We start from the raw sequence: 57,135 nt of genomic DNA, 5'->3' as shown, positions 1-57,135 counted from the left end.
TGTCCACGCCGATCGGTCCGCTCGGTGTCGTGGTGACCCGGCTCGGCGTGCTGGCGGTCGGGCTCGACGGGCTGTCCGCAGCCGAGCGCGCGGCCGGCACGCTGACCGGTCTGCGGCCGGGCGACCTCCCAGGGCCGGTCGCACGGGTCCGGGAGGAGTTCGGCGCGTACTTCGCGGGTCGGCTACGCGCGTTCAGGCTGCCGATCGACTGGCGGCTGTCCAGCGGCTACGCCCGCGAGGTGCGGCAGACGCTGTACGCGACGGTCGGTTACGGGGAGACGATCAGCTACGGCGAGCTGGCCCGGCGGGTCACCGACGCCGAGGCGGACGGCGAGTTCGGCGCGGCGCGGGCGGTGGGCCGGGCGATGGCGACGAATCCGGTGCCGGTGATCGTGCCGTGCCACCGGGTGCTGGCCGCCGACGGCAGCCTGCACGGGTTCGGTGGGGGACTGGAGATGAAGCGGCGTCTGCTCGCGCTGGAGGGCGCGGTCCCCGACACGCTGTTCTGACCGCGAGCTACGCCTCGTCGATGAGCTGTCGGAGGTCGACCAGGACGGTGCCCAGCCCGAACGACAGCTCCGCAGAGGCCGGCGCCTCGTCGTCGTCCAGGCCGAGCTGAGCGACGCGGCGGTACGTCGCATCCTCGTCCAGGACGTACGCGTCCAAGCCGCGGTCGCGCGGATCGACGACCCAGGAGTGCGCCAGGCCGACCGCGGCGTACTTCGTCGTATTCACGACGAGGACGTCACGGCGATCGGTGGAGAGCACCTCGACCGCCAGCGCCGGAGTCCCGGTGTACCGCACGGTCTCGTCGGTCCGGCGATAGACCATGACGTCCGGAACGAACTCGTCCGCTGCTGGCTTCCAGGCCCATCCGGTCTCGACCTCGAACTCGGGTGGGAGCGTGGACTCCAGCAGGTTGGCGATTCGACGGCAGATCCGCTGGTGAAGACGGGCGGGCTGGGGGACACCACCAAGGTCCCATCGATGTACTCGCCGCGGACGTCGGGACCGAGCTTCTCGTACTCGTCCCAGGACATCGGCTGACCGATCGGAACAGCCTGGGCTGCGTGCACCATAGCGCCTCCCCTCGACCTCATCTCCAGCCTACGGATCGGGCTGGGGACAACTGCGCGGATCGCGGTCGGCACCGCATCGGGAGTGCCGATCTTTGGCGTCGGTCGTAGCGCCACGACCGGGCGGTCACGGCCGCGTCGCCGCGCCCGGTCAGCACGATCAGCGTGGGACTGCGAGCCGGACGCGGAGCCACGGCACTGCGGTCAACTGAACGACTTAGCTCCCGACAGTCGTTAAGCTCCGGTTATGTCCGTATATCCGGCCGTGGCCGGACGACATGCGCGGCTGCCGCACTGGGCTTCCCTGCCCGTGGTGGTGGCCGTGGTCGGGTTGAGCGTGACGATGCTGGTCACCGGCGTGCTGCACCAGTCCGAGCAGCGCCGGGCCGAGCTTCTGCTCGACCGGCAGGCGGCGGCGGTCGAGGCCGCTGTCGCCGCGGAGGCCAACCGCTACACCGACGCACTGACCGACCTGACCGCCGCGATCGGTGCGCAGACCAGCCTGACCGCCGCGGACTACACCGCGATCATGTCCGGACTGAGCCTGCAACGCCTCTACGGAGCGTCCGCGGTGTCCCTGATCATGCCGTCCTCCACCGCCGAGCTGCCGGATCCGTCCGAGGCCTGGAACACCGACCCGCGCGCCGACGCGTTGGTGCCGGACGCTCGGGCGCTACCGCACCGGTACGTCGTCCTCAACCGCACGCTGGACGGATCCGCCTCCGAGGTCGGCCGGGACGTCAGCGGGGTCGAGCCCGCCCGGGAAGCGATGGACCTGGCCGTGCAGCGCGGTCTGCCCACCGCCAGCCGGACGTACGTGCTGCGCAAGGACGAGCGGCGGCTGCCCGCCGCCCGGCGTCAGCTGTCGTTCGTCGTGGCCGCACCGGTCCGGGCGTCCCGCGCTCCACGCAACGGCGAGCTACGCGGTTGGCTGGCGATGAGCGTGCGCGGCCAGGACTTCCTCGAACGGACGTTGCGCAACGCGGCCGCCGGGCAGGTGCGGGTCGAGCTGAGCGAGGTCGAGGGGTCGACCGCTCGCCGGATCGCCGGCTGGCCGCAGGCCCGGACGAGCTCGCTCGCCGAGGGTGGGATCGCCGGGCGGGCCGACGCGGCCGACCGGATCGGGGCCACTCCGTCGCCGAGCTGGCAAGCGGCCGGAGTCGAGTACCGGTGGGTGGAGGTGGCCGGCCGGACCTGGTTGCTCTCGGTGGCGCCGGTCGCCGGGTTCGTGCAGCCGGACAGCGCGCTGGACACCGTCGTCCTGGTCGCGGGGACGATGATCGCCCTGCTGCTCGCCGCACTCGTGGGCGTCCTCGCGCGGTCGCGCGACCTGGCGCTCGCGGACGTCGAGCGGGCGACCTCCGCGCTCCGGGCCGACGTCGCCCGGCGGGAGGAGGTCGAGGTCGAGCTGCGACGCCGGGAGCGCGAGCTGGCGGGGTTCGCCGGTGTCGCCGCGCACGACCTACGGTCACCGCTGACCGCGGCCTCCGCCTACCTGGAGGTGCTCGCGGACGAGGACGGCGATCGGCTGGACGGGCAGGGGCAGGAGTTCCTCGGTCGGGCCCGGTCCGCGGTGGCCCGCACGGACCGGATGCTCACCGATCTGCTCGAGTACGCCACGGCCGAGAACGTCGAGTTGAACCGCGCCCAGGTGGACCTGGCCACGATCGCTGCGGACGTGGTCGCCGAGCGGACCGATCGGATGGAGCCCGACCCGCGCCGGGTCACGATCGGCGACCTGCCGGTCGTCTCGGGTGACCCCGGCATGCTTTGCCAGGTTCTCGACAACCTGATCGGCAACGCACTGAAGTACACCGCGCCGGGGAGTCCGCCTCGGGTGACCGTGAGCGCGCAGCGGATCGAGCGTGGCTGGCGGATCCAGGTCGCCGACCGGGGGATCGGGATCCCGGCCGACGAGCGCGAGGGCGTGTTCGACGCGTTCCACCGGGGCGCCGGTAGTGCGGGCTTCTCCGGCAGCGGACTGGGGCTGGCGATCTGCCGCCGGATCATCGAGCGGCACGGCGGCGCGATGGGCGTCGAGGACAACGTCGGCGGGGGCAGCAACTTCTGGTTCACGCTGCCGGATCCACCGGAGACGTGCTGAGCCGAGCGCCGCGAGGCACGAGCTCGTCGGCGGGCTGGTTACCGGAACAGGATCCGGGCGACCTGGCTGGTGGTCTCGACGCCGGCCGTGTAGCTGCCGCCGCCCCGCTGGTCGGCCATGACCGCCAGCAGGTACCGCTGGCGGCGGCCCACGAACCCGGCGGTGTTCAACACCCACCCGGCTCGGTACCGGAACCACCCGTTCTTGTTGCCCCGCACCCAGCCCGATCCGGCCGCCCACACGCCCCACTGCTGGTTGCCCGCGACGCCGCGCATCCGCGCGAGGAGGTAGCGCCGCACTTCGCTCGGCGTCTCCCGCACCACGTACCGGACCAGTCGGCGGAGGTCCGCCGCGGTCGTCTTCATCGCTCCCCAGTGGCGGGCGAGCCCGGGCACGAACCCGGTGTCGGTCATGCCGTAGGTGCTCCAGCGCGCCACCATCGAGGCGCCCCCGTATCGCCGCCAGAGCTGGTTCGCTGCGCCGTTGTCGCTGGTCACCAGCGCGGTGTACAGCAATCGCCAGTCGCGGGTGGAGAGCCGCAGCTCGCCCCGGTGCCTGCGCATCAGGATGTCGAGCGCGATCGCGAGCTTCGCGGTGGAGGCGGCGTAGATCTTCCGGTCGGCGTACGTGTTCCGCCAGACCCGGTTCCGCCAGCCGTCGGAGACCGCCACGCCGGTGTACCCCGGTCGGGTGGCGAGATAGGCGTTGACCCGCTTGATCCGGACCGCGAAGTCGCAGTCGAAGCCGGTGGCCTGGTCGACGCAGCCCGCCGCGCGTGCCGGTTGGTCCGCCGCCGGTGCGAGGAGCAAGCCCCCGGCCAGGGCCGTCACGAGAAGACAGATCGACAGGCGTACGCGCACAGGTCCTCCTGTACCGGCGGATGCTTGAAAGCGAGATTAATGGCGATTTGTCAGATTCGTGAGGATCGCTCGCGGCGGGTCGCCGGGCTCGCTGTCGAACCGCCAACTCACGTCCGAGAAGGCGTCTCGCCCGCGGTACAGCCGGTCGAGGGCCGGGTACAGCGACGGGGAGGCCTCGGCTACGCGGGGTCGGTACTTTCGCCGGTCGGCAGGCGGGGCGGCGCGCGCGGGTCTATACCCGAGGGAGGGACGTCCCGACGCCGAATCAGGGAGCCCGACGCAACCAGGAGGTAGTACGGTGCCGATCGCGACGATCGATCCGACCGACGGTCGGGTGCTCAAGACCTTTCAACCGCTCACCGAGGCGCAGGTCGAAGCGAGCCTGGCGCGATCGGCCGAGGGGTTCGCGGCGCTGCGCGCCACCACGTTCGAGCAACGGGCGACGTGGCTGCGCGCGGCCGCCGACATCCTCGACGCCGAGCGCGACGAGATCGCCCGGACGATGACCGTCGAGATGGGTAAGACGCTGGTCGCCGCCAAGGCCGAGGTGTCCAAGTGCGCCACCGCGTGTCGCTACTACGCCGAGCACGCCGCCTCGTTCCTGGCCGACGAACCGATCGGCGACCCGTCCGAGGTGAAGGCCGTCCGTGCCTACGTCCGGTACCAGCCGCTCGGCCCGGTGCTCGCGGTGATGCCGTGGAACTTCCCGCTGTGGCAGGCGATGCGGTTCGCTGCGCCCGCGCTGATGGCCGGCAACCCCGGCCTGCTCAAGCACGCCTCGAACGTCCCGCAGACCGCGCTGTTCATGGAGGACCTGTTCCGGCGGGCCGGCTTCCCGGAGGGCTCGTTCCAGACCCTCCTGATCGGCTCCGACCAGGTCGAAGCCGTACTGAGCGACCGGCGGGTCGCCGCGGCGACGCTCACCGGCAGCGAGGGTGCAGGCCGGGCGGTGGCCGCGATCGCCGGGCGCGAGCTGAAGAAGACCGTGCTCGAACTGGGCGGCAGTGATCCGTTCGTGGTCATGCCCTCCGCGGACATCGCGCGCGCCGCCGAGGTCGCGGTGACCGCACGCTGCCAGAACAACGGTCAGTCCTGCATCGCGGCCAAGCGGTTCATCGTCCACACCGACGTGTACGACGCGTTCGCGACGGCGTTCGTCGACCGGATGGCGGCGCTCACCGTCGGTGACCCCCAGGACGAGAAGACCGACGTCGGGCCGCTCGCCACCGAGCAGGGGCGGACGGACGTGGCCGAGCTGGTCGACGACGCGGTGGCGAAGGGCGCGACGGTGTTGTGCGGTGGTACCGCTCCGGAGCGTGCGGGGTGGTGGTATCCGCCGACCGTGGTCGCCGACCTGACGCCGGACATGCGGATGTACCACGAGGAGGTGTTCGGGCCGGTCGCCGGGTTGTACCGGGTCTCCTCCTACGAGGAGGCGATCGAGGTCGCGAACGGCACCGACTTCGGTCTCGGCTCCAACGCCTGGACCGGCGACCCGGCCGAGCAGGAGCGCTTCGCCCGTGACCTGGAGGCGGGCGCGGTGTTCGTCAACGGCATGGTCACGTCCTACCCGCAGCTGCCGTTCGGCGGGATCAAGGTCTCCGGCTACGGACGCGAGCTGTCGTCCCAGGGCATCCGCGAGTTCTGCAACGTCAAGACCGTCTGGGTGGGTGAAGCGCCGGCCGACCAAGCGCCGCACACCGAGTGACGCGGGGCCGTCCCGCACGAGCCGCTGATGGTTGTCGCCCTTTCGGGCGGGCGCGCTGGGTGGTTGTCGCGCTGTCCGCGCGGCGCGTGGGTGGTTGTCGCTCTTTCGGGGCAGCCCACGTAATGAATGTCGTGGATTCCGAACCATGACACGGAATCCACGACAACCATCTCGGCGGGGACCCGGAAACGGTGACAACCAGCCGCAACGACAACGTGTGAGCACGGGTGCGCCACCGGCGACGCAGCGGCGTCCGCGCTACCCGCGCGCGTGAAGGAGGAGTGCGAGGTCAGCCGGCGTCGGAGGGCTCGGCGACCCAGGCGGAGAAGACCGGAACACCGTGCCAGGGCCCCCGTCGCGCGCCGACCACGGCCACCACCGCGTACGGCCGCCCGAACCGCAACGCGGCCCGGCGTAACACGCCGGGCCGCGGCGACGGCGCCACCGAGCCGACCCGAATCCCCAGCGCAGTCACCGCCGCGGCCTTGAACCCGACCCGGGAGTACTCGGCCATCGCACTCTGCACCGCTTCCACCGCGAAACCCTCCGGCCGCGGTGGCAGCAGCGGCAGCACGGCCGCGGCGGCGTCGCCGAATCCGGTGCGCGGGTCCCGCAGCAGGTCGTGAGTGCTCCGCGCCGACCAGGCCGGCAGCGTTGCCCCGCAGTGCTCCTCCCGGCCGTCGCGGGCCAGCGTCTGCGTCGGCTCCTCGGTGATCGTCCAGGCATGGCCCTCGCCCAGCGGCAGGTCGAACAGCGAGTACCGCGGGGCGAGCGCGTCGACGTGGTCGGTCGCGATCCGGTGGGCGGCCGCGAGCACAGCGGGCGGCGCGACGTCCGGCGCACCGATCACCGAGACGACGACGAGCGGGTCGTCGTCCGCACTCTCCACGGTGTGCACGGCCACGTCCCCGGCCTCGGGGGTGGGTGCCAGGAAGCACGCGTGAACGTCGGCCGAGCGCAGCGCCGTCGTCACGCGCTCGGCCCAGGGGCTGTCGGCTCCGAGTTCCGCGGCCGGTGCGGTGCCGAACGGCGTCAGCCAGGACACGTCGGTGGCCAGCGCGGACGCCAGCACCAGCAGCGTCCGCGCGTCGACGCGGATCGGGAACTCCTCGATCAGGCCGCCGGTCCGGGTGCTCGCCCACGCGTTCGCGCCCTCCTGAGAGGGGACCGCTCCGCGTTCGACGATCTCGGCCAAGCCGGACTCCCAGGCCCGCAACGCGGGTGTGCGCTGGTCGGCCCGCGTCCAGAGTGCCGCGGCCGCGGCCACCGCGGGATGCGGCTCGGACAGCAACCGCCCGGCGCGGGCGGCGGCCTGCTCGGCCGGCTCACCGAGCAAGTCCTCCAGCGACGCCCGGACCGGGCCGGTCGCCGCCGGTGCGGCGAGCGCCAGCACCAGCCAGGCGCCGAGCGGCGACGCGACGTGGTGCGCGGGCCTCTCGCCGCCGAGCGCGGCGTGCAGGTGCTCCGCGTAGCGGGCGACGAGCTGCGGAAAGCGATCGAGCTGCTGCGGCATCGGCTCAGTGTCCCGTGCCGTGTCCACCGCGAGGCGCCGGGGATCGCCCCTTGACGGCCATGTCGTCCGAGTGGTCTAGTCCAGTCGAGAAGTGGTCTAGTCCGGGCTGTACCAGGACTGCACCCCCGTACCGAAGCAGACCAGCGGAGGCCATGCTGAGCGCCGTGAACACTCCCGCAGACGTGCCGCCCGCGACCGATTCCCCTCAGCTCATCGACGCGCGCAGCCCGGTGCCGAAGTACTACCAGCTGCGCGAGATCCTCCTCGACCTGATCGAACGGGAACTCACCGTCGACGCACCGGTGCCGTCCGAACGTGAGCTGGCTGCCCGCTACGGCCTCTCCCGGATGACCGCCCGACAGGCGATCGAGCACCTGGTCAGCGAAGGCAAGCTCTACCGCGTGCAGGGGCGCGGGACGTTCGTGGCGCGGCCGAAGATCGACATGCCGCTGCGCCTCACCTCGTTCAGCGAGGACATGCGGGCGCGCGGCATGGTGCCGGGCGCCCGGGACCTGGGGCGGCGCTCGATCGACGCACCGGCGGCGGTCGCGCGCGAGCTCGGCGTCGAGGCCGGGGCGCCGCTCTACGTCGTCGAGCGGCTGCGCACCGCGGACGGCGTCCCGATGGCGTTGGAGCGGTCGCACCTGCCGGCCCGCCTGGTGCCGGGGCTGCTGGACCAGCCGCTGTCCGACCGCTCGCTCTACCAGTTGCTCGCGCAGGAGTACGGGCTGCTGCTCGACCGCGGCGACCAGGTGATCGAGGCCGGCATCGCCGACCGCAGCGACGCCGAGCTGCTCGCGCTGGCGCCGGGTAGCGCCGTACTGCGCCTGCAGCGTCGCTCGTGGGCCGGCTCGGTACCGGTCGAGTACGTCGTCTCGACCTACCGCGCCGACCGCTACCAGCTCCGTGCCTCGCTCGACATCGATCCTCCGGGAGGAACACGTACATGACCGATTTGGGCGCGCTCGTCGATCGGACTCTGCTGGTCGGATTCGAGGAACCCGACCCGCCGGAGTGGCTTCGCCGGGCGGCGCCCGGCCTCGGGGGAGTGGTCCTCTACGGCCAGAACCTCCTCGTCGATACGGACGGCGCGCGGCTGGCGACCCTGCTGCATGCCGAATCCGACGTCGTCCTCGCGGTGGACGAGGAGGGTGGTGACGTCACCCGCCTGCATTACCGCGAGGGAAGTCCCACCCCCGGCAACTATGTGCTCGGCGCCGCCGACGACCCGAAGCTCACCGCGGGGGTCGCCACCCGGATCGGCGTCGGGCTGCGCGAAGCGGGCATCGGCTGGAACCTGGCCCCGGACGTCGACGTCAATTCCGCGCCGGAGAACCCGGTGATCGGCGTCCGGGCGTTCGGCGCCGATCCGGACGTCGTCAGCCGGCACACCGCGGCCTGGATCCGCGCGCTGGAGGACACCGGCGTCGCCGCGTGCGCCAAGCACTTCCCCGGGCACGGCGACACCCGAGCCGACTCCCACCACGCCCTCCCGGTCGTGGAGTGCGACGAAGCGGAGTGGCGACGGGTCCACCTGCCGCCGTTCGTCGCCGCGATCGAGGCCGGTGTCCGTTCGGTGATGACCGCGCACGTGGTCGTTCCCGCCCTGGACGAGGTGCCGGCCACCATGAGTCGCCGCCTGCTGACCGACGTCCTCCGCGGTGAGCTCGGCTATCGGGGCGTCGTCGTCACCGACGCGCTGGACATGGGCGCGATCCGGGACGGGGTCGGCGAGGCCGCCGGTGCCGTCGCCGCGCTCCGTGCCGGTGCGGACGCGCTTTGTCTGGGCGCGATCGGTGGGGAAGGGCTCTATCGGCGGGTCCGGTCGGCGATCCTGGCCGCGGTCGACGACGGCTCGCTGCCCCGGGCCCGGTTGGAGGAGGCCGCCGGACGGGTCCAGGAGCTGCTGACGGCGGTGCGCTCGGCCGCACCACCCACCGCACCAGAGCCGGACGGCTGGGACGACCCCGGTCTGGCGGCGACCCGCCGCGCGGCTCTCGTCCTGGGCGACCGAGCGGCGGGAACCGCTCTGCTCCCCGGGGCGCCGTTGGTGGTCGAGCTGCGGGCCACGCCGAACCTCGCGGTCGGCGAGGCGTACTGGGACCTGGCCGCTCCGCTGGCGGAACTGGGCCGGGCACCGCTCGGCGTTCATCGGCTGACCGGCGACGATCCGCGGCAACTGACCGACCTGCTCGAAGCGGTGGAGGGTGTTCCGCTGGTCGTCGTCGGCCGGGACGTGCCTCGCCATCCCTGGCAGCACGCGGCCTGGCGCGCGGTGTCCGAGCGGCGTCCGGACGCCGTGCTCGTCGAGATCGGACTGCCCCGGCCCGACGTCGTGACCGAAGGGCAGCGCGTGTTCGTCGGCGGTGCCGGACGGCCGAATCTGCGGGTCGCCGCCGAGCTGTTGGCCGGTTATCCCCGGTGAGCGGCGGTCCGCCGGGTGAACACCCGGCGGCCGTTACCGAACTGACTCCTTGACGGCCCCTAGCCGCTGTGCCACAGTCCCGGGCTAGACCGGTATGGACCACCCGCCGAGCACGGCGCGGCCACCAGTCGGACCGAACCTAGATAGAAGGAGGCGACGTGGGCGTTCGCCGAGCGTTGACCGTGGGGATCACCGCGCTGGTCACCGCGTCCCTGGCGTTGACGGGCTGCAGCAGCAGCGACGACAGCGCGAGCGATGGCGGGACGAAGAAGCTCACCGTCTGGCTGATGACCGGCTCCGCGCCGGACGCGTTGGTCAACCAGATCAACTCCGAGTTCACCAAGGCCCACGAGGGCTGGACCGTCGACTACCAGGTCCAGCAGTGGGACGGCATCCAGGACAAGCTCACGACCGCGCTGGCCAGCAACAATCCGCCGGACATCGTGGAGCTGGGCAACACCCAGGCGCCGCTCTTCGTCGACTCCGGCGCACTGGCCGAGCTGACCGACGCCAAGTCCGACCTGGGCGGCGACAACTGGCTCGAGGGCCTCGCCGCGACCGGCGAGAAGGACGGCAAGACGTTCGCGACGCCGTTCTACGCCGCGAACCGCGTCGTGGTCTACCGCAAGAGCATGTTTGCCAAGGCTGGCATCACGGCCGCGCCGAAGACGATCGACGAGCTGATCGCCGCCGGTAAGAAGCTGCAGACCACGAACGCCTCGAACAAGCAGTTCCAGGCGCTCTACCTGCCCGGCCAGTCCTGGTACACGGCGCTGTCCTGGGTCTGGGCCCGCGGCGGCGACGTCGCGAAGCAGGAGGGCGACAAGTGGGTGGGCACGCTCGACACCCCGCAGGCGCAGCAGGGCTTCACCGACTACGCGAACATCTACAAGGCTCTCTCGAAGGGCCCGGTCGACCAGGACGAGGCCAACCCGCAGCAGTCGACGGTGTTCGCCAAGGGCAACGTGGCGATGTTCATCGGTCTGCCGTGGGAGATCGGCACCGCCACCGCCGAAGAGGGCGGTAACCCCAAGCTGAAGGAAGACATCGGCACGTTCGTGATCCCCGGCCCGACGGGCCCGGCCCCGGTGTTCCTCGGCGGCTCGAACCTCGGCGTCCCGGCGGCCAGCAAGAACCAGGACGCGGCCACCGACTGGCTGAAGCTGATGCTCAGCGAGAAGTACCAGAAGGAGCTGGCCGCGGCGGGCGTCGTCCCGGCGCTGGACAACCTCGGCGACGCGGTCTACGGCGACAACGAGGCAGCGAAGGTGATGGCGACTGCGGCCACCAACGGCGGCAAGGTCACGCCGGTCACCCCGGCCTGGGGCGCGGTGGAGAGCGGCACCAACCCGATCAAGAACGCGATGACCAAGGTGCTCCGCGGCACCGACGTGGCCACCGCGACGAAGGAAGCCAGCGACTCGATCACCGAGACGATGGCGAAGGCCAAGTGAGTCTCTGACGCGTCGGGCGCCGGGCCCTGCAGGGGCCCGGCGGCACCGTTCTGTGAGCTTCGAGAGAGGAGTCGGGCCGATGAGCGTGCCGACGCCGACCGTGATGCGGCCGGCTCCGGACGACGCCGACGAGGCGCCGCCGAGCGGGCCCCCTGCCGCGAAGAGGCGGCGGGAACCGCTGCCGTACATCCTGGTGGTACCGAGCCTGCTGGCGCTGGGTGTGCTCTTCGGCTACCCGGTCTTCCTGCTGTTCCGGATGTCGTTCCAGCAGCTCGGGTTCGGTGAGCTGGTCCAGCGGCTGACGATCTGGATCGGCTTCGACAACTACACCGAGATCCTCGGCGACAGCGAGTTCTGGCAGGTCGTCGGGCGCACGGTGGCGTTCACCGCGGTCTGTGTCGCGCTGACGATGGCGCTCGGCACCGGGATCGGACTGCTGCTGGTCCGGCTGGGCAAGAAGATGCGGATCGCGGTGTCGGCCTCGCTGGTCATCGCGTGGGCGGTACCGATCATCACCGCGACGACGCTCTTCCAGTGGCTCTTCGACGTGAACTACGGCGTCGTGAACTGGTTCCTCGGAACTCCCAAGCACGACTGGTTCGCCACCGGGTTGTCCACGTTCGGCGTCATCGTCACGGTCATCGTCTGGCAGGCCGTGCCGTTCGTCGCGTTCACCGTGCAGGCCGGGGTGCTCTCGATCCCGGAGGAGTACTACGAGGCGGCGCGGATGGACGGTGCCGGCCCGGTCCGGGCGTTCCGCGAGATCACGCTGCCGATCCTCCGGCCGATCCTCGCGGTGCTGACGTTCCTCTCGACGATCTGGGACTTCAAGGTGTTCGCCCAGGTCTGGGCGATCCGGCAGGGCGGACCGGACGAGCAGACCATCACGCTGCCGCTCTACCTCTACGACGTGGGCATCGCGTCCAAGCAGTACGGGCTGGCCGCGGCCGGCGCCGTGGTGATGGTGCTGATCCTCGCCGTGGGGATGGTGTTCTACCTGCGGCACATGCTGAAGACGGAGTTGGACTCATGAAGCTGGTCCAGGCCCCCCGCAAATTGCGCAGGGCGGGGCCGAACGCGCTCGCGCTGCTCGTCATCTTCTTCTTCGCGTTCCCCGCGTACTGGATGCTCCGGACGGCGTTCCTGCCGACCCTCGACATCCAGAGTGATCCGCCGGTGTTCTTCCCGACCGACCCGACGTTCGACCACTTCGTCACGGCGGTCGAGCGGCCCGGCTTCTGGATCTACGTCCGCAACAGCCTGTTCGTGACGTTGAGCGCGGTGGCGCTCTCGACCGTGACCGCGCTGCTGGCGGCGGTCGCGGTGGCCCGGTTCCGGTTCCGGGGGCGCAAGGCCTACCTGGTGCTCATCCTGGCCGTGCAGCTCGCGCCATTCGAGGCGCTGTTCATCCCGTACTTCCTGGTGTTCCGGCAGTTCGACCTGCTCGACCGCCTACCCGCGCTGATCCTCGTCTACTTCGTCTCGATCCTGCCGTTCACGATCTGGACGCTGCGCGGATTCGTCGCCGCGGTACCGGCGGAGCTGGAGGAGGCCGCGATGGTCGACGGCTGCACGCGCTGGCAGGCGTTCCGGCGAGTGGTGCTGCCGCTGCTCGGCCCCGGCCTGGTCGCGACGTCGATCTTCGGCTTCATCACGGCGTGGAACGAGTACCTGTACGCGTTCGTGTTCATGCGCAACGAGGACAACTACACGCTGCCGGTCTGGCTGGCGACGTTCCGCACCGCGTTCGGCGACGACTGGGGCGGTGCGATGGCCGGATCGGTGCTGTTCACGCTGCCGGTACTGATTTTCTTCCTGATCGTCCAGCGCCGGATGGTCGGTGGGCTCACCGCGGGCGCGGTGAAAGGATGACGCAAGTGACGAACGAGAAGAATGCGGACACGTCCGCTGACGGGATCGATCCAGGGGCACCGGGTTCGCTCATGGGGGCGGAGATCGCCGAGCAGCCCGCGATCCTCGCCACGCTGCTCGCCGAGGCAGCCGCGATCAGCGAGGTCGCCGACGCGGTGCGCGCGCGGGCTCCGCGGTTCGTGCTGCTCGCCGCCCGGGGCACCAGCGATCACGCCGCGCTGTACGCCAAGTACCTGGTGGAGACCCGCCTCGGTCTCCCGGCCGGGCTCGCGTCCCCGTCGACGATGACGCTCTACGGCAGCCGCCCCGACCTGCGGGACGTGCTGTTCCTCGGCGTCAGCCAGTCCGGCGCCTCGCCCGACCTGGTCGACTCCCTGACCGTGGCCGGGGAGTGCGGCGCGACCACTGTCGCGGTCACGAACGACCCGGGCTCCGCGCTCGCGTCCGCCGCCGAGTTCTCGGTGGACGTCCGGGCGGGCGCGGAGAAGGCGGTCGCCGCGACGAAGACGTACACCGCCGAGCTGCTCGCGCTCTACCTGCTGCTCGGTGGCTCCGCGGCGGACGCGGCGGCACTGCCCGACGCGGCCGCCGCCACCCTCGCCCGTGAGGACGCCGTACCGGTCGCCGCTGCCCGGTACCGCTTCGCGGAACGGCTGGTCACCACCGGCCGTGGGTTCGGCTACCCGACCGCACGGGAAGCCGCACTCAAGCTCATGGAGACCAGCTACCTCTCCGCGCAGGCCTTCTCCACCGCCGACCTGCTGCACGGCCCGCTCGCGATGATCGACTCCGGCGTGCCGGTGATCGCCGTCGCGACGCCGGACGCGGGCGGCGAGGCCGTGGCCCCGGTGGTGGAGCGGCTACGCGGTTCCGGCGCCGACGTCCTGGTGGTCGGTGCCGACCCCTCCGGAGAGCTCCCGGTCGTGCGCGACGGCGTCCCCCCGGCGCTCGCACCGGTGCTCGACATCCTGCCGCTGCAGCGGCTCGCCCGGCAGATCGCCCTCGACCGCGGCGAGAACCCGGACCGACCTCGCGGCCTTTCGAAAGTGACCCATACCCGATGAGTAGTAACGATCTCCCGCTCGACCAGCTCTCCGCACACGGGGTGGCCGAGCGACTCTTCGACGCCGAGGCGAGGGTGCTGCCCGCGGTCCGCTCGGCGACGTCCCGGGTGGCGGACGCCGCCGAACTGATCGCCGCCCGGATGGCGGACGGCGGTCGGCTGGTGCTGATCGGCGCCGGCACGTCCGGGCGGCTGGCGGTGCTGCAGGCGGCCGAGCTGCCCGGCACGTTCGGGCTCGCCGGCGACCGGGTGGCCGCCCGCACCGCCGGTGGCGGACCCGGCGGCCTCACCGGCACCGACGGAGACGAGGACAACGTCGACGCCGGGCGGGCCGACCTCACCGAGACCGGATTCGGCGCCGGTGACGTGCTGGTGGCGGTCGCGGCGAGCGGCCGGACGCCGTACACGCTCGCCGCCGCGGGGCTCGCCCACGAGCTGGGCGGCGCGGTGGTGTCGGTGACCACGGTGGCCGGTTCGCCGCTGGCCTTCGCCGCCGACGTCGCGATCGAGGTCCCGATCGGCCCCGAGGTGCTGCGCGGCTCGACCCGGCTGACCGCTGGCACCGCGCAGAAGCTCGTGCTGGATGCCCTGACCACCGCGGCGATGGTGCGGCTCGGGCGCGTTCACGACGACGTGATGATCGACGTCGTACCGGCGAACGCGAAGCTGCGGGAGCGCAGCGCCGGGCTGGTGGCCGAGATCGTCGGCTGTCCGCCGGAGGACGCCGCGGCCGCACTGGACCGGTGCGACGGCAACGCCCGCGCCGCGGTCCTGCTGTTGACCTCCGGGCTGCCGCCCACCGAGGCGGCGGCACTCGCTGCCGGTCACCGCACGCTCCGCTCCGCGCTGGCGGCGGCCCGGTGACGCTCCTGACAGGTGCTCGGGTGGTGACGCCCACCGGAGTTCTCGACCCGGGGTGGGTTCTGCTGGACGGGTCGACCATCACCGCGATCGGGACCGGTACTCCGCCCGAAGGCAGCGGTCCGGGCGTCGACCTGGGTGGCGGATGGCTGCTGCCCGGCTTCATCGACCTGCACGTGCACGGTGGCGGCGGCTACGACTTCACCACGTCGGCGGACGATCTGGCGGCCGGCGTGGCGTACCACGCCACCCGGGGCACTACCCGCACGCTGGTATCGCTGGTGACCGCTCCGGTCAGCGCGCTGACCGAGCAGCTGAAGTGGGTCGCTGACGCCGTCGATCGCGGCACCGGCGTCGTCGGGGCACACCTGGAGGGGCCGTTCCTGGCCGGCGCTCGGTGCGGAGCGCAGAACCCCGCGCACTTGATCGACCCGGACCCGGAAGCGCTCCGCACCCTGCTCGACGCCGGGCGCGGCACCGTGCGGGTGGTCACGGTCGCGCCGGAGCGGCCGGGCGGACTCGATCTGATCGACCAGTTGGTCGCGGCCGGAGTGGTGGCCGCGGTCGGTCACACCGACGCCGATTACGCGACGACGCTGGCCGCGTTCGAGCGCGGAGCGTCGCTGGTGACCCACGCGTTCAACGGGATGCGCGGTACCCACCACCGGGAGCCCGGTCCGGTGCCGGCCGCGCTCGACGCCGGGGTGCCGTGCGAGCTGATCAACGACGGCGTACACGTCCACCCGGCGGCGGCACGGCTGCTGCTCCGGAGCCCCGCCGGGGGCGGGGACCGGCTCGTCCTGGTCACCGACGCGATCGACGCGACCGGCGTCGGTGACGGCACCTACGTGCTGGGCGGGCAGGACGTCGTGGTGAGCGACGGGCAGGCCCGGCTGGCGTCCAACGGGTCGCTCGCCGGCAGCACGTTGACGATGGACGTCGCGGTGCGGCGGGCGGTCACGGTGGTGGGGATGGACATCGTCGACGCGTCGGTCGCGGCGTCCGGAACGCCGGCTCGCTTGCTCGGGCTCGCCGACCGCTGCGGCGCGATCGCCCCGGGCCTCGACGCGGACCTGGTGCTGCTGGACGAGGAACTCCGGCTCGCGCGGGTGATGCGCGGAGGCAGCTGGCTCAGCTGACCGGCCGCTTCGCGAGGCCGCTCCCGCCGCCGGGACATCGCCCGGCGGCGGCAGCGGGTCGATTCGGTGCCGTGCCGGCTCAGCGGGTGCCGCAGAGGGCGTGCTGGATGAGGTCGAGCGCGGGATCGAACGTCGGCGCCGGCACGCCGGGCTTCCGCACCAGCGAGTGGGTATTCATGGCCACCGCCACACTCCGCGTCCCGTTGCGGTCGACACCGTTGCGGAACCCGTACCCGAGGAAGTCGCCGGGGTGCGACCACATGCCGCCGCACGGCGTCGAGCTCCACAGGAGACCCAGGCCGTACCGGGGCTTCGGCCAGCTGTTGCTGAACGACGGCGCCGGTACCGTCGTCGTCATCGCCGCGAGCTGAGCGGGTCGCAGCACCCGGCCACCGAGCAGCGCCTGCAGGAAGCGGTTGCCGTCGGCGGTCGTGCTGATGATCGAGCCGCCCGCATCGGCCCAGGTCGGGTTGATCCGGGTGACGTCGATGGGGTCGCCGAAGGTGCCGTCCGGGCGCGGGAACCGCTCGTAGCCGATGGCGTGCGGCTCCGGGACGTCGAGCGCGGTGCGCGGGACCGACGTGTCGGTCAACCGGAGCGGCCGGATGATGCGGCGGGTGACCTCGGACTGCCAGCTGTGGCCGGTGACGCGTCGGATGATCATCCCGGCCAGGATGTAGTTCGTGCTGGAGTAGGCCCAGCGGGTGCCGGGCGCGAACATCGGCTGTTGCTGCAGCGCCAGCGCGATCAGCTCCTCAGGCTGCAGGGTCTTGGTCCGGTTGGCGAGGAACTCCTGTTCGCTGCGCAGGTACGGGAGCAGTCGCATGTACTCCGGGAGCCCGCTCGTCTGCTGGAGGAGCTGCCGGACCGTGATGCGGCGTCCGTCGTTGCCGTTCCCGGTGACCAGGCCCGGAAGCCACCGGTCGACGGGATCTTCGAGTGACAGCTCGCCCTCGCCGACCAGTTGCAGCATGGTCGCGGCGACGAACGTTTTCGTGAAGCTCCCGATCCGGAACTTCGCGCGCCAGGGGATGGGTTCGCCGGTTGTGGTGTTGCCGACGCCGGCCCGCACCGTGGTCGATCCGTGCGGGGTGACGACCTCGGCGATCACGCCGGGCGCCCCCTGGTCGAGCAACGCGTTCGCGTCCCGCTGGAGCACGGCGGCCTCCGGGCGGGGATCGGCTACGGCTGCGGTCGCGGCAGCTCCGAGGAGCGCTGTGGTCGCTGCCACGGTAACGAGGAGACGTTTCATGCTCGCAACCTAGGAATCGCGAGCGTCGCACGTCGTCACGCTCCGGCGGGACTTCCCCTCCCGCGCGGGTATCAGGGCGGCTAGCTCGTCAGAGGCTTGTGGACTCCCCGGGTTTGTGCCTGCTCCCGGGTCAGCGAGCACGTGGCAGTGCCGGGCCTCCGTGGGTGGAGGCCCGGTGCCACGGGTGACCGTGGTCAGAAGGGCGGTGGATCGTCGAGGTCGACCGGGGCGCGGCGGTCACCGGCCGCTCCATGGGGTTCCGGTCGGGGCACGAGGGGAAGGGCCCAGTCGGCGGGTTCGAGGTCCGGACCGGCTCCGCTGTCCTGGATCGGCGGCTCGACGGTGTACGAGTGGCCGGCCGGGCTGGTCCAGGTGCACGCTCCGGTGATCGGGTCGTGAACGAGATCCCAACCGGCTTCATCCTTGGCGCGATGATGCCGTCGGCACAACGGCAGGAGATTGCCGGCGCTGGTCGGGCCGCCGTCGATGCGGCGGACGTTGTGGTCGAGGTCGCAGCGGTAGGACGGCTGCGAGCAGCCAGGGAACATGCACGTCGGGTACGTCGCGCGAATGAGGTCGGCGAGCGCGGCGGTGGGCCGGTAGGTCGAGCGGCCCAGGTCGGTGACGACCCCTCGGCGATCGGTCAACCACTTCTCCCAGCGTCCGGTCGCGGCGAGTTCGCGGACGACGCCCGGCGGGACGGGACCGTAGCCGGTGAGGTCGCCGGGGAGCTGCGCTGCGCCGAGCACAGTGGACAGCGGTGCCACCAACGCGACGCGCGGCGCGGCGGCGCGGGTGCGGCTCAACACCGCCCGGATCAGATCCTGGCATCGGTCGGGCAGCCGCGTCCCGCGGTCCGGCTCGAGGTCGTCCGAGTTCCGGGGGTCGTCGGTGGCCGTCTGCTCCGTGGCCGTCCGCTCGGCCGTGGCCGTGGCCGCGGGCGTCGCGGTGGTGTCGCCGGTCGCCGGAGGTTCCGGGGTTGCGTCGGGGTCCGTGGCGAGCTCGGGTGGGAGCGGCAGCTCGCCGTCGGCGGTCAGGATGCCGAGCTCTGCGAGGGCAACCAGGGCATCCGCGCGGCGGGCGTCCAGCGTCCGGTCGTCACCTTTCGCCCGCGACCGCCCCGCGATCCGATCGAGCGCCGTCCGGATGCGGGCGGCGTCCGCGGCCGGGAGCAGCGCGCGCAGCTCGGCCATCGCGTCCTCCAGGGCCGTGAACTCGACCCGCCGCCGGCGCCGCGCCCGCCGGTGCCGCTCGTCCGCGCCGGCCGGATCGGCCTTCATCACTTCCTTCCGGGCCAACCGCCCCAGCTGGGCGGACGTCTTCGTCCCCGCGGCACCCAGGAGGCGCGCCTCCACCTCGGCGGCCAGCTCGTCGTCCAAGGGCTCCAGGTGCTGGACGATCTCCGCGGCGTGCCGGTAGCTGATCCGGCCCTCGGCCAGTTGCTGACCGGTCCGGAACAGCCTTCCCGCCAGAGCTCGGGCCACGTCGATGCGGTCGGCGGCGGCGCGGTTCGACCAGCGCAGCCCCGCGGCGACCTCTTCGCGACCCCAGTCCTCATCCGTAGGGTCGACCCGATGGCCGACGATCTGCCGTACCGCGTTGTTCAGCTGCGCCTCCGCCCACGCGACGACCTTCTGCCACGCCTGCGCGACGATGACCTGTTCGGTGGCGTCGGGCCAGACTTCACGCACACCGCTGTTGTCGACCGTCTGCCGCTCCACCGGGCCGAGGCCGACCAGTGCGTCGACGAGCTCTGGCCCCACCGGCAGCCCGATGAGTCGTTCTTGAATCCCGCACCCGCTCATGACTCGAATCTAGAACTGGTGTACGACAAGAGGGAACAATCCACAGAGCCTCCGCCGACGCCGCTCCGGGCTGTGGACGGATCGTCGTGGACACCGCTGATCTGCTAACAGGACGCGGCGAAATGTGGGCCGTACGGGCCGGGAGCCCACCCTGATCGGAGGGCCGGCGCACCGGTAGCGTTCGGCGGGTGATCAAGGAGGCGACCGCGACGGTCTTCGTCTTCGGCCTGGTGGGGGAGGGCTACTGCCTGGGCCTGGTGTTCCATCCCCGGCTCGGCGTCTGGATCCCGCCCGGTGGCCACGTCGAGCCGGACGAGACCGCCGCCGAGGCGGCGGTCCGTGAGGTGGCCGAGGAGACCGGGCTCTCGGCCACGCTGGTGCCGCCGCCGCACGAGAAGTTTCCGGACGGTTACCCGCACACGCCGGTGCCGCCGCCCTGGTGGACGGTGCAGATCCCGGTCGGCCCCGACCGGCACACCGCAGCCGACCACGTGCACATCGACCACCAGTTCGTCGCGCTGGCCGGCTCCGGGACGCCGTCCGCGACCGACCACCCGTTCGTCTGGCGCACCGAGGCGGACCTCTCCGCGCCGGACGCGATCATCGCCGACGCGCGTGGCCAGGCCACGCTGTTGTTCGCGCGGCTGCCCGAACTCGTCGGTTCGCACCCCGGCCGGCCGGGCTGAGATCGACCGTCCAGCAGACGGACATATCGCGCTACATCCCCCACCCGCCTGCCCCGAAACCGGAAGGTAACCCGCGCGCTGACGGGTTCCGGCTGGACTCAGGCAGACTAATCAGCGGTCAGGGCGCGCCGGCGTCCTGCGTGTCCGGGAGGGCTGATGGGCAAGCCGGTCCTGCTCACCGTCGACGACGATCCGTCGGTGTCGCGTGCCGTCGCGCGCGACCTGCGGCGCCGGTACGGCGAGGACTACCGGGTGATGCGGGCCGACTCCGGTCCGCAGGCGCTGGACGCACTCAAGGAGATCAAGCTGCGCGGCGACCGGGTGGCGGCGATTCTCGCCGACTACCGGATGCCGCAGATGAACGGCATCGAGTTCCTCGAGGCCGCGATGGACCTGTTCCCGCGGGCCCGCCGCGCGCTGCTCACCGCGTACGCCGACACCGACGCCGCGATCCAGGCGATCAACGTGGTCGACGTCGATCACTACCTGCTCAAGCCGTGGGACCCGCCGGAAGAGAAGCTCTACCCGGTCGTCGACGCGCTGATCGCCACCTGGCAAGCGGCCGGTGACTCGCCGGTGGACGAGATCAAGGTCGTCGGGCACCAGTTCTCGCCGGCGTCGTTCGAGCTGCGCGACTTCCTGGCCCGCAACCAGGTGCCGTATCGCTGGTACCTCGCCGACTCGGCGGAGGGGCGGCGGTTGCTCGAGTCGGCCGACGCCGACCCGAAGACCCCGGACGTCATCCCGCTGGTGGTCACGCCCGAGGGCGAGGTGCTGCGCAACCCGGCGCCGAACGAGCTGGCGAGCCGGGTCGGCCTGGCCACCAGCCCGGCCGAGAAGTTCTACGACGTGATCATCGTCGGTGGGGGACCGGCCGGTCTCGGCGCCGCGGTCTACGCGGCCTCCGAGGGGTTACGGACCGTGCTGGTCGAGCAGCAGGCCACCGGCGGCCAGGCGGGTCAGAGTTCCCGGATCGAGAACTATTTGGGCTTTCCGGACGGTGTCAGCGGTGCGCAGCTGACCGATCGCGCTCGGCGTCAGGCGATCAAGTTCGGGGCGGAGATCCTGACGACGCGGCGCGCCTGCGAGCTGATCGTCAAGGGTTCGGCCCGTGGCGTGCGGTTCGAGGACGGCACCGAGATCGCCGCACACGCCATCGTGCTCGCGACCGGGGTGTCCTACCGGCGGCTGCGAGCCGACGGCATCGACGACCTGACCGGCCGTGGCGTCTACTACGGCTCCGCGGCGATCGAGGCACCGGCCTGCGCCGGCCAGGAGGTCGTCATCGTCGGCGGCGCCAACTCCGCCGGTCAGGCCGCGGTCTTCTTCTCCAAGCACGCGTCGCGGGTGCGGCTGATCGTGCGCGGCTCGTCGCTCGAAGCGTCGATGTCGGCGTACCTGATCAAGCAGCTCGAGGAGATCGACAACGTCGTCGTCCAGACCCGGACGACCGTGTGCTCCTGTGTCGGCGAGGGACGGCTGCAGCGGCTGGACCTGCGGAACGAGGACACCGGCGAGGTCGAGCCGGTCGACGCCGGGTTCCTGTTCGTATTCATCGGTGCGGCGCCGCTCACCGACTGGATGGACGGCGTGCTCGCGCGCGACGAGGCCGGGTTCGTCCTGGCGGGCACGGACCTGCTGGGGGAGGACGGCGCACGACCGGTGGGCTGGACCGCCGACCGGGACCCGTTCCCGCTGGAGACCAGCGTCCCCGGGGTGTTCGTCGCCGGTGACGTCCGTTCGCAGTCGGTCAAGCGGGTCGCGTCCGCCGTCGGCGAAGGCGCGATGGCCGTCACCCTCGTGCACCGCTACCTCAGCTCGTAGGCGAGCACACTGGAGGGTGCGGCCGGATTCTCCGGCCGCACCCGGCGACCGGAGGTTCCGGCCGCCTGCGACCGAGCGAAACCCGGCCGCAACCGTTCGGCGAAGGAGGACGCTGCGATGGTCGATCGGGTGAGCCCTGACGATCTCCGGACGCTGTTCCTGTTCGAGGCGCTCAGCCCCGAGCAGCTGACCTGGCTCTCCGAGCACGGCGCGGTCGAGGAGCACGCGGCGAACACCACCGTCTACGGCGAGGGCGAGCCGGCGACCTGCTTCTACGTGCTGCTCTCCGGCACCATCAAGCTCAGCCGGAACGTCGGCGGGGCGCGGGTGGAGATCTCACGGACCGACAAGGCCGGGTCCTACGCCGGCGCGTACATGGCCTACCTCGGCGACCGGGTGCCGCAGCGGTACCTGCAGACGCTGAGCGCACTGACCACGGCCCGGTTCTTCGTGCTGCCTGCCGCGGACTGGGCGACGGTCGTCACGACGTGGTTCCCGATGACCGTCCACCTGCTGGAGGGCCTGTACTACGGGAACCAGGCGAGCCAGGCCACGGTCGGGTCGCGGGAGCGCCTGCAGGCGCTCGGCTCGCTCACCGCCGGCCTGACCCACGAGCTGAACAACCCCGCCGCCGCGACGGCGCGGGCGGCGTCCCTGCTGCGCGAGCGGGTGGCGAAGTCCCGGCACAAGCTCGCCGCGCTGGCTCGTGGCGACATTCCCCGCGAGCGGCTCGCGGTCCTCGTCGACCTGCAGGAGGACGCCGTCGAGCGGTGCGCGAAGGCCAAGGACCTGTCGCCGGTCGAGACCAACGACCGCGAAGACGAGATGGGTGATTGGCTGGAGGAGCGCGACGTCCCGTTCGCCTGGGACCTGGCGCCGACGCTGGTCGCGGCCGGGATCGACATCGACTGGCTGGCGGATGCCGAGGCGAGGCTCGGCGGGAAGCACCTGGACAGCGCGCTGCACTGGATCGGCTACACGCTCGAGACCGAGCAGCTGATGATGGAGATTTCGCAGGCCTCCGGCCGGATCTCCGAGCTGGTCACCGCCGCGAAGCAGTACTCCCAGCTCGACCGGGCGCCGCACCAGTGGATCGACGTCCACGAGGGCATCGACAGCACTCTGGTGATGCTCTCCGGGAAGATCAACAAGAAGGAGATCACGGTCGTCAAGGAGTACGACCGGAGCCTTCCGACGATTCCCGCCTACCCCGGCGAGCTCAACCAGGTCTGGACGAACCTGATCGTCAACGCGATCGCCGCGATGAACGGCAAGGGCACGCTGACGATCCGAACCGGCCTGCGTCGCGTGAGCGATGAGGACAGCCCGGTGCAGGTCGAGGTGTGCGACACCGGGCCGGGTGTACCGGCCGACATCCAGGAACGGATCTTCGAGCCGTTCTTCACCACCAAGCCGGTCGGCGAGGGCACCGGCCTCGGCCTGGACATCTCCTGGCGGATCGTGGTGAACCGCCACGGCGGCGATTTGAGCGTCCAGAGCGTGCCGGGCGACACCCGGTTCATCGTCTGCCTGCCCCGGTCGGAGCCGAAACGCCCGCCGGTCGCGTGAGCCGGAGTCGTGCGGGGCCTGCACGGTAGGCGCCTTTCGCGCCGGCGCCTACCGAACAGGCCGGCCCCCCCGGTCCGGATCCCCCGCCTCACCCCTCAGGCCGGGCCGGAGCGGCCCCATGCTGATCGGCCCGTGCCTGAGTGGTGCGGTTTGAACCTACGGTGACCGCCGGTGCTACGGAACGGAGTCGAGCCCGGGACTTTCCCCGTTCTCACCCTGGGGTGGCGTCCGGCTCGTGTGGGTCTTCCCGGCCCGGAGGTGCTGTTCGAGCACCCCCACCAGTTCGATCACGCCCTCGAACGGCAGCTCGCTGGACGATCCGGGCTGCACAACACGGCCCTCGAGCCGACCCTGAGCGGTCTGACTCAGCTCAATGATGAGACGCATCCCGGCCCCCGTCGCTGCCACACCGGGCCAGCCTAGGAACGCCGACCCCCCGTTGTCTTCCGGGTTCGACCCTGGGAATCCGGCACGGCAACCCTGGGGTGAGCTGCGGGGCCGCTGCGGACGGCGTCAGCCGGCTGAGGGGCGGGCGGCGAGTTCCCGGAGCTCGCCTCGGCCGCCGACGCCGAGCTTGCGATAGATCGCGGTGAGGTGCCCCTCGACGGTCTTGATGCTCAGCGAGAGCTCGACGGCGATCTGTTTGTTGGTGCGGTTCGCGCCGATCAGCCGCGCGATGCTCAGCTCGGTCGCGGTAAGGCCGGAGAACACGGCCTCGGGCGTGGAGATCGAGAGGCCGAGCGTGCGGGCGGCGTCGGTGGCCTGGGTGGCGTAGGCGGTGGCGCCGATCGCCTTCGCCTGCAGCAGCGCCGTCCGCAGCGCCGCCACGGCCGGGGCCCGGCGATCCAGGGCGGCGAGGCAGCGACCGGTGAGCAGGTTGATCCGGGCCACCTCCAGCGGTAGACCGATCTCGGTCGCCAGCGCGAGCGCCTCGCTGCACGCGGCCAGGGCGTCGCGGTTGCGGCCGTGGGCCAGCGCGATCCGGGCGCGGACCCGGGCGACGCCGAGGCGGGCCGAGCGTCGCTCCGGCCGGGCCAGTTTGGACAGGTAGTCGGCGAGCGCGGCGTTCGCCTCGTCCGGCCGGCCCAGCTGGGCCAGCGCGTCCGCGCGGAGCGGTCCGAAGAGGTGGGTGCCGGGCTCCTGCGAGTCGTAGTGCTTCTCGATGTCGGAGGCAGCGGCGAGCAGCGCGGTGGGGTCGTCCTTGGCCTGCGCGATCGCCGCGAGCCCGGCGGCGGCGTACGCGAGGCCGGTGCCTGCGCCGATCAGGCCGGCCCAGTGCGCCGCGGCGCGCACGTGCGCGTCGGCGGCCGACCACTCGGCGCGGGCGGCCCGGGGATAGCAGGCCAGCGCGTGCAGGATCGCGTACTCCCAGATCCGTAGGCTCTCCTCGGCGTCGCCGAGCGCGAGTTCCGCGTGCAGGACGGCGTCGGTGAGTTCGCCGCGGCGGTACTCGACCTCGCTGAGGTAACCCAGGGCTTGGCCGATGCGCAGGGCTTCGCCCGCGGTGGCCCGCGCGACCGACTGCCGTAGGTCGCGGTCGGCGTCGGCCAGGCGGTCGGTCCAGAGCGCGATGATGCCGCGGGCGCAGAGCGCGTCGAGCGCACCGGCCGCGCCCGGGGCGTCGGCGTCGGCGAGGGTGGCGACGGCTTCCTCGGCCCGGCCGGAGAGCGCGAGGCCGATCGCGCGGGCGAAGTGGGTGTAGGCGGCGACCCAGGGCTCGGTCGCCGGCGCCTCGACCGCTTCGACGCCGTACCGGATCATGTCCCGGTAATCGAGCGTGAGGATCGCGATGATCGCCAACTGCGCGGCGATTCGCGCCTGCAGGCCGCCGGGCGTCGGCTCGCCGAGGGATTCCGCGGGGTTCGTCAACCCGGGGCGCTGGAGTGCGGTGCGGACCGTGGCGAGTGCCTCGTCCAGTAGGGCCTTGGCCTCCGGGAGCCGGCCCGAGAGCAGCAGCTGGTAACCGGCGACGTAGTTCCGCCACGGCCCTTCCGGCGCCGCGGCGACGTCGCTCTCGTAGTCCTGTGCGCCCGCCGCGTCGCCGGCCACCAGTAACGCCTCGACGGTGGTCAGGACACGGGCGAACCGCACCCGCCCGCGCGGCGTCAGCTCCACCGCGTGCCGGTAGAGCGCCGCGGCCGCGGTCAGCTCCCCGCGTCGCCAGCGCTCCCGGGCGGCGCGCTCGGCGTCGTCGGCCAGCTCAGGGTCGACCCCGCCCGCCGCGGCGGTGAGCCGGTGCTCCAGCGCGTTGCGGCCGCCCAGCTGCGCTGCCCGCCGGTGCAGCTCCTGGCGATAGGCGAGCGCTCGGTCGTGGTACAGCGACGACCGGGTCAGCCGGTCGGCGAACGCGAACTCCCGCCCGCCGCTGCCCGGTGCCTCGACGATCAGGCCGACGGCGAGCGCCTCCGTGGTCGCGGCGGCGAGCGGCTCGCTCGCCAGCTCGGCGACGGTGGCGGCGTCGGCCAGCCGGAAGCGTTCCCCGAGCACAGCAGCGGCCGACACCAGCTCTCTGGTCGGTGCGCGGCAGGTCGCCAGCTGGGAGGCGATCGTCGCGGAGATGGAGTGCGGCGCAGGCAACGGGCTGCCGTCCGCGGCCAGCGTCCGCATCGACAGCTGCGGCAGCAGGTGGCGGACGTGCAGCGGGTTGCCGTCGGTGAGCTGCCAGAGCCGCGCCGCACCGGCGGGAGACAGCCCGGCGCGGCCCTCCAGCGCCGCGAGTTGCATGAGCTCGTCCGGCGCGAGTCCGCCGAGCTCCAGCTCGACGCCACGGTCGGACTCCACCATCCGGCGCCACCCATCGGGCAGTCCCGGGTTCGGCCGGCCGTCCGGGATCCGTCGCACCGCGCCCGGCGGATGGTGGATCACCACGACCAGCACCGGCGCCGAGTGCATCCGCCGGGCGGCGTACCGGATCGCCTCGATCGAGGCCCGGTCGGCCCAGTGCGCGTCGTCGACGACCACCGCGGTCGGTCCGGTGCGGCGCAGGTCGGCGGCGAGTGCGTCGCCGACGAATACCGGGTTGGCCTGCGGGTCCGGCGTCCGGATCGAGTCCGCGGTCGCCGACGAGGGCAGCCGGGCGACGGCCTGGTGGAGGATCTCCCACTGCCGCTCGACCTCGTTCTCGTCAGCGGCCAGCCAGAGCGTCGACACACCGGACAGGCAGGAGAGGAAGTGTTCGACCAGCCGGGTCTTCCCGGTGCCCGGAGCCCCGGTGACGCTGATGACCTTGGGGTCGCCGGAGAGGGTCGCTCGCCACGCCTCGGCCAGGATCATCGTCTCCGGACCGCGTCCGACGAAGGCCCGACTCGTGTCCATCGTGCTCCCCGGGGGCGCTACGGCACGATTCCGCGCCTGTGCGGGCAGTGGTTCCACCGGAGCCGGCAGAGCCGGTAGTAGGGGCGATCGGAGCCAGAATAGGAAGCCCGGTAGCGGTTGGCCAATCCGGCGAAAGGCCTGCCCCCTGCTTCGGGGGCAGGCCGCTCGCGCGAGCGGGCCTTTCGGGCAGGCCGGCCTCAGCGCTCCGGGCGGGCCTTCCACAACCAGAGCAGGCCGAGCACCGGCAGGACGAGCGGGACGAAACCGTAGCCGGCGCCGTAGTCCGACCAGACCGTCGCGTCCGGGAACTCCTCGGGGATCAGCAGGCTCGCGGTGCCGACCGTGAGGACGCCGACCACCTCGATCGAGCAGCAGAGCAGTGCAACCAGCCACCAGCGGTACCCCGACCGCGCCAGGGCGACGGTCGCGCCCACGTACACCAGCGCGGCGAACGCGGAGAGCAGGTAGGCGATCGGCGCATCGGTGAAGCGGGTCGCGATCTGGACGCCGGCGCGCGCTCCGGCGGCGAGGGCGAACAGTCCGTACACCGCCACCAGGACGCGTCCCGGCCCGTGTGCGGTCCCGGTCGGCGGTGCCTCGGTCTCAGGCAACGCCCACTCCGTCCCAGACCTGGTTCATCCGGAGCACGAGCACCGGAATGACCAGGCACGCCACCCCGACCACCGCGGTCGCCGAGCGGTTCTTCTCCGACCACGCCCAGAAGTAGCCCACCGGCAGGATGATCAGGGAGGCGATCAGGTACCCGAGGAAAGTGGCCAGTTCGTCGGGGGTCCGGTCGGTAGCCAACTTCACCACCGCGACCACCACCTGGACCACGAGCAGGATCTCCAGCCCGGCGACGCCGATCAGGAGCGGCTTGCGGGGTGCCTTGCCGAGGAGCACCTCGATCAGCGCCCAGGCCGCCAGCGCGAGTGCGACGACCGTCACCGCGGTCGCCAGTCCGTCGACCACCCGCGTCCTCCCGGCTCGTGCGGCGTCCAGCCGATCAGTAGGGGCCCGGTGGGGCCCGGCGCCGAACCTACTACGCGCTGTCGACAGTCGTCCGGCGGGGCGCCGTCAATTCCCTAGCTAACCGATAGGAATTAGGAGTAACTTGGTGGGGTGAGCTCTTCGAGGTTGCCCGGCGCGCCGGGACTCCGATGTCGCCGGTCCGTGTCGACCCGTCCCGTCCCGACTCACCGACACCGCTCTCTCCAAGGAGATCCTCGTGCCCGCACCACTGCTGTTCGGCATCCGTATCCCGGTCGGCCGGACCGGCCGCCCGCAATTGTCGCCCTCGGTCCACCGCGACGCCGCGGTCGCCCAGGCTCGCCGCCTCACCGCGCTCGCCGACATCCTCGGTCTCGACTACGTGTTCAGCGGCGGTGACGCCGGTCTGTCCAGCGAGACGACGCTCGCTCTGCTCGGCGCGGCCAAGCGGCTGACCGTCGTCGCCCCGATCTCGGTCGCCGCCTGGCACCCCGCCCTGCTGGCGCGGTTCGGTGCGGTGGCCGGGCGGCTGTCCGGCGGCCGGTTCGCGATCGATCTCCGGAGCGGTCCGCACCCGGACGATCGGCGGGCGGAGGAGTTCGCGCGGATCGTCCGTGGGCTCTGGGCCGGCGACAGCGTCGACGTGGAGGGGGAGCACTTCCGCGTCCGCGGGCTGCGCCCCAGCGTCCAGCCGGAGGTGGCGCCGGAGATCGTCGTCTCCGGTGGCTGGCGAGCCGCCGCGTCGCTCGCGGCCCGGACCGGTGACTGGTTCCTCCACCCGGGCCTGGACCCGCAGGAGGTGCCGGCGCGCCTCGCCGCGTTCGACGGTGAGGCCGCCGCGACCGGCCGGGACGTCGGGTTCGCGGTGGCGGCCGCGGTGACGTTCCGACCCGCGTCGGGAGAGGCGCCGACCGGCATCCACGGCACGCCCGAGGAGGTGGCCGAGCGGCTGGCGGAGTACGGGCGGTCGGGCGTCGGCCTGGTCGTGCTCGACCTGGCCGACCCCGAGGCCGACCTTCCGGTGTTCGCTCGCGAGGTACTGCCCCGCGTCCGCGAGTTGGAGCACGCCCGCGCGCTGGCCGCGGTCCACTGACCCGGCATCGGCGCCCTGGCCGCTGAGGAGTGCCACGATGGATAACCGTGGCTCCCGCCGGTTCCCGCCGTCTCTCCCGCTCGTCGATCGGGCGCGCGTTCATCCTGCTCGGTGCATTCGGCCCGGACCACTCCCGGCTGACGCTCACCGAGATCGCCCGGCGCGCCGATCTGCCGCTGACCACTGCGCACCGGCTGGCCGGTGAGCTCACGGCGTGCGGCGCGCTGGAGCGCGACGACAGCGGCCGCTACCGGATCGGCTTGCGGCTCTGGGAGTTGGCCTCGCTGGCGCCGCGCGGTCTGGGGCTGCGCGAGCTGGCGCTGCCGTTCCTCGAAGATCTCTACGAGGTGACCAGGGAGAACGCTCAACTGGCCGTGCGGGACGGCGTCGAGGTGGTGTTCGTCGAGCGGATCACCGGCCGGCACGCGGTCCGGGTCCGCACCCGGGTCGGCGGGCGCTGGGCGATGCACTGCACCGGCGTCGGGCTGGTCCTGCTCGCGTACGCGCCCGCCGACGTCCAGGAGCAAGTGCTGGCGCGGCCGCTGGAGCGGTACACCGAGCGAACGGTCACCGCACCGGACGAGCTCCGTCGGGCGCTGGCCGCCGTTCGGCAGCGGGGGTTCGCGGTGAGCGACCGACAGGTGACGATGGACTCACTCTCCGTGGCGGCGCCGATCCGCGGAGCGGACGGCTCGGTAGTGGCCGCGATCTCGCTCGTCGTGCACTCCGACGGTGCCCAGCCGATCGCGCTCGCCCCGGCGGTCCAGGCTGCCGCGCGGGGAGTCTCCCGGGCGCTGGGCCTCCCCGGGGCGTGGGGGACCGGCGACGCGCCCCGATGACGTCGGCACTCTGTTGTCTGGATTGGACAGTTCGGACCGACACGCCGGGGATGCGGTGACACGCCAGGGATAGGTATCAATTCGCGGGGGCCGGGGTAACGCTCGGGACGACGCGGCGCCGGGCCGCGGACGTCCTCCGGGAGGCGCGATGTTCTTCGTCCTGTTACTGGTGGCACTCACGACGGTCGTCGGCGCCATGCTGACCGCCCTGCCCTGGCTGGAAGGCCGCCTGGCCGAGGACCTCGCACCGCGATCGGCCGAGGCGCCCACCGGAAACCCCTGACCGTCGCTCCGCGTTCCGGGGGATCGCCGCACGAGGTGCCGAAACACCCGCTCGGCGTCACCCAGGGTAGTGTGGGTGCCAGGCGGTGCCCGGACGTGGGCCGGGAAGGACTGAGAGACCGTGAACATGCCGACGAGGGCGCTGGGCGCCTCCGGAGTCACCGTGAGCCGGCTCGCGCTCGGCTCGTGGCGGACGTTCGAGCGGATCAGCCGGGACGAGGGTGTGGCGGTCCTGCGGGCGGCCCGCGAGCTCGGAATCACGTTCCTCGACGACGCGCGATACGACGACGAGACCGGTGCCGCGCCGATGCGCACGGGCTACTCCGAGGTGGTGTTCGGCGAGCTCTTCCGAGCCGCCGGGTGGCCCCGGGAGCAGGCGATCGTCGCCAACAAGCTGTGGTGGGAGTTCTGGCCCGAGCAGTCTCCGGAGCAAGAGCTGGACGCCTCGCTGGCGCGGATGGAGTTCGACCACGTCGACCTGGTCTACGCGGCGCCGCCTCCGGACGGGCTGGACGTGGCCGAGGCGGTCGAGCGGATCGTCGCGCTGCTCGAGACCGGGAAGGCCCGCGCCTGGGGCGTCTTGAACTGGACCGCGGCGCAGGTGCTGGAGGCGGCGCAGATCGCCGACATGCGGGGCTGGCCCGGCCCGTCGGCGGCTCAGCTGCCGTACAGCCTGGTGCACCGGGACGTCGTCGAGGACGACCATCTGATTCGCGCGCTGGCGGCGGCGAACGCCGCCGTGGTGGCGTCGGCCGCGCTCGCCGGTGGCGTACTGACCGGCAAGTACGACACCGGGGCGGACGGGCGGCACCCGGACGCGCTCACCGAACCGCAGCTGGCCGCCGCGGTGGCCGCCGGCCCGGAGCTGGCCGCATTGGCTGCCGAGTCGGGGGTCTCGCCGGCCGCACTGGCGCTGGCGTTTCCGCTGCTCAATCCGGCTGTCGCTAGCCTGCTCACCGGTGCGACCCACGCGGAGCAGGTGCACGCGAACGTCGCGGCGCTGCAGGTGGCCGAGACGCTGGACGAGTCGATGACCGCACGTCTGCGGGCGATCGGGGCTCCGAGCGACGCGGTTTCGCCGGCGCAGGCGCCGGTGACGGCCCAGTAGCGGCCCACTCGGCCTCCTCCGATCGGAGGAGCCCGGCTCGTCGTGTCGGACCGGATGAAAAAATTCCCGGAACGACCTCTCATTCGGCTCTCCGCGCTGCCGACACCTCTCTTGCAACACTCTCGGACCGCTGGCACGGATGCCGCGGCCGGCTTGCCCCAAGGAGGTTCCTGATGTCCGTAGGCGCGCCCAGCTCAGTCGGCACCGCGTTACCCGGGTCGCTGTTCGCCCCAGCCCGGTCGACGGGCAGCAGTACTCGAGTCGACGACGCAACCCGGCAGATCAAGCTGGACCAGCAAATGGTGGATGAGCGGAAGGCCGAGACCGACCGCAAGGCGCAAGCCGCCGCACAAGCGGTCGCCGAGCTCAAGGACGCCAGGGCCGAGGTCGCCAAGGACCAGTCGGAACTCAACGCGGCCAGAGCCGAGGCCAAGGCCAAGGCCAAGCTCGACGTCTACACGTGAGGCGCCCCCTCCCGAGCGACGCACCCCCGCGTCGAATGCGCCCGATTTCCCCCTTTCTCGCCCCCGTAGTGGGCGGCCCGTCCCGCCAGGAGCAATGATGTCCAGCCTCGCCATCTCCGGACCCATCGATCCCCGTCCCGCGGCCTACGCCGCCCTCCGCGCCGCCGGGGAGGGCCGGACCGAACAGAACAGCGCCGTCCGTCAGCAACGGGCCGACGAACAGCAGCGCGTCGCCGAGGTCGGCGCGCAGCAGCGTTCCTCGGCAACCCAGGAACGCCAGGCGGACGCCGCCCGCCAACAGGCCGCCCTGGTCCTCGCCTCCACCGGCGCCGTTCTCAACGTCTACGCCTAGAGGGACCCTGGTAGCGCCCGTGCGGCGCCGCGCGGAGCCGGGCAGGGCGCCGCGCGGATGCCCGGGCAGGACCGCCGGGGGGTGACGTCGACGTAGGTCCGTCACCCCCCGGTCGTCCGGAGCGCGGCGAGTTCACGGACGACCGCCTGCTCGTGCCGCTCGGCCTCGCGCATCGCCCGGGCCGGGTTCCACCGCCCGGCGAGCAGGAACACCGACGGCAGGAACACGAGCTGGCCGGCGAACACGATCCACCACCAGCGTTGCCACTCGTGCGGCGCGGCCCGGAGTGCCTGGGCGACGTCCGGGCCGTGCTCCCGTAGGTAGGCCAGATCGTCCGCCGGGATTGCGCTCAGCGCCGCCAGCCGCGCCACCGCCTTGGTGACCTGTTCGCCGTACTCCGCCACCCCGCCGAAGTTTGCGTCGTACACGGCGTCCAACGCGTTCAGCCGGTGTTGCGCGGTCATCGTGTCGACGTCGAGCAGACCAGCGACGTACCAGAGGAACGTCGCCCAGGGATTCGGGTCGTTCGGACCGCTCAACCAGTATCGGCCGGGGCCTCGGGGCACTGCCGCCAGGTACGTCTCCAACTCCTGCGCGTACCGCCGCTGGGTCATCAGCACCGGCCCGACCGTGGTGACCGGCAGACCGGTGAGTTCGGCGACCGCGATCGTCTCCACCACCGCAGCGTCCGGGTAGCGGGCGAGCGCGTCCGCGGTCGGCGGGGACAGCTCGGCGGCCGTGGCGAACTCGGCCGGGTACCGCGCGGCGATCTCCTGGAGCCTCGGCCCGCGGTCGACGAGCGCATTGGCCGACGGAACCGCGACGATCAGCCCGACGAGCGACACGGCGACCACACCGCGCAGGGCGCCGACCCAGACGGCGAGCCCGGTTGCGGTGGCGGCCGGATCGCGCCGCTCGACGGTCTCGGTGAACGCGGCCATCCAGACGGAGAGAACGATCCCACCGCCGACGCCGATTCCGACCAGTAGGACTGCGAACGTGTAGTAGCCGGTCTCCGGCTCCGTCGTCCGCAGCGCGAACACCGCGACGCCGCCTGCGCTGATCAGACCACCGAGGATCAGGAACGGTTTGCGGACCCGGAAGGCGTCCGACGCGACGCCGGCCACCACGAGCGCGAGCGCGGTCGCGACCCAGTACCAGGTCGCGAGGGCGTTCGCGCGGGCCTCGGAGTAGCCGAACCGCGTTGCGAAGTAGGCGACGAAGAGCCCGGCCGCGAAGTAGGAGAAGACCAGGAACGCGCTGATCCCGAGCGCCGGGCCGACGATGTCCCTCCGCAGCGTCCGGCGCCGGTGGTCATCCGTCGGGCGGCTCGGGTGGGTGCTCGCCGCCCGGGCCTCGAGCAGCGCCCGCTCGCGCAGGGTGGACATCATCTGGTTCCGTAGCCGGGGTGACAGCTCGCGCAGGCCGAGCAGGGCCACGACGAAAACACCGAGCCCCACCAGGCCGCAGATCGTGAACTGGAACCGCCAGTCCGGGTGGGTCGGCACCGTGCGGCTGGCGACCGTGGTCACGAGGAGGCTGCCGAGCGCCGGGCCGAGCGCCCAGCACCCCATCGCGGTCGCCCGCCCGAGCCGGGGCGAGAAGTCCCGGGTCAGCGCCGCGGTGGCCACCAGCGCCACACCCTCGACGAAGCTCAACGCGCTGAAGAGCACCAGGTAGCCGGTCCGGCCGGGAACGTGGGGCAGTCCGAACAGAATGATCAGCGCGGTGACCAGCAGGCTGCCCACGATCACGTTCGCCCGGCCCCAGCGGTCGGCGAGCCCGGCGGCCCAGGCGACCCCGGCGGCGAGCGCACCGGCGGCGTTGCCGGCGACGGCGACGGTCACGAAGTAGCGCAACGTCAGGTCGTACTCGGCGATGACGCGCGTGGCGACCGCGCCGTGGACGTAGAGCGCGTAGTGCAGCGCGACGGTCGCCATTACGACGATCGCCAGGTAGCCCAGCCGGGGGCCGGTGGCCGGGTACCGGTCGAGGGAGCGGCGCCAGAGTCGGGTGAGCGGCGGCCGGCCGGGTGCGAGGTCGAGAGCGGAGTCGGTCATCTCCGGACGCCCTTCGTCGGACGACGGCGGCGATCCGGTCCCGCGGCGTCGCCGAGACTCCGCAAGTTAACAGCGATACCAATGCGGTGGGCCGATTCGCGGAAGTCGTCCGGTGGAGGGCTTGTGTCGCTTCTGCGTTAAGTGTCCGCGTGTTCCTCGGCGTACCTGGATTCACGCTGGTTCAATGCGCTCAGGATGGATGCCGCAGATTCCGGCCGTGCGGGAGGGCGAATGCATCGGGCGCGACGGCTCGGGCCGGTGCTCGCGTCGATGCTGGCGGGCGTGGTCCTGGCGAGCGGCGTCCTCACCGCCTGCGAAGCCGACGCGAAGCCGGAACCCGAACGCAGCGCCGCGGCGCCGGTGGTGCCGGAGACCCCGGCGAACCCGCTGCCGAGCGCCGCTCCTGGTACCGCCGGACCCGATGCGGCGCGCTCGGCGTGGCTGGGGAAGCGGCTGCGGGAGATCGTCGACGACCAGCGCTTCGGCGACGTCGTGAACGCGAAGACCGGCCGCCGTCCGCCCGCGGTGCCGAACGTCGACGTCGCGGTCATCGAGCTCGACGACGCCGGCCGCCCGGTGGCGGCGGCGAACACGTTGCTCTCCCAGGATCACCCGCAGGGGGTGGCGGTGCCGGTGACGACCGACCTGTCCGCGCCCGGCGTCCGCTGGACGCACTGGAGCAACTCGGCGTGGGCGGCGAAAAAGTCCACCGAGCCGCTGCTCACCGGCCGCGGCGGCGCGCCGCTGGAGTTCATGACGCCCTACCCAGCGTCGGTGTTCAAGCTGATCGTGGCGTTCGGCGTCGCGCGGCTCGCCGACCAGGGTGGTGTCCGCTACGACGAGGTCTACGACTACCGGCCCCGCAAAGCGACCTGCCCGGACGGACGCAAGCCCGGAAAGCACCCGGTCTCCTGGTGGCTGGACGCGATGATCACGTACTCCAGCAACACCGCGACGTGCGCGCTGCTGATGATGCTGCACGAGCGGGACGGCATCGACCCGATGAACGGCGCGCTCCGGTCGCTCGGGCTGACGACGCTCCGGGTGGTCGACACCGATCCGGCGGACGGCGGCGGCTGGTCGTTCTGGGGCCTCACGATGACCGCGCTGGACACGTCCCGCTTGCTCCTGCTGTTCACCGATGCGCCGGGGACGCTGTGGCGCACACCGAAGGGCGATCCGGTGACGACCGAGGTGCTCAGCCGCTCCTCTCGGGCCGTGGTCCGGAAGACGCTGCAGGAGCAGGGCCTCAACCAGGCGCTGTCCACGGCGAACTGGTGCGGGCAGGACTACCCGGCGCAGGGCATCCCGCACCGGGTGCCGACGCGCTGGACCGACCGGGCCACCGGGCAGGTACGCGTCGAGGACCGCCGGTACACCGGCGACGTGCGCAAGTGTGCGGACGACGCGGAAGTGGAGTTCGCGCACAAGACCGGCCTGGTGCCCAGCGCCGGTGCGGACGCCGGGATCGTCACCGCGCTGCCCGGCGCGAAGCCACGGCGGTACGTGGTGTCGGTCTTCACGAACCTGGGCTGCACCTACGTGGACTTCGTCGGTGCGTACGGCGGCCAGTGCCGCTACACCCAGAAGCTGGCCACCCTCGGCGCGGCGATCGACGCGCTGATGACGACGACCGCCGGCCGCCCGACCGCCGCGCTCTCCGCGAATTGACGCCGAATCCGTCTCCACGGGCGCCGTGGGGACGGATTCGGCGTAACTGGGTGCGGCGCTCAGCTGACGCGCGGGATCCAGACGCGCATCGCGCCGGGTGTGCGGTTCGCCCAGAGGAAGTACGGGACGGCGGTGAGCGGGATCGGCGTACCCGTCGCCGCGGCGGGCGGGCCGTAGAGCGGCGCGTCGCCGGGGTCGTGGTGGGTGCCCCGGGCGGTGAGCACGATCGGAGCGATCTCGCCGGGGACCGCGTCGACCGGTGCCGTGGCGTCCAGCCGGACGTCGTCGACCAGGACGTCGTCCGGCAGGTCGGTCTGTTCCAGGCAGTAGACCAGCGGTCCGCGCAGCAACGCGGCGCAGCCGCGGACCGCGTCGACGCGCGGGTGCGCGGCGACCACCCGAGCGGGCATCGCCAGCTCCAGCTGTACCGTCTCGCCGGCTTCCCAGGCCCCGCGTACTTCGGCGTACTCGCCGGTGACCGGCACCCCGTCCAGGGTCGCCGACGCACACCAGCCGGGGATCCGCAGCGCCAGCGTCCACGTCGCACCGGGCACCGCCGGGGACACGGTCAGCGTCACCCGGCCGTCCCAGGGGTAGTCGGTCTCGACCGTGATCTCCCCGTGCGGTGTGGCGATGCGGCCGGCGGTGTAGAGCTGTACCTGCACGCCGGCGTCGGTCGTGGTGGCGACGTACGACTGCAGTGACGCCACCAGCCGGGCGAGGTTCGGCGGGCAGCACGCGCACGAGTACCAGTCCAACCGCTGCGACGGCGCGTCCTCGTGCGACCCGTCGTGGCCGGTGCGCAGCTGCAGTGGGTTGGAGTAGAAGAAGTGCGTGCCGTCGAGCGACGTGGAGCACGCGATGCCGTTGTAGAGCACGCGCTCCAGCTCGTCGGCGTACCGGTGGCCGCCGGTGGCCAGCAGCATCCGCCAGTTCCAGGCGAAGCTGGCGATCGCCGCGCAGGTCTCCGCGTAGGCGCGGTCCGACGGGAGCTCGTACGGGTCGCCGAACGCCTCGTCCCGGTGCCGGGAGCCGTGCGCGCCGGTCACGTACGTCTTGGTGTCGAACGCGGACTCCCAGAGCCGTGCGGCGGCCTCCAGCAGCGACGCGTCGCCGTTCTCCACCGCCACGTCGACGACGCCGGCCAGCAGGTACAGCTGCCGGACCGCGTGGCCGGTGACCTCGTCGGCCTCCCGGACCGGCGCGTGGTCCTGGTAGTACTGCGCGCCGAACTTCGGCTCCTCACCGAGCAGGCCGCGTCCGCGCAGGTCGACGAAGCGGGCCGCGAGGTCGAGGTACGGGCGGTGGCCGGTCGTGCGGTACAGCTCGACCAGCGCGGTCTCGATCTCCGGGTGCCCGCAGACGGCGTCCGTCCCGCCCGGCCCGAACCGCTTCACCAGCAGGTCGGCGAAGCGGCGGGCCACTCCGAGCAAGCGGTCACCGGCGCCGGCGCGGGACGCGGCCACCGCGGCCTGGATCAGGTGGCCCGCGCAGTACAGCTCATGGCTCCAGACCAGCTCGGCCCACTGCTGGTCGCGGTGGTCGACCTGGAAGTACGAGTTGAGGTACCCGTCGGCGTCCTGCGCCCGCTCCAGCAGGTCCGTGATCGACTCGACGAACCGCTCCAAGTTCGCGTCGGGGCGCCTGCCGAGCTCCCAGGCAGCCGCCTCCAGCGTCTTGTGGACGTCTGAGTCGGCGAACCACATGCCACGGAACTGGCCGGACGCCTCGCCGGTCGCGCGCCGCAGGTTGTCGACGGCGCCGCTGGTCTCCAGCCGGTCGATGCAGTGCGGCAGCGTGGCCGTGGAGTTGCGCTGCTGCCAGGCGCCGAGCAGCCCGCCGGGGTCGAGCGTGACGGCGGTGAGGTCGAGCGGCTGCAGCGTGCCGGAGGTCGGGGCGGCGGGGCCGGCGGCGACGCGGATGAATTCTTCTCGACCGGCTTCTACCGAGCGTGCTTGCATGGTGGTTCCCTTCGAGGTGGATCTCAGCCCTTGAGGGCGCCGGCGCTGAAGCCGCTGACGTAGTAGCGCTGCAGCAGCAGGAACACCGCGACGCACGGCACCGCCGCGGTCACCACGCCCGCCTGCAACGCACCGAAGTCGACCGAGCCGAGGTTGCCGGACTGCAGGTTGAACAGCGCGACCGGCAACGTGAACTTGCTGCCGTCGGTCAGGAAGATCAGCGGTGCCACGAACTCGTTCCAGGACGCGAGGAACGAGAACAGCGCGACGGTCACCATGCCGGGGGCGACGCCCCGCAGCAGCACTCGCCGCAGCGCCCCGCCGGGTGTGCACCCGTCGATCAGCGCCGCCTCCTCGAGCTCCGGCGGCAGCGCCTCGAACGAGTTCCGCATCATGAACAGCCCGAACGGCAGCTGGAACATCGCCAGCACCAGGCCCAACCCGATCAGCGAGTTCTGCAGGCCGAGCCAGCCCAGGACGATGTAGAGCGGGATGAGGATCGTCGTGTAGGGCACCATCAGGATGGCGAGAGTCACCAGGAACAGCAGGTTCTTGCCGGGGAACGACAACCGGGCGACCGCGTAGCCGCCGAGCGTCGTCGCCACCACCGTGACCGCGACCGTCACCAGCGCGACGACCAGCGTGTTCAGCACGTAGGACCACAGCCCGTCGCCGTACGCGACCAGCCGCTCGTAGTTGGCCACGCCCCAGCCGTCCCGGCCGTCGGCCGCCCGGACGCCGTGCACCGAGGAGTAGAGCGTCCAGATCATCGGCAGCAGGAACAGCACCGCGAGCGCCGAGGACGTGCTGTAGTACCCGACCTTCCGGGGCATCAGGCCCCCTCCTTCCGCCGCAGCAGCCGGAGCTGGGCGCCGTTGATCAGGATCAGCACGATCAGCAGCGCCACCGAGATCGCGGCGGCCCGCCCCAGGTCCTGGGAGAGGAACGCCTCGCGGTAGATGTCGATCGCCACGGTGGCGGTGTCGTGCCGTCCGCCGGTGAGGATGAAGAACTGGTCGAACGCGAGCAGCGAGCCGGTCACCGAGAGCACCATCATCAGCGCGAGCGTCGGCCGGAGCAGCGGCAGCGTGACGTGCCGCATCGTCTGCCAGCGGGTCGCCCCGTCGGTGCGTGCCGCCTCGTAGAGCGTCGGGTCGATGCTCTGCAGACCGGTGAGCAGGATCAGCATGTAGAACCCGGCGAAACGCCAGGTGATCATGCCGACCGTGGACGACAGCGCGCTGCCGTTCGTCCCCAGCCAATCGACCGGGCCGATGCCCACCCAGTCCAGGACCGTGTTCAACGGCGAGGACTCGGTGTTGAACAGGCCGTAGAACAGCAGGCTCGCGGACGCGAGCCCGACCGCGGCAGGCAGGAAGTACACGGTGCGGAAGAAGCCGACGCCGCGGCGGGCCTCCTGCACCAGCAGCGCCATCCCGAACGCGATCAGGCTCAGCACGATCGTCGTGACGACCGTGTACTTCACCGTGAACCAGAGCGCGCGGACGAAGAGCGGATCGGAGAGCGCCCCGTAGTTCTCCACGCCGTTCGGGGAGGACGCCCCGAGCAGCGGCCAGTGGTTGACCGACATCCAGAACATCAGGACCAGCGGCACGAGGAAGAAGACCAGCACGATCACGGCCATCGGGGCCGAGTAGGCCCATCCCAGCCGGGCCCGGCTGCGGCCGAGCCCGGCCGGCGCGGCCCGGCGGGAGAACCGCCGGGCCGTGTCCGTGGGGCGGGAGAGAGTGGTGACCATACCTAGCCGCCCGTGGACAGGGACTCGGTGATGCTCGGGTTGTGCTTGGCGAGCGCGTCCGCCGAGCTCCCGGTGCCGAAGACCGCGTCGATGATCGTTGCTGTCCACGGGCCGTTCGGGTCGTTGTAGGTCTTGCCGAAGTTGACCGAGATCGGCGTCTGACCCTTGCTCGCGAGATCGTTGAACGTGCCGAGCCGCGGGTCCTGCTTGGCGTACTTGTTGTCGGCCAGGTCGCTGCGCACCGTGATGTTCTTGTTCTTAGCGATGACCTCGACCTGGGCTTCCTCGGAGAGCGTCCAGGAGATGAAGTCCCAGGCCTGGTCGGCCTTCTTGCTGTTCGAGCTGATGCCGAGCACGTCACCGCCGACGAACGAGCTGCTGCCGCCGGTCAGACCCGGTATCGGTGCGACGCCGATCTCGAGCGCCGGACCTTCCTTCATCGTCTGGAGTGCGGTGGCGCCGAGTGGCTGGATACCGATCTTGCCTTCGGTGAACGCCTGGACCCAGGTCGGGCCGCCCTCGTTCTTCGCCGCGGTGGGCACGAGCTCTTCGCGGTACATCTTCTTGTAGAGCTCGTACACCTTCGCCGCGGTGGGGTTGTCGACGGTGGACTCGGTGCCCTTCTCGTTGAGGACGGTCTCGCCGGAGGCCCAGATCATCGGCCAGGTGGTGAACAGCGTGCAGCCGGGGCAGGCGCCGCCGAAGAAGTAGCCGTCGACGCCCTTGCCGAGCGCGTCGATCTTCTTCACCTGGGCGTACAGCTCGTCCAACGTGGTCGGTGGCTTCTCCGGGTCCAGGCCGGCCTTCCGGAACAGCACCTTGTTGTAGAAGACCGCGGAGAGATCGATGTCGTGCGGAACTCCGTAGACCTTGTCCTCGTAGGTCGCGGTCTTCATGTGCGCGGGCGCGAGCGTGTCCTTGAACGAGAGCGTGTCGACCCGGGCCGTGAGGTCCTGGTACACGCCCTTGGACGCGTAGTTCGGCGCGTAGACGACGTCGGTGGCGAGGATGTCGGGCAGCTGCTTGGCACCGCTCGCCGAGCCGACCTTCTGCTGGTAGCTGTCGGCGGGGATGACGGTCAGCTTGACCTTGTTCTCGTGGCTCTTGTTGTACGCGTCGATGAGCGTCTGGGTGAACGTGGCCGTGGGCGCGCGGGTCCACATCGTGATCGTGGAGCCGTCGTCCTTCGCGTCGGTGCCACCGGACGCTTCGGTGTCGCCCGCGCTCTGACATGCGGCGGCGAGCAGTAAGACGGCTGCGGCGAGCACTGCTCGCCCGCGCCGGAATCGGGTCTGGCCCATCGTGCCTCCTTGGACGTGGGGGCCGGGACGTGCGCTGGAGGAGAACCAAAATGTGAGCGTTAACACCTTGCGCCGAAGGGCGGTCGGAGCGGACAAACGGAAATCTCGGAAACCGATTGCCGCCGAGAATAGGAAGCCCCACCGGGGCGTGTCAACGAGGGTTTGTCTTGGGTTAGTCTCCGTGCGAAACCTCGGACCGTTGCCACGGAGGAAACGAGTGCGGAAACCGGATCGACTCGCGACGATCCGCGACGTGGCCGCGTTGGCCGGCGTCTCGGTGGGCACCGCGTCCAAGGCTTTGAACGATCGCGGCTCGCTCCGGGCGGAGACGCGCCAGCGCGTGCGAGAGGCGGCCGAACGGCTCGGATTCCAGGCGAACGCGGCCGCGCGGACGCTGAACACCGGCCGTACCTACACGGTCGGCATGATCACCACCGACAGCATCGGGCGGTTCAGTATTCCGCTGATGCTCGGCGCCGAGGACGCGCTTGGGGCGGGGCAGATGTCGGTCCTGCTCTGCGACGCCAGGGACGACCCGATCCGGGAGCAGTACTACCTGCGCACGCTGCTCACCCGGCGGGTCGACGGCATCATCGTCACCGGCCGCCGGGCCCAGGCGCGGCCGCCGCTCGGGGTCGGCCTGCCGGTGCCCGTGGTCTACGCGTTCGTCAGCTCCACCGACCCGGCCGACTGCTCGATCGTGCCGGACGAGGCCGGAGGAGCGGTGAAGGCCGTCGAGCACCTGCTCGCCACCGGCCGCCGTCGGATCGTGCACGTCACCGGGCCGGAGCACCACCACTCGGTGCAGGTGCGCGCGGAGGCGGCGGCGCCGTCGCTGGTCCGTCCACCGCTGTTCGGCGAGTGGAGCGAGGCGTGGGGACGGCAGGCGGCCGGGATGCTGCTCGCCGACGACACCGCGTTCGACGCGGTCTTCGCCGGGAGCGACCAGATCGCGCGGGGCGTGGTGGACACGCTGCGCGCGGCCGGCCGGCGAGTGCCCCAGGACGTGGCGGTGGTCGGCTTCGACAACTGGGACGTCATGGTCTCGGCCTGCCAGCCGCCGCTGAGCAGCGTCGACATGGATCTCGACGGGCTCGGTCGCGCGGCGGCGAACCTGCTGCTCGCCGCCATCAACGGGGAGCCGGCTCCCGGGCACCACGTGCGACCGTGCAGGCTGGTGCTGCGCGAATCGACGGCTGTGGGGGTGGGTGGTGGTCCGGTGTGACGAGCTGTACCGGCGGGTGGCGATCTCCGTGCCGTCGCTCGCGTACACCGTCGCGCCGGGTGGTGGGCCGCGCCTGCCCGGATCGCTACTGACCGACCCGGAGTGGTTATCCGCACAGGTCGACGCATCAGCGCGCCGGTGGGGTGGGGCGTCCCGCCGGGTCGCCGGAACGCTGTGGTGGTACTCGACCAGCTCGACGCTGGTCGCCGGGCCGATCGTCGGGTTACTGGTCACCGGCTGGGTGCCCGCGCTGGACGACGTGACGTTCGAGCTGGCGCACGGATCGGTCGCCGGTGTGCGTGCCTCCCGGATGCTGGGCCGTGGCCCGGACGTCCTGGCCGCCGCCGCCGGGCCGGCGCTCGGCGCGGTGATCGCGCCGCTCGCCCGGGTCAGCGGCGTGGGGGAGGGGGCGCTCCGCGCGGTCGCCAGCGACTCGGTCGCGAACCGCGCGCTGGACGTCGCTCGCGGTCCCGCGGGAGAGGCGCTCGCGGAACGGGTCGCGGCCGTGGGCGGGTTGCCGATGCCGCGGTTCGTCGAGATCCCCGGCGCCGGGCCGTACCTCCGACGCTCGTCGTGCTGCTTGATCTACGCGGTGCCTGGTGCGGCGTCGCCGGAGGTCGCGAAGTGCGCCAGCTGTCCGCGGCAGCGTCCGGAGGTGCGGGAACGGCGGATGTCAGGCGTCGCGATGGGCCAGCGCGGACCGGCGTAGCTGGTGCAGCTCCCAACCCGGTGCGCCGTCCGGCGTCCGGGTGTACTGGTCGAGCAGGATCCGGGCGCGGTCGTAACCGAGCCGGGCGCGTCCGGTGTAGGGGCACAGATCCGCCCGCGGAGGACGCCGGGCCGGTGGTGGCCGCCGCTCGGAGAGGAACAGCGGGCCGCGTGACCGGCCGGCGATCAGCCGGGGGAGCAGGTGCGCGCTGCCGGCGTCCCACCGCAGCTCGCCCGCGCGGCGTCGGCGGAGGTCGAGGTGCTCGATGTTGAGCGCGAGGACGTCCGACGCCCGCCCGGCCGTCTCGTAGAGCACGCGCCACAGCGTCCGTTCCCGCAGCGGGACGTCCGGCCGCAGCAGCAGGCGCTCGATCGCGTCCCGTGCGAGGACGGCGGTCGGCCCGGTCTCGTCCGGCCGGCGCTCCACGGCGTCCGGCAGCGCGGGGGCGTCCTGGCCTCGCGCGCGGCACCAGGCCAGCCACCCGGCGACCGCGGCGCGGTTCCGGTTCCAGGTCGCGGCCGCCGCGCTGCCCCACAGGTCGCGGAGTGCGGTGGTGAGCTCTTCCTCGCCGATCTCGGTCAGCGGCCGGTGGCCGCCGAGCCAGCCCGCGACCCGGTCCAGGGCGCTGCGGTAGGCGCGGTGGGTGTTCTCGTTCGCGCACTGGGGCGATGCCAGGTACGACTCGACGGCGGAATCGACCGTGACCGCATCGCTCATCGCCGGCCATCCGCGGACGGATGTACCGGATAATCTTCTGGCGGTGAACCCGGCGTTTTCGAGGTCACAGCGGTATCCTACGCCAAGATGTACCGGATAACGGTGATCACGAGCGGGAGGCCGGCAGTGGGTTCAGGCGCGTGGTCGGACGCCGGGGGCTTTGCCCCGCCTGGCGAAACGACCTTTGGCGCGCCGCGCGCCGACGGTGTATCGCGTGCCACCACGGTGCCGCAAACGCTGCCGCCGGTCGAGCGGCCGGGTTCCGTGCGCGTCGAGAACGGTGGCGGCCTGCTGCGGATTCGCCTGACCGGTGCGGTCGACGCTGTGCTGGCACCCCGGCTCGACGCCGTCGTGAGCAGCGTCGTCGCTGCCCAGCCGATCGACGTCCGGTTCGACCTGACCGAGGTGGACTTCCTCGGTTCGCACGGAATGGCGTTCCTGGTCCGGGTGCAGCACGCCGCGCGGGCGGCTGGCTGTGTCGCCACGGTCGAGGCGGTTTCCCGGCACGCGCGGGTCGCGCTCCACATCGCGGGTCTCGAGCACTATCTCAACGTCAGCTGACCGGTCCGTGCGGTATGTGGTCACGGCGTCCCTCAGCGTGGGATAGATCCCGTACCGGGTGACCTGCGTACCCAGCCGCGTTAAGGTATTGCGCTGCTAACCCTGGTAATCAGAAAGAAGAGCCGACCCCTATGCCGGCAGAGCTGCCGCTCCCACCCACCGAACCGACCCCGGTGGCTCCCGTCCAGGCCCCGGTCGACCGGAGCGGCTACCTGTACTGGGTTTTCAAGGTGCTTCTGACGCTGCCGATGACCCTGTACTTCCGGCCTCGGATCGAGGGCATCGAGCACGTGCCGAAGCGCGGGCCGGTGATCCTGGCGTGCAACCACGTCTCATACCTCGACTGGCTGTTCCTGCCGCTGGTCGTCCGCTGGCGGCGGATCAGCTTCCTGGCCAAGCACGAGTACTTCACCGAGCCGGGGTTGCGCGGCCGGTGGAAGCGATACTTCTTCACCGCGACCGGCCAGGTACCGGTCATCCGCGGAGGCGCGTCGGCGGGCGACGCCGCGCTGAACACTGCCAGCCGGCTGCTGTCCGAGGGGCGCGTGGTCGGGATCTTTCCGGAGGGCACCCGGACCCGGGATGGCCGGCTCTACCGCGGCCGCACCGGCCTGGCCCGGATCGCGGCCGCCACCGGCGCCCCGGTGGTGCCGTGCGCGACGATCGGCGTGTTCGAGCTGGCGCCGCCCGGAGCGAAGTTCCCCCGCCCCGGGCGGGTCACGGTCCGGTTCGCGCCGCCGATGACCTGGCCCCAAGACGAGACACCGCCGAGCCGGGAGGTGCTGCGCGAGCGCACCGACGAGCTGGTCGCGGTCATCCAGTCCCTCTCCGGCCAGGAGTACGCCGGGGTCGACGCCCAGCTCCCCGGCCGCGAGCAGAGCTGATCCGAGGCGGCGGCGGTACCGCAGCGAATCGGGGCCCGAGCGCTGCTCGGGCCCCGATTCGCTGCGCCGGTCAACGCCGGAACGGCCCTCGCACCTCGTAGGTGATTCCGCCGCTGGACTGGCCGGTCGTGCCGCGCTGGGACGAGAAGTAGAACCGGTCGCCGGCCGGGTTGAACGCCGGACCGCACAGCTCGGACCCCGACTGCCCGGTCACCCGCGCGAACGGGGCGACCACGCCGGACGGTGTGATCAGGTTGATCTCCATGTTCCCGCCGTCCTCAGCGACGAACAGGTCACCGGACGCCGCCCCGGTGATGTTGTCGACGCCGGTGAGCGGCGCGGCTCCACCGGGCACCAGCGAGTCGTCGTAGGCCAGCGAGAGTCGCTGCGCGGCCGCGTCGTAGGCCCAGACCCGGTTGTCGCCCTTCGTCGTGAAGTAACAGACGTCGCCGGCGTAGTAGCAGCCCTCCCCGCCGTTGAAGTGCTTCGCGGCGCCGACCTGCAGCCGGGTCGGGATCGGCAGGCCGTCCCGGTCCGGGATCGGGCGCCAGGTGACCGGGCCGTCGGTGAGATCGGCGGCACCACAGAGGACCTCGACCCGACCGGTGTCCAGGTTGCCCCAGGTGTCCGGGATGAACCGGTAGAAGCAGCCGTCGGTCTCGTCCTCGGTGAGGTACACGACCTTCCGGACCGGGTCGCAGGCCGCGGCCTCGTGCTTGAACCGGCCCATCCGGCTGCGCGCGACGCCACTCCGCCCGCCGCCCGGCCACGTCTCGAACACCCGGCCCCACGGCACCTCCTCGCAGGAGAGCCAGGTGCCCCAGGGAGTGGCACCGCCGGCGCAGTTGACGCTGGTCCCGGAGAGGATGCGGTAGGCGCCGGTGATCGTGCCGTCCGCTGCGAACCTCACCGCGGACGCGCCGCCCACCAGCGGAACCTCCGAGTTCGAGACGTAGATCCACCCCGAGCCGTCCGGGAAGCACGCGCCGCCGTCCGGCGCGTCGTGCCACACGTACCCGGTCGTGCCCACCCGCTGACGGGAGCGGCCGATCACCCGGCTGGTGAAGCCGGCCGGGAGCTGGACGCCGTTCGCGTCGGCCGGGCCGAGGTCCCCGTACGGGCTCGGTCCGGGCTGCGCGACCGCGGCGAACGCGTCCTGCCAGAGCGCGCCGGAGAACGCCACGGCGCCACCGCCCACGACCGCGACGCGGAGCAGCGCCCGGCGGTCCAAAATGCGGTCCATACCTGCCTCCATCGGGATAGAACGGGCTGTTCACCTTAAGGGTCGGAGGCGTCCGGCGCGTGAATTCGCGGCAGCCCTACGCTGTGCGGGTGCGTGCCTCTGCGTTCCGTCGACTGGCTCGGTTCCTGGACCCGGCCCCGGCGCCGGCCGCTTCCCCGTCCCCACCGCTCGGCCGGCCCGCCGAGCACGCGATCGTCGACTGCGCGCGCTACGTCGACGGTGCCAGGAGGTCCGGCCGGATCCCGCTGGACGAGACGCCGCGCGCGCTGCGCGAGCGGCCCGGCTTCGTCTGGATCGGACTGAAGGACCCGACCGCCGAGCAATTCGCCGAGGTGGCCGAGCGGTTCGGGCTACCGCCGCTCGCGGTGGCCGACGCGGTCCGGGCCCACCAGCGACCGAAGCTGGAGCGGTACGACGACGTCCTGTTCGCGATCGTCAAACCCGTGCGGTACGTGGACGCCGACGAGGTGGTCGACGTCGCCGAGCTGGCGCTGTTCGTCGGACCCCGGTTCGTGGTGGTCGTCCGGCACGGCCACACCGACGTCCCGGCTCGGGTCCGAGCGATCGCCGACAGCGAGCCGGAGCTGAGCCGCAAGGGGCCAATCGGGGTCCTCTACCAGGTGATGGACCTCGCGGTCGACGGTTACGCCGACGCGATCGCCGGTATCGACGTGGACATCGAGGAGATCGAGTCGCAGGTCTTCGGCGGGGACGAGAACGACCACGCGGAGCGGATCTACAAGCTCAAGCGCGAGGTGCTGGAGTTCCGCCGGGCGGTGAAGCCGATGGCTGGAGCCGTTCAACGGCTGTCGGAGCCGGAGACCACACTCGTCGATCCGTCGCTGCGGCCGCACTTCCGGGACGTCCACGACCACTTGCTGCGCGTGGCGGACGCGATCGAGAACTACGACAAGCTGCTCACCGACATCCTGCAGGCCGACCTGGCGCAGGTGAGCGTGCGGCAGAACCGCACCGCGATGCGGCAGAACGAGGACATGCGGCGGATCTCGGCCTGGGCCGCGATCGCGCTGGTGCCGACCGCGATCGCCGGCCTCTACGGAATGAACTTCGAGCGCATCCCGGGGGCGGGGGTCCCGTACGGCTTCTGGGGGGTCTGCGTCGTCATCCTGGCGCTCTGCGGCGTGCTCTGGGTGCTGTTCCGCCGGAACAAGTGGCTCTAGTTCAGGTCCGCGTCGGGTCCTCGCCGGGCGTGCTGGGCTGGGTTCCCGGCATCGGAAGTTCCGCGGTGCGGTTCGACCGGTTCGGCAGGATGTTCGTGACGAGGATCGCGAGCGCGCCGAGGCCCGCGTAGAGCCCGAGCACCAGCAGCGGGTGGCCCAGCGGGGCGTCCGGGAAGTACAGGCTGTCCCGAACGAGTTGCGTGCCGGCGCCGGTGGGAAGGGCCTGGCCGAGTTGACGGCCCCAGGTCGGCAGGAACTCCGGCGGGATGCTGGCGCCGGAGATGACGGTGCCGATCGCGAAGTAGAAGAAGCCCGCCGCCGCACCGGCCGGCCCGATCAGCGCGACCAGCCCGGCGGTGGAGCCGGTGATCGCGAGCGACACCAGGCCGAACGCCCAGAACAGCGTCGAGTGGTCGGCGTCGGCGCCCACGCCGAACCAGCTCATCGACCAGAGCACGATCGCCGCCGAGCCGAGCGCGTAGACGATCAGCGTCGTCAGGTGCCCGACCCCGCGGCGCCAGGACCGGCGCGCCCGGGGAATCAACCGGCCGAGCCCGAGCGACGCGACGGTGCCGCCCAGCGCGAGCGCCTGCACCAGCATGCCCAGCGAACCGCCGTTGCGGTCGTCGGCCGGGAGCGGCGTCACGTCGGTGACCGCTCCGGGGGAGGTGAGCGCCTCGACGGTGGCGACCGGCACCGGGTCGCCCGCAGCCGCGAGTTTCGCGACCGACGCGGCGGTCTGCTGCTGGAGCACGGCGCTGTACGTCGTCTTGAGTGCGGTCGCCGCGGCCGGCCCGGCGGCGGTGGCGAGGTAGAGGTGCGGTGCCGCGCCGCTCAAGTCCAGGCCACCGTAGACGTCGCGCCGCTTCGCCGCGGTGACCAGGTCGGCGGCGGAGTCGTACCGGGTCACCCGGTAGCTGCCGCCCGAATTGAGCTCCTTCTGCAGCTCCGCGGCTTGGGCGTCGGTGGCGATCAGGCCGACCGGCAGGCGGTGCGGCTTCGGCGCGTGCGCCACGCCCAGGTAGTAGCTGGTGAGCACGAGTTGCACGACGACGCCGATCAGGGCGACCGCGGACGCGATCCGGCGGAACTGCCGTGCCGAGGTGATCGGGTGTCCGCCATCCGGCCGCATTCCGCACTCCTGCCCTTTTTGTGGCGTATTGCGCGCACTGTAATCGGGCCGGGTTGTGGCGAAGTGGAGGACGGTCTCTTTACTCGGAGGTAACAATCCCTCTTATGGTTCCGGTCGTCTCACCGTCGCGCCCCCGCTCGCTTCCCGGTCGGGACGCGGAGCTGCGTCGCCTGGAGGAGCTGGTCGAGCGGGTGCGGCAGGGCCAGGGCGGCGGCTCGCTGCTCGTCCACGGCGCTCCCGGCACCGGCAAGACCGCGTTGCTGCGCCGCGCCGCCGACGCGGCCGGCGCGGCGCAGCTCACCGTCCTGGCGACCGCAGGCGTGGAAGCCGAGTCCGACATGTCGTTCGCCGCGCTCCAGCAGGTGCTGATGCCGCTCGCCGACGACATCGAGGAGCTGCCGGAACCCCAGGCCGTGCTGCTGCGCCGGGTCCTGGAGACCGGGGTGGACGAGACGCGCAGCCGGTTCGCGCTCTGCGTCGCGGTGCTGAACCTGCTCGTGCTCGCCGGGCAGCGCCGACCCGTCCTGTGCTGCGTGGACGACGTCGACGTGGTGGACGCGGCGTCGCGGGACGTGCTGGCGTTCGCGGCCCGCCGGGTGGCGACCGAGAACGTCGTGCTGCTCGCGGCGGCCACCGATCGGGTGCCGGTGGACACGCTGCTGCCGGGCGTCGAGCGGATGCCGCTCGCCGGGCTGGACATCGCGGCGGGACAGGAGCTGCTCGCCGAGTTCGCGCCGTCCGGGCTGACCCCGGAGGTGGCGATCGAGCTGGTCGGACTCTGCGCGGGTGCGCCGCTCGCGCTGCGCGAGCTGGCCGGCGCGCTCTCGGTCGAGCAGGCGCGCGGCCGCGCGCCGCTGCCCCCGGAGTTTCCCCGGGGTAGCCGGAGCCGGCGGGTCTACGAGGCGCGGGTGCGTGCGCTGCCGGCCGCGACCCGCGAGCTGCTGCTGGTCGTCGCCGCCGACCCGGACGGCCTCGACCTCGACGTCCTCGCTGCGGTCGCGGCCCGCGCCGGCGACGGGCACGGGCTGAGCGCGCTGGAGCCGGCCGAGGCGGCGGGCCTGATCCACGTCGTCGACGGCCGGATGCGCTTCCGCACCCCGCTCGTCGGCGGAGGGATCTACCGGAGCGTCCCGCCGGACGCCCGGCGCGCGGTGCACCGTCGGATCGCCGAGGCGCTGGACACCGGCGAACCCGACTACCGGCTGCGCCGCCTGTGGCACGTCGCCGCGGCCGCCGACGCGCCGCCGGAGCTGCTCGCGGTCGAGCTGGCCGAGGCCGCCGCCGACGTTCGCGAGCGCGGCGACCACGCCGGGGCGTCGCTCGCCGCGGAGCGGGCCGCGGAACTCAGCACGCACGAGGGCACCCGCGCTGATCACCTGCTCGCGGCGGCCAGGGACGCCTGGCTGGCCGGGCGTCCGCACCGGGCCGGCGTCCTGTTGACCCGGCTGCGCCCGGTACCCGCCGCAGCCGGGGGATCGGTCACCGGAGGCATGCGTGACGCGCTGCGCGGTGAGATCGAGCTGCGCGCCGGGTCACCCGCCGCGGCGCACGAGACGCTGATCGCGGCGGCCGCCCGGCTGGCCGGTCGCGACCGAACCGCCGCGGTGGTGGCCCTGCTGCACGCTGGTGAGGCCAGTTTCCTCACCGGCGACCTGCGTCGGTACGTGGACATCTCGCTGCGTGCGCTGGCGCTCCGGGAAGGGGGCGACCCGCCCGACCGCGAACTCATGTTCGAGTACGCGGCCGGCATGATGGCGCTCTTCCGCGGACGCCACGGCGAGGCCGTGCGGCGGCTCCGGAACGTGCTGGAGCTGGTGCCGCGTACCGACGATCCGACCGCGATGACCTGGGCGACGCTCGCCGCGCTGATGCTCGGCGAGGAGGCCCGCGCCTACAGCCTCACCGAGCGCGCCGGCGCCGCCGCGCGGGCTCGCGGTGAGGTGGCGCTGGTGCCGCGCGCGCTCGAGCTGGCCACGTTCGCCCAGCTCTGGCTCGGCCGCTACCACGGCGCGCTGGCGTCCGCGCAGGAAGGACTGCGGCTGGCGCAGGAGGCCGGCCTGGAGAACTCGGTGGCGTTCCACCGGTCGATGCTGGCGCTGTTCTCGATGTTCCAGGGCGACGACGACACCGGTCTGATGCACGCGAACGCGGCGGTGATGACCGCGTCGGAGCGTGGGCTGGCGATGCCGCACTCGCTGGCGTCCTGGGCACTGGCTCACCGGGACCTGTCCGGTGGCCGGGCCTCGGATGCCGCCGGTCGGCTCCGCGCGCTCGCCACCGCGGGCGGCGGGCCGGGGTACGTCACCGGGCGGGTGCTCACCGCGCCCCACTTCGTCGAGGCCGCGGTGCGGTGCGGCGACCGGGCCGGCGCCGTCGAGGCGACCGAGCTGTTCGGCCGGTGGGCCACGAACACCGGCAGTGCCGCCGCCCGCGCGCTGCTCGCCCGCTGCCAGGCGCTGGTGGCAGGAGATCCGGCGGACGCCGAGGACGCCTTCCAGGAGGCGCTCGGCCTGCACCTGCTCTCCGATTCCGAGTTCGAGCGCGCGCGGACCGAGCTGCTCTACGGCCGCGAGCTGCGCCGCCGCCGGGGCCCGTCGGTGGCGCGCACCCACCTGCGGAACGCTTACAACACGTTCGACCGGCTCGGCGCCGCGTCCTGGGCCGAGCAGTGCCGTGGCGAGCTCCGGGCGACCGGTGAGTCGGTCCGTCCCAGCGCCACCCAGCTGGACAGCCGGCTGACCGCGCAGCAGCAGACGATCGCCCGGATCGTCGCGCAGGGCGCCACCAATCGGGAGGTGGCCGCGCAGCTGTACCTGAGCCCGCGGACCGTGGACCACCACATGCGGAACATCTTCGTGAAGCTCGGCGTTCGCTCCCGGGTGGAGCTGGTCCGCCTCCTCTCCGACGAGGACTGAGCCGCACCCTCCCCCGCGGCCAGAGGCCGCGAATCGGTCAATACCTACACCGGCAATATCGCCGATGCGCCCAGATGCGCTGGTCACCGAGTATTCGTTCGTCGCTGTGGACGCTGATCGCCGAATGGCGCTCCCCGGCGATCGGACGCGCGCTCCGCCACGCCGCGTCAGATCTTTCGACGCGACTGTGTCGACCTGATGGGGGAGGCCGCGATGAAGTCCGTTACTCGCACCGCCGCTCTCGTGAACGGAGCCGGTTCCCCGGTCGGACGCGCGATCACCAACCTCCTCCTCGCCCAGGGCCACCGGGTCTGTGCGACCGACGCCGACGCGCTCGCCCTCCGCTCGGCACTGCGCACCGCTGACCGGCGGCGGGTCGCCGCGCTGATCGGCGAGCCCGACGACGTCGACCACCAGGACGACGCGGTGGAGCGCACGCTGGGCGCATTCGGCCGGATCGACGTCCTGATCAACGTCGTGGACGCCGCCGTGGTGCGCACGCTGGTCGGCGCCGAGGACGGCGTCGTCGCGAACCACCCCACCGGCTGGATCCGCAAGGCCGACCTGGCCTGGAGCGGCGACTACGGCGGCGGCACCGCGATCACGCTGTTCCAGCCGCGGCTCACCCGTGACGGAGCGTGGCCGCCGATGGTCGCTGCCCGGTTGAGCCGCTTCACCGCCCGGCTGCAGGACGAGTTCGGCACCGGTACCCGGCTGATCTCGGTCCTGCCGCCCCCGGCGCTGCTCGGCGCCGCGTCCGCGGAGACACCGGCGCTCCCCGTCCAGCTCCGCGGACGCAGCCCGGTCATGCCGCTGCGGAGCCCGGCGACCGTGCCGGAGCTCGTCGGCTACTTGCTGTCCCGGCGTGGTTCGGGGCTGGCCGGACGAACCGTCTTGGCCAACCGCGCCGGGGTCCCGTGGTCGGTGGTCGACGCTCCGCTCGCGGCGCCGTCGGCCCGAAGCCGGGCACGCGGTATCTGGTCCGAAACCGACCTCGCCCCGGCGGTCGGTTGGTATGGGGAAGGAGCACGGTGACTGACGCGAGCGGGTTGACCGTCGACGGCGTCGGCGTCCGCTTCGGCGGGTTGGTGGCGCTGGACGACGTCTCGGTCGAGGTCCGGCCCGGCACGGTGGTCGGGGTGATCGGCCCCAACGGCGCGGGCAAGACGACGTTGTTCAACGTCGTCTGCGGGTTCGTCCGGCCCACCACCGGCTCGATGCGCTGGGACGGGCGTCCGTTCACGCCGCGTCCGGACCGGCTCGCCGCCGCCGGCATCGCCCGCACGCTGCAGGGGCTCGGCCTGTTCGCCGGCCTGACCGTGCTGGAGAACGTGATGGTCGGCGCCCACCGACGGTCCCGGGCCGGTTTCGGATCCGCGCTGTTCGGCCTGCCGCCCAGCGACCGGGACGAGCGTCGGCTGCGGGAGGCCGCGCTGGCCACACTGGACGAACTGGAGGTCGGCGCACTCGCCGGTGCCTACCCCGGCGCACTCCCGTACGCGATGCAGAAGAAGGTCGCGCTGGCCCGCGCCCTCGTCTCCCAGCCTCGGCTGCTGCTGCTCGACGAGCCGGCCGGTGGCCTCGGCGCGGAGGAGGTCGAGGAACTCGCCGCGCTGATCCGGACGCTGCCCAAGCGGTCCGAGCAGCCGTGCGCCGTGATGCTCGTCGAGCACCACATGGACCTGGTGATGTCGGTCTGCGACCAGATCTTCGTCCTGGACTTCGGCAAGCGGATCGCCGCAGGCACCCCCGCCGAGGTGCAGAACAACCCGGCCGTCACCGAGGCCTATCTCGGCGCGGAAGCGGTGGCGAGCTGATGGCGGCACTGCTCGAGGTCGAGGGACTGGACTGCGGCTACGGCCCGGTCGGCGTCCTGCGGGACGTCACGCTGACGGTCGAGAAGGGTTCGATCGTCGCGGTGCTGGGAGCGAACGGCGCTGGGAAGACCACGCTGCTCCGCACGCTCTCCGGGCTGCTGCGGCCGACCGCCGGGCGGGTCGTCTTCGACGGCACCGACCTGCGGAGCGTCCCGGTGGAGCAGGTGGTCCGGCGAGGGCTCGCCCACGTGCCCGAGGGCCGTGGCGTCGTCGCGGAGCTGACCGTGGACGAGAACCTGCGGCTCGGCGGCCTCTGGCGCCGTGACCAGCAGGACGCCAAGCGCGCACTCACCGAGGTCTACGAGCTGTTCGAGCCACTGGCCCGGCGTCGCCGCAGCGTCGGGCACCAACTGTCCGGCGGCGAGCGGCAGATGCTGGCACTCGGCCGGGCGCTGGTCGCGCGACCGACCCTGCTGCTGCTGGACGAGCCGTCGCTGGGCCTGGCGCCGCGGGTGACCGCCCAGATCATGACGCTGCTCGCCCAGCTGCGCGAGCAGACCGGATTGACCGTCCTGCTGGTCGAGCAGAACGTCCGCAGCGCGCTGTCGGTCGCCGACCACGGCGTCGTCCTCTCGGTCGGGCAGGTCGTGATGTCTGCGCCCGCCGACCGGCTCCGCGACGACGACGACCTCCGCCACGCCTATCTGGGGTTCTGAGTTCATGGATCGATTTGTCTTCCTCACCCTCGACGGGTTGTCCAAGGGCGCTGTCTACGCGGCGTTCGCGCTTGCTCTGGTGCTGATCTGGCGCGGTACCCGGGTGGTCAACTTCGCCCAGGGGGCGATGGCGGTCGCGACCGTCTACGTCGCCTACTCGGTGTCGAACGCCACCGACTCGTACTGGCTGGGCTTCGCCGCGGCGATCATCGCGGCCGCGCTGCTCGGCGCGGTGATCGAGGTCGTCGTGGCGCGGCGGGTGCACGACGCGCCGCCGCTCAACGCGATCGTGGTCGCGATCGGCCTGGTCCTGCTGCTGCAGGCGGTGCTCGGCATGATCTACACCAACGAGTACCTCGCGTTCGCGGCGCCGTTCAGCGAGCGGGCGCTCACCGCGGGCGGGCTGACCCTGCTCTCCCCGTACGACCTGTTCGTCTTCGCCGTCGTGACGGTGCTGCTCGTACTGCTCACCCTGCTGTTCACCCGGACGCCGCTGGGCCTGCGGATGCGTGCCTCGGCGTTCGCTCCGGAGGTGTCCCGCCTGCTCGGCGTCGACGTCGCACGGATGCGGACGCTCGGCTGGGTGCTGGCGGCGGTGGTCGGCTCGCTCGCCGGGCTGCTCGTCATCCCGACCGAGCTGGGCCTGCACCCGACCGCGATGGACGACATCTTCGTGGCGGCGTTCACCGCGGCGGTCGTCGGCGGGCTGGACAGCCCGGCCGGCGCGGTGATCGGCGGGCTGATCGTCGGAGTTCTCCTGTCCTATGTCGGCGGCTACATCCGCAGCGACGCGACGCCGCTGGCCGTGCTCGCGTTGCTGGTCGTCGTCCTACTGGTGCGGCCCGGCGGTCTGTTCGCCGTTCCCCAGGCGAGGCGGGTGTGAGCGGCTTGTCGAACGGAGCGAATCCCCAGATGGTCGACACGAACGGGGTGCCGTCGTCCGCGACGGCACCGGGGGACGCAGACAGCACCGAGAACACGGCGAGCGCCGAGAACACCGAGACGCCCCGGCCGGCGGCCTCGACCGTGCCGGGTCTGGTGCGCCGGGCCGGCGGGGCCGGCGCTCCGCCGGTCCGCCGCGGCAACACGCTGCTGCGCCACCTGCTGATCGCGGTCGTGATCGGCGTCGTGGTGGTCATCGCCACCTACCAGATCACGCCGTTCCGCAACTACCAGCTCGCCACGATCGGCGCGTACCTCTGCGTGCTGCCCGGCCTGATCCTGCTCACCGGCTTCAACGGGCAGATCTCGCTCGGCCACGGCGCGCTGATGGCCTGCGGCGCGTACACGGTCGCGCTGGTGCAGGACGCGCTGGGCGGCGAGGCGCAGTGGCACCTTCTGGTCTCGGTGCTGTCCGGTGTGGCCACCGCGACCGTGCTCGGCGCGGTGATCGGGGTCGCCGCCGCCCGCCTGCACGGGCCGTACCTCGCCGGTGCGACGCTCGCGGTCGCGGCCAGCGTCCCGGCGGTGACCACGACGTTCGACGGGCTCTTCGGCGGCGACGCCGGGCTGTCGTTCGCGATGGCACCGGCGCCGGAGTCGCTCGGCCTCTACTTCCCGTTCGAGCGCTGGCAGGCCTGGCTGGCGCTGCTCGGCGCCGGCGTCACGATGCTGCTGCTGACGAACCTCGTACGCAGCCGGTTCGGCCGGACGCTCCGCGCGGTCCGCGACGACGAGGTGGCGGCGTCGCTCGCCGGTATCCACGTCGCCCGCGTCCAGGTACTGGCGTTCGTGGTCAGCGCGGCCGGTGCTGGCCTCGGCGGCGCGCTCTTCGCGGTGCTCGCGCAGAGCGTCTCGCCGGGCGCCTACGGGCTGACGCTCTCGCTCAACCTGATGCTCGCGATCGTGCTCGGTGGCCTCGGCGGATTGCGCGGTGCGCTCTGGGGCGCGATCGTCCTGGTCGCGCTGCAGCCGCTCGCGGACGCCGCGACTCGTGGTTTCTCTTTCTCGCCCGAGGTGCAGCAGCGCCTCGACGGCACCTTGCCGCTCGCGGTGTTCGGTCTCGCGCTGATCGTCGTGATGACCACCGCTCCGGGCGGCATCGACGGGCTGGTCTCGCGAGCCACCCGTCGGCTGGGCCAGCTGGGCCGCCGTTCCCCCCGGTAACACCCAACCCCCACCGCACAGAAGGGCCGGTCATGTTCCGAACTCTACGGCGCGGCATCGCTGTCGCCGCCGCGCTGGCGCTCGCGGCTTCAGTCGCCGCCTGCTCCGAGGACGCACCCTCGGGCAACGGGGCGTCGGTCCCCGGCGTCACCGACAGCACGATCCTGATCGGCACCCACCAGCCGCTCACCGGCCGGGCCGCCGCCGGGTACTCGAAGATCGCGTCCGCCACCAAGGCGTACTTCGAGTACGTCAACGACAACGGCGGCGTCCACGGACGCAAGATCGAGTACAAGATCGTCGACGACGCCTACAACCCGGCCAAGACCCAGGAGGTCGTCCGGCAGCTCGTCCTGCAGGACAAGGTCTTCGCGATCCTCAACGGCCTGGGCACCCCGACCCACGGCGGTGTTCTGGACTTCCTGAAGACCAACAAGGTGCCGGACCTGTTCGTCTCCTCCGGCAGCGCGCTGTTCAACCAGCCCGAGAAGTACCCGAGCACGTTCGGGTTCAACGTCGACTACGTGACCGAGGCCAAGGTCCTCGCGAACTACGTCAAGAAGACCTTCCCCGGCAAGAAGGTCTGCTTCTTCGGACAGAACGACGACTTCGGCCAGGACGCGCTCAAGGGTGCCGAGACGGTGCTCGGCTCGGTCGCCGCGAAGCAGAACTACGTGCCGACGAACACCAACGTCGCACCGCAGGTCGGCGCGCTGAAGGCGGCCGGCTGCCAGGTGAACATGCTGGCGACGATCACCCCGTTCACCGCGCTGACGATCGGCACGGCGGCGAAGCTCGGCTACCGGGCGCAGTGGGTCGGCAGCAGCGTCGGCGGTGACTTCGTCGGTCTCTCCGCCCTGCTGGGCAAGGCGGCGCCGCTGCTGCTCGAGGGTTACGTGACCTCCGGCTACCTGCCCAGCCCGCTGGACGCCGCGAACCCGTGGACGAAGCTGTTCAAGGAAGTCAACGCCGAATACAACGGCAACACGACGTTCGAGGTCAACACGCTGTTCGGCATGGCCGTCGGCTACACGTTCGTCCAGGCGCTGCAGGCGGCGGGCAAGGACCTGACCCGTGAAGGCCTGATGGAGGCGGTCGAGAAGGGTGGCTTCGAGGGGCCGTCGCTGGTGCCGATGCGGTACTCGAAGGACGACCACTCCGGCTTCAGCGGCACCCAGATCTCGGTGATCAAGGGTGGCAAGCAGTCGCTCGTCGACACGCCGTACGTCACCGACACCGGCGACGGACCGGTCGAGCCCTACACCAAGGGTGCGAGCACTCCGCCGGAGAAGGGCATCCCGACGGCCTGACGTCGGGTTGTGTACCACCGGCCGCGCTGGGGGATCGGCTGCGCCAGCGCGGTCGGCTGTTTGTGTTCCCTGCGTTGCGCTCGCTCCACTGTGCCCGCTCCACTGCGCGGTGGTTGTCGCGCTCTCCGGGTGGCGCATGCGGTGGTTGTGGCGCTTTCCGTGCGGAGTGCGTGTGGTCGTGGCGCCTTCCGGGTGGCGCACGCAGTGGTTGTC

The 57,135-nt window shown here is 72.1% G+C and carries 50 protein-coding genes (1 of these 50 only partly in view); 33 read left to right on the top strand and 17 right to left on the bottom strand.

What is annotated here, in order from left to right; genetic code table 11:
* On the top strand, positions 1–509 hold the 3' portion of the coding sequence (locus ABEB28_RS01510) for a methylated-DNA--[protein]-cysteine S-methyltransferase (RefSeq protein ID WP_345726090.1). It extends 64 nt beyond the left edge of the window; 509 of the gene's 573 nt are visible here — the last part of the coding sequence; the start codon falls outside the window, past its left edge; the stop codon is at positions 507–509.
* A gap of 7 nt (positions 510–516) precedes the next feature.
* Here the strand turns inward: ABEB28_RS01510 and ABEB28_RS01505 are convergent, their stop codons facing one another.
* Positions 517–1,035, bottom strand: a complete 519-nt coding sequence (locus ABEB28_RS01505; protein WP_345726227.1) for a Uma2 family endonuclease — start codon at positions 1,033–1,035, stop codon at positions 517–519.
* A gap of 288 nt (positions 1,036–1,323) precedes the next feature.
* Between ABEB28_RS01505 and ABEB28_RS01500 the strand changes: the two genes are divergently transcribed.
* Positions 1,324–3,180 (top strand): sensor histidine kinase, encoded by a 1,857-nt coding sequence (locus ABEB28_RS01500; RefSeq protein ID WP_345726089.1) that lies wholly within the window; start codon positions 1,324–1,326, stop codon positions 3,178–3,180.
* Between the two features lie 38 nt (positions 3,181–3,218).
* On the opposite strand, the gene ABEB28_RS01495 is transcribed toward ABEB28_RS01500, so the two are convergent.
* The gene (locus ABEB28_RS01495) at positions 3,219–4,040 is read right to left on the bottom strand and encodes a serine hydrolase (protein ID WP_345726088.1); all 822 of its coding nucleotides are present in this window, start codon (positions 4,038–4,040) and stop codon (positions 3,219–3,221) included.
* 298 nt (positions 4,041–4,338) lie between these two features.
* On the opposite strand from ABEB28_RS01495, the gene ABEB28_RS01490 reads away from it, so the two are divergent.
* On the top strand, positions 4,339–5,748 hold the full coding sequence (locus tag ABEB28_RS01490; RefSeq protein WP_345726087.1) for an NADP-dependent succinic semialdehyde dehydrogenase: 1,410 nt from the start codon (positions 4,339–4,341) through the stop codon (positions 5,746–5,748).
* A 289-nt stretch (positions 5,749–6,037) separates the two neighbouring features.
* Here the strand turns inward: ABEB28_RS01490 and ABEB28_RS01485 are convergent, their stop codons facing one another.
* Positions 6,038–7,261, bottom strand: coding sequence for a hypothetical protein (locus ABEB28_RS01485; RefSeq protein ID WP_345726086.1), 1,224 nt, complete (start codon positions 7,259–7,261; stop codon positions 6,038–6,040).
* A gap of 164 nt (positions 7,262–7,425) precedes the next feature.
* Between ABEB28_RS01485 and ABEB28_RS01480 the strand changes: the two genes are divergently transcribed.
* The 8 genes from ABEB28_RS01480 to nagA all read left to right on the top strand — a co-directional run bounded on the left by ABEB28_RS01480 (position 7,426) and on the right by nagA (position 16,075).
* Positions 7,426–8,211, top strand: a complete 786-nt coding sequence (locus ABEB28_RS01480; RefSeq protein ID WP_345726085.1) for a GntR family transcriptional regulator — start codon at positions 7,426–7,428, stop codon at positions 8,209–8,211.
* Positions 8,208–9,686, top strand: a complete 1,479-nt coding sequence (locus ABEB28_RS01475) for a glycoside hydrolase family 3 protein (protein ID WP_345726084.1) — start codon at positions 8,208–8,210, stop codon at positions 9,684–9,686. The genes ABEB28_RS01480 and ABEB28_RS01475 overlap by 4 nt, the downstream gene beginning before the upstream one ends.
* Before the next feature lie 158 nt (positions 9,687–9,844).
* Entirely contained in the window at positions 9,845–11,140 is a 1,296-nt protein-coding gene (locus tag ABEB28_RS01470; protein ID WP_345726083.1) for an extracellular solute-binding protein, read from the top strand.
* A gap of 79 nt (positions 11,141–11,219) precedes the next feature.
* Entirely contained in the window at positions 11,220–12,173 is a 954-nt protein-coding gene (locus ABEB28_RS01465; RefSeq protein WP_345726082.1) for a carbohydrate ABC transporter permease, read from the top strand.
* Positions 12,170–13,012: a carbohydrate ABC transporter permease gene (locus ABEB28_RS01460; protein ID WP_345726081.1), complete on the top strand. Its 843-nt coding sequence runs from the start codon at positions 12,170–12,172 to the stop codon at positions 13,010–13,012. Before ABEB28_RS01465 ends, ABEB28_RS01460 begins: the two co-directional genes overlap by 4 nt.
* Before the next feature lie 71 nt (positions 13,013–13,083).
* Positions 13,084–14,076: an SIS domain-containing protein gene (locus ABEB28_RS01455; protein WP_345726226.1), complete on the top strand. Its 993-nt coding sequence runs from the start codon at positions 13,084–13,086 to the stop codon at positions 14,074–14,076.
* A complete protein-coding gene (locus ABEB28_RS01450) occupies positions 14,073–14,939 on the top strand; it encodes an N-acetylmuramic acid 6-phosphate etherase (RefSeq protein ID WP_345726080.1) in 867 nt (288 codons plus the stop codon). Before ABEB28_RS01455 ends, ABEB28_RS01450 begins: the two co-directional genes overlap by 4 nt.
* Entirely contained in the window at positions 14,936–16,075 is a 1,140-nt protein-coding gene (nagA, locus tag ABEB28_RS01445) for an N-acetylglucosamine-6-phosphate deacetylase (protein WP_345726079.1), read from the top strand. Before ABEB28_RS01450 ends, nagA begins: the two co-directional genes overlap by 4 nt.
* A gap of 79 nt (positions 16,076–16,154) precedes the next feature.
* Here the strand turns inward: nagA and ABEB28_RS01440 are convergent, their stop codons facing one another.
* Together ABEB28_RS01440 and ABEB28_RS01435 are read right to left on the bottom strand one after the other, a co-directional pair.
* A complete protein-coding gene (locus ABEB28_RS01440) occupies positions 16,155–17,306 on the bottom strand; it encodes a serine hydrolase domain-containing protein (protein ID WP_345726078.1) in 1,152 nt (383 codons plus the stop codon).
* A 215-nt stretch (positions 17,307–17,521) separates the two neighbouring features.
* The gene (locus ABEB28_RS01435; RefSeq protein ID WP_345726077.1) at positions 17,522–19,132 is read right to left on the bottom strand and encodes an HNH endonuclease signature motif containing protein; all 1,611 of its coding nucleotides are present in this window, start codon (positions 19,130–19,132) and stop codon (positions 17,522–17,524) included.
* A gap of 188 nt (positions 19,133–19,320) precedes the next feature.
* Between ABEB28_RS01435 and ABEB28_RS01430 the strand changes: the two genes are divergently transcribed.
* The 3 genes from ABEB28_RS01430 to ABEB28_RS01420 all read left to right on the top strand — a co-directional run bounded on the left by ABEB28_RS01430 (position 19,321) and on the right by ABEB28_RS01420 (position 23,211).
* Positions 19,321–19,818, top strand: coding sequence for an NUDIX domain-containing protein (locus tag ABEB28_RS01430; protein ID WP_345726076.1), 498 nt, complete (start codon positions 19,321–19,323; stop codon positions 19,816–19,818).
* 156 nt (positions 19,819–19,974) lie between these two features.
* The gene (locus ABEB28_RS01425) at positions 19,975–21,642 is read left to right on the top strand and encodes an NAD(P)/FAD-dependent oxidoreductase (protein WP_345726075.1); all 1,668 of its coding nucleotides are present in this window, start codon (positions 19,975–19,977) and stop codon (positions 21,640–21,642) included.
* A gap of 117 nt (positions 21,643–21,759) precedes the next feature.
* Positions 21,760–23,211, top strand: a complete 1,452-nt coding sequence (locus ABEB28_RS01420; RefSeq protein ID WP_345726074.1) for an ATP-binding protein — start codon at positions 21,760–21,762, stop codon at positions 23,209–23,211.
* A 174-nt stretch (positions 23,212–23,385) separates the two neighbouring features.
* Here the strand turns inward: ABEB28_RS01420 and ABEB28_RS01415 are convergent, their stop codons facing one another.
* The 4 genes from ABEB28_RS01415 to ABEB28_RS01400 form a co-directional block, all read right to left on the bottom strand.
* On the bottom strand, positions 23,386–23,598 hold the full coding sequence (locus tag ABEB28_RS01415; RefSeq protein WP_345726073.1) for a hypothetical protein: 213 nt from the start codon (positions 23,596–23,598) through the stop codon (positions 23,386–23,388).
* Positions 23,599–23,724: 126 nt separating this feature from the next.
* On the bottom strand, positions 23,725–26,526 hold the full coding sequence (locus ABEB28_RS01410; RefSeq protein WP_345726072.1) for a helix-turn-helix transcriptional regulator: 2,802 nt from the start codon (positions 26,524–26,526) through the stop codon (positions 23,725–23,727).
* 197 nt (positions 26,527–26,723) lie between these two features.
* Positions 26,724–27,137, bottom strand: a complete 414-nt coding sequence (locus tag ABEB28_RS01405; RefSeq protein ID WP_345726071.1) for a hypothetical protein — start codon at positions 27,135–27,137, stop codon at positions 26,724–26,726.
* A complete protein-coding gene (locus ABEB28_RS01400; protein ID WP_345726070.1) occupies positions 27,130–27,498 on the bottom strand; it encodes a hypothetical protein in 369 nt (122 codons plus the stop codon). The genes ABEB28_RS01405 and ABEB28_RS01400 overlap by 8 nt, the downstream gene beginning before the upstream one ends.
* 256 nt (positions 27,499–27,754) lie before the next feature.
* Between ABEB28_RS01400 and ABEB28_RS01395 the strand changes: the two genes are divergently transcribed.
* The 6 genes from ABEB28_RS01395 (at position 27,755) to ABEB28_RS01370 (ending at position 31,654) form a co-directional block, all read left to right on the top strand.
* On the top strand, positions 27,755–28,609 hold the full coding sequence (locus ABEB28_RS01395) for an LLM class flavin-dependent oxidoreductase (protein ID WP_345726069.1): 855 nt from the start codon (positions 27,755–27,757) through the stop codon (positions 28,607–28,609).
* Between the two features lie 47 nt (positions 28,610–28,656).
* Positions 28,657–29,448 carry an IclR family transcriptional regulator gene (locus ABEB28_RS01390; RefSeq protein WP_376981645.1) on the top strand — a complete coding sequence of 264 codons (792 nt, stop codon included), beginning with the start codon at positions 28,657–28,659 and terminating at the stop codon, positions 29,446–29,448.
* A 148-nt stretch (positions 29,449–29,596) separates the two neighbouring features.
* Positions 29,597–29,731 (top strand): hypothetical protein, encoded by a 135-nt coding sequence (locus tag ABEB28_RS01385; RefSeq protein ID WP_345726068.1) that lies wholly within the window; start codon positions 29,597–29,599, stop codon positions 29,729–29,731.
* A gap of 126 nt (positions 29,732–29,857) precedes the next feature.
* Positions 29,858–30,838, top strand: a complete 981-nt coding sequence (locus ABEB28_RS01380) for an aldo/keto reductase (protein ID WP_345726224.1) — start codon at positions 29,858–29,860, stop codon at positions 30,836–30,838.
* Between the two features lie 173 nt (positions 30,839–31,011).
* Positions 31,012–31,302 carry a hypothetical protein gene (locus ABEB28_RS01375; protein WP_345726067.1) on the top strand — a complete coding sequence of 97 codons (291 nt, stop codon included), beginning with the start codon at positions 31,012–31,014 and terminating at the stop codon, positions 31,300–31,302.
* Between the two features lie 97 nt (positions 31,303–31,399).
* Complete coding sequence (locus ABEB28_RS01370) at positions 31,400–31,654, top strand: hypothetical protein (protein WP_345726066.1); 255 nt, start codon at positions 31,400–31,402, stop codon at positions 31,652–31,654.
* 101 nt (positions 31,655–31,755) lie between these two features.
* Here ABEB28_RS01370 and ABEB28_RS01365 read toward each other — a convergent pair whose 3' ends face one another.
* A complete protein-coding gene (locus ABEB28_RS01365; RefSeq protein ID WP_345726065.1) occupies positions 31,756–33,714 on the bottom strand; it encodes an MFS transporter in 1,959 nt (652 codons plus the stop codon).
* A 231-nt stretch (positions 33,715–33,945) separates the two neighbouring features.
* Between ABEB28_RS01365 and ABEB28_RS01360 the strand changes: the two genes are divergently transcribed.
* Entirely contained in the window at positions 33,946–35,385 is a 1,440-nt protein-coding gene (locus ABEB28_RS01360; RefSeq protein WP_345726064.1) for a serine hydrolase, read from the top strand.
* A gap of 59 nt (positions 35,386–35,444) precedes the next feature.
* Here the strand turns inward: ABEB28_RS01360 and ABEB28_RS01355 are convergent, their stop codons facing one another.
* The 4 genes from ABEB28_RS01355 to ABEB28_RS01340 are packed head-to-tail and all read right to left on the bottom strand — an operon-like array spanning position 35,445 to position 40,406.
* Complete coding sequence (locus tag ABEB28_RS01355; RefSeq protein WP_345726063.1) at positions 35,445–37,346, bottom strand: glycoside hydrolase family 127 protein; 1,902 nt, start codon at positions 37,344–37,346, stop codon at positions 35,445–35,447.
* Positions 37,347–37,369: 23 nt separating this feature from the next.
* The gene (locus tag ABEB28_RS01350; protein WP_345726062.1) at positions 37,370–38,179 is read right to left on the bottom strand and encodes a carbohydrate ABC transporter permease; all 810 of its coding nucleotides are present in this window, start codon (positions 38,177–38,179) and stop codon (positions 37,370–37,372) included.
* Positions 38,179–39,105, bottom strand: a complete 927-nt coding sequence (locus tag ABEB28_RS01345; protein ID WP_345726061.1) for a carbohydrate ABC transporter permease — start codon at positions 39,103–39,105, stop codon at positions 38,179–38,181. The genes ABEB28_RS01350 and ABEB28_RS01345 overlap by 1 nt, the downstream gene beginning before the upstream one ends.
* Positions 39,106–39,107: 2 nt before the next feature.
* Positions 39,108–40,406, bottom strand: coding sequence for an ABC transporter substrate-binding protein (locus ABEB28_RS01340; RefSeq protein ID WP_345726060.1), 1,299 nt, complete (start codon positions 40,404–40,406; stop codon positions 39,108–39,110).
* A gap of 217 nt (positions 40,407–40,623) precedes the next feature.
* Here ABEB28_RS01340 and ABEB28_RS01335 point away from each other — a divergent pair, with 217 nt between their 5' ends.
* Both ABEB28_RS01335 and ABEB28_RS01330 read left to right on the top strand, forming a co-directional pair.
* Positions 40,624–41,631: a LacI family DNA-binding transcriptional regulator gene (locus tag ABEB28_RS01335; RefSeq protein ID WP_345726059.1), complete on the top strand. Its 1,008-nt coding sequence runs from the start codon at positions 40,624–40,626 to the stop codon at positions 41,629–41,631.
* Entirely contained in the window at positions 41,615–42,340 is a 726-nt protein-coding gene (locus ABEB28_RS01330) for a (2Fe-2S)-binding protein (protein ID WP_345726058.1), read from the top strand. Before ABEB28_RS01335 ends, ABEB28_RS01330 begins: the two co-directional genes overlap by 17 nt.
* Here the strand turns inward: ABEB28_RS01330 and ABEB28_RS01325 are convergent.
* Entirely contained in the window at positions 42,305–43,057 is a 753-nt protein-coding gene (locus ABEB28_RS01325) for a tyrosine-type recombinase/integrase (protein ID WP_345726057.1), read from the bottom strand. The genes ABEB28_RS01330 and ABEB28_RS01325 overlap by 36 nt on opposite strands.
* Before the next feature lie 225 nt (positions 43,058–43,282).
* Between ABEB28_RS01325 and ABEB28_RS01320 the strand changes: the two genes are divergently transcribed.
* Together ABEB28_RS01320 and ABEB28_RS01315 are read left to right on the top strand one after the other, a co-directional pair.
* Complete coding sequence (locus ABEB28_RS01320) at positions 43,283–43,618, top strand: STAS domain-containing protein (protein WP_345726056.1); 336 nt, start codon at positions 43,283–43,285, stop codon at positions 43,616–43,618.
* A 131-nt stretch (positions 43,619–43,749) separates the two neighbouring features.
* On the top strand, positions 43,750–44,502 hold the full coding sequence (locus ABEB28_RS01315; protein WP_345726055.1) for a lysophospholipid acyltransferase family protein: 753 nt from the start codon (positions 43,750–43,752) through the stop codon (positions 44,500–44,502).
* Between the two features lie 70 nt (positions 44,503–44,572).
* Here ABEB28_RS01315 and ABEB28_RS01310 read toward each other — a convergent pair whose 3' ends face one another.
* Entirely contained in the window at positions 44,573–45,733 is a 1,161-nt protein-coding gene (locus tag ABEB28_RS01310; RefSeq protein ID WP_345726223.1) for an alkaline phosphatase PhoX, read from the bottom strand.
* 101 nt (positions 45,734–45,834) lie between these two features.
* On the opposite strand from ABEB28_RS01310, the gene ABEB28_RS01305 reads away from it, so the two are divergent.
* Positions 45,835–46,926 carry a magnesium and cobalt transport protein CorA gene (locus ABEB28_RS01305; protein WP_345726054.1) on the top strand — a complete coding sequence of 364 codons (1,092 nt, stop codon included), beginning with the start codon at positions 45,835–45,837 and terminating at the stop codon, positions 46,924–46,926.
* A 1-nt stretch (position 46,927) separates the two neighbouring features.
* On the opposite strand, the gene ABEB28_RS01300 is transcribed toward ABEB28_RS01305, so the two are convergent.
* Complete coding sequence (locus ABEB28_RS01300; protein ID WP_345726053.1) at positions 46,928–48,058, bottom strand: ABC transporter permease; 1,131 nt, start codon at positions 48,056–48,058, stop codon at positions 46,928–46,930.
* Positions 48,059–48,162: 104 nt separating this feature from the next.
* On the opposite strand from ABEB28_RS01300, the gene ABEB28_RS01295 reads away from it, so the two are divergent.
* From ABEB28_RS01295 to ABEB28_RS01265, 7 genes are all read left to right on the top strand, one after another.
* The gene (locus ABEB28_RS01295; RefSeq protein WP_345726052.1) at positions 48,163–50,973 is read left to right on the top strand and encodes an AAA family ATPase; all 2,811 of its coding nucleotides are present in this window, start codon (positions 48,163–48,165) and stop codon (positions 50,971–50,973) included.
* A 213-nt stretch (positions 50,974–51,186) separates the two neighbouring features.
* On the top strand, positions 51,187–52,008 hold the full coding sequence (locus ABEB28_RS01290; protein WP_345726051.1) for an SDR family NAD(P)-dependent oxidoreductase: 822 nt from the start codon (positions 51,187–51,189) through the stop codon (positions 52,006–52,008).
* Complete coding sequence (locus ABEB28_RS01285) at positions 52,005–52,790, top strand: ABC transporter ATP-binding protein (protein ID WP_345726050.1); 786 nt, start codon at positions 52,005–52,007, stop codon at positions 52,788–52,790. Before ABEB28_RS01290 ends, ABEB28_RS01285 begins: the two co-directional genes overlap by 4 nt.
* Complete coding sequence (locus tag ABEB28_RS01280; protein WP_345726049.1) at positions 52,790–53,506, top strand: ABC transporter ATP-binding protein; 717 nt, start codon at positions 52,790–52,792, stop codon at positions 53,504–53,506. The genes ABEB28_RS01285 and ABEB28_RS01280 overlap by 1 nt, the downstream gene beginning before the upstream one ends.
* Positions 53,507–53,510: 4 nt before the next feature.
* Positions 53,511–54,389 carry a branched-chain amino acid ABC transporter permease gene (locus ABEB28_RS01275; RefSeq protein WP_345726048.1) on the top strand — a complete coding sequence of 293 codons (879 nt, stop codon included), beginning with the start codon at positions 53,511–53,513 and terminating at the stop codon, positions 54,387–54,389.
* Between the two features lie 29 nt (positions 54,390–54,418).
* Positions 54,419–55,612 (top strand): branched-chain amino acid ABC transporter permease, encoded by a 1,194-nt coding sequence (locus tag ABEB28_RS01270; RefSeq protein WP_345726047.1) that lies wholly within the window; start codon positions 54,419–54,421, stop codon positions 55,610–55,612.
* A gap of 32 nt (positions 55,613–55,644) precedes the next feature.
* Positions 55,645–56,922 carry an ABC transporter substrate-binding protein gene (locus ABEB28_RS01265; protein WP_345726046.1) on the top strand — a complete coding sequence of 426 codons (1,278 nt, stop codon included), beginning with the start codon at positions 55,645–55,647 and terminating at the stop codon, positions 56,920–56,922.
* The last annotated feature ends 213 nt before the right edge of the window (positions 56,923–57,135 follow it).

Origin of the sequence: Cryptosporangium minutisporangium (assembly GCF_039536245.1) — a bacterium.
GTDB lineage: Bacteria > Actinomycetota > Actinomycetes > Mycobacteriales > Cryptosporangiaceae > Cryptosporangium > Cryptosporangium minutisporangium.
The sequence above is the reverse complement of the archived record's forward strand: the minus strand, read 5'-3'. Positions and strand labels throughout refer to the sequence as shown.

Bases quoted from the DNA above. Each gene is read 5' to 3' on its own strand.
- ABEB28_RS01280 (WP_345726049.1), top strand. From the start codon at position 52,790: ATGGCGGCACTGCTCGAGGTCGAGGGACTGGACTGCGGCTACGGCCCG.
- ABEB28_RS01355 (WP_345726063.1), bottom strand. From the start codon at position 37,346: ATGCAAGCACGCTCGGTAGAAGCCGGTCGAGAAGAATTCATCCGCGTC.
- ABEB28_RS01415 (WP_345726073.1), bottom strand. From the start codon at position 23,598: ATGCGTCTCATCATTGAGCTGAGTCAGACCGCTCAGGGTCGGCTCGAG.
- ABEB28_RS01460 (WP_345726081.1), top strand. From the start codon at position 12,170: ATGAAGCTGGTCCAGGCCCCCCGCAAATTGCGCAGGGCGGGGCCGAAC.
- ABEB28_RS01300 (WP_345726053.1), bottom strand. From the start codon at position 48,058: ATGCGGCCGGATGGCGGACACCCGATCACCTCGGCACGGCAGTTCCGC.
- ABEB28_RS01485 (WP_345726086.1), bottom strand. From the start codon at position 7,261: ATGCCGCAGCAGCTCGATCGCTTTCCGCAGCTCGTCGCCCGCTACGCG.
- ABEB28_RS01365 (WP_345726065.1), bottom strand. From the start codon at position 33,714: ATGACCGACTCCGCTCTCGACCTCGCACCCGGCCGGCCGCCGCTCACC.
- ABEB28_RS01315 (WP_345726055.1), top strand. From the start codon at position 43,750: ATGCCGGCAGAGCTGCCGCTCCCACCCACCGAACCGACCCCGGTGGCT.
- ABEB28_RS01475 (WP_345726084.1), top strand. From the start codon at position 8,208: ATGACCGATTTGGGCGCGCTCGTCGATCGGACTCTGCTGGTCGGATTC.
- ABEB28_RS01420 (WP_345726074.1), top strand. From the start codon at position 21,760: ATGGTCGATCGGGTGAGCCCTGACGATCTCCGGACGCTGTTCCTGTTC.
- ABEB28_RS01410 (WP_345726072.1), bottom strand. From the start codon at position 26,526: ATGGACACGAGTCGGGCCTTCGTCGGACGCGGTCCGGAGACGATGATC.
- ABEB28_RS01265 (WP_345726046.1), top strand. From the start codon at position 55,645: ATGTTCCGAACTCTACGGCGCGGCATCGCTGTCGCCGCCGCGCTGGCG.
- ABEB28_RS01270 (WP_345726047.1), top strand. From the start codon at position 54,419: ATGGTCGACACGAACGGGGTGCCGTCGTCCGCGACGGCACCGGGGGAC.
- ABEB28_RS01385 (WP_345726068.1), top strand. From the start codon at position 29,597: ATGTTCTTCGTCCTGTTACTGGTGGCACTCACGACGGTCGTCGGCGCC.
- ABEB28_RS01370 (WP_345726066.1), top strand. From the start codon at position 31,400: ATGTCCAGCCTCGCCATCTCCGGACCCATCGATCCCCGTCCCGCGGCC.
- ABEB28_RS01465 (WP_345726082.1), top strand. From the start codon at position 11,220: ATGAGCGTGCCGACGCCGACCGTGATGCGGCCGGCTCCGGACGACGCC.
- ABEB28_RS01295 (WP_345726052.1), top strand. From the start codon at position 48,163: ATGGTTCCGGTCGTCTCACCGTCGCGCCCCCGCTCGCTTCCCGGTCGG.
- ABEB28_RS01375 (WP_345726067.1), top strand. From the start codon at position 31,012: ATGTCCGTAGGCGCGCCCAGCTCAGTCGGCACCGCGTTACCCGGGTCG.
- ABEB28_RS01380 (WP_345726224.1), top strand. From the start codon at position 29,858: ATGCCGACGAGGGCGCTGGGCGCCTCCGGAGTCACCGTGAGCCGGCTC.
- ABEB28_RS01500 (WP_345726089.1), top strand. From the start codon at position 1,324: ATGTCCGTATATCCGGCCGTGGCCGGACGACATGCGCGGCTGCCGCAC.
- ABEB28_RS01425 (WP_345726075.1), top strand. From the start codon at position 19,975: ATGGGCAAGCCGGTCCTGCTCACCGTCGACGACGATCCGTCGGTGTCG.
- ABEB28_RS01290 (WP_345726051.1), top strand. From the start codon at position 51,187: ATGAAGTCCGTTACTCGCACCGCCGCTCTCGTGAACGGAGCCGGTTCC.
- ABEB28_RS01435 (WP_345726077.1), bottom strand. From the start codon at position 19,132: ATGAGCGGGTGCGGGATTCAAGAACGACTCATCGGGCTGCCGGTGGGG.
- ABEB28_RS01345 (WP_345726061.1), bottom strand. From the start codon at position 39,105: ATGGTCACCACTCTCTCCCGCCCCACGGACACGGCCCGGCGGTTCTCC.
- ABEB28_RS01350 (WP_345726062.1), bottom strand. From the start codon at position 38,179: ATGCCCCGGAAGGTCGGGTACTACAGCACGTCCTCGGCGCTCGCGGTG.
- ABEB28_RS01455 (WP_345726226.1), top strand. From the start codon at position 13,084: ATGGGGGCGGAGATCGCCGAGCAGCCCGCGATCCTCGCCACGCTGCTC.
- ABEB28_RS01340 (WP_345726060.1), bottom strand. From the start codon at position 40,406: ATGGGCCAGACCCGATTCCGGCGCGGGCGAGCAGTGCTCGCCGCAGCC.
- ABEB28_RS01275 (WP_345726048.1), top strand. From the start codon at position 53,511: ATGGATCGATTTGTCTTCCTCACCCTCGACGGGTTGTCCAAGGGCGCT.
- ABEB28_RS01325 (WP_345726057.1), bottom strand. From the start codon at position 43,057: ATGAGCGATGCGGTCACGGTCGATTCCGCCGTCGAGTCGTACCTGGCA.
- ABEB28_RS01450 (WP_345726080.1), top strand. From the start codon at position 14,073: ATGAGTAGTAACGATCTCCCGCTCGACCAGCTCTCCGCACACGGGGTG.
- ABEB28_RS01360 (WP_345726064.1), top strand. From the start codon at position 33,946: ATGCATCGGGCGCGACGGCTCGGGCCGGTGCTCGCGTCGATGCTGGCG.